Raw genomic sequence first — 57671 nt, forward strand, 5'->3', positions numbered from 1 at the left:
AAGCCAAGTAGGATTCGCTCTAGGCTATAAACGCGGAGGGTTAGGTGGCGCGTGTATGGCGTTCTTAGGCTTCACTCTGCCATCCATTCTGATCATGTTGGCGTTAGCTATGTTGAGCAGCCAGCTGACTGAGGCAACGCTGTTTCAAAGTGTTGTACACGGATTGAAGCTACTTGCTGTTGTCGTGGTTGCTGATGCGACTTGGGGCATGTACAAAAACTTCTGCCAGAATAAATTGTCTGTCGGTTTGTGTGTGGCCACAGCTATAGCGTTGCTGATCGCGCCTAGCATCGCCACCCAAATGGTAGTACTTGTAGTCGCGGCGCTGATCGGAGTGAAATACTTGGGCAGCGAAGTTCAAGGCTCTAGCAAAACATTTAAGCCTTCGATTCTGCCGTTGGCACTGTTCGCAATTCTACTATTTGGATTACCTGTTATCGCCTATAAAATGCCGGAACTGGCATTGTTTAGTGACTTCTTCCAAGCTGGTAGTTTAGTGTTTGGAGGTGGCCATGTCGTTCTACCACTACTGCAAAACATTGTCGGTGACCAACTGACACAAGACGCTTTCTTAACCGGATACGCAGCTGCGCAGGCAGTTCCGGGGCCTATGTTCACCTTCGCCACCTATATCGGCTATGAATTGCTGCCACAAGCACCTATTGTCGGAGCTCTGATAGCGACTATCGGCGTGTTCCTACCTGGCTTTTTATTGTTACTTGGTGTACTCAAGAACTGGCAGGCATTAGCGGCAAACCACAAAGTATCTGGCGCAATAAATGGCGTAAACGCTGCTGTGGTAGGTTTACTGGTCGCAGCATTATACCAACCTGTCTTTTCTAGCGCAGTAGCTGGTGCACAAGACATCGCCTTGATTTTGATTGGCTTCTACTTACTAAAGCAACTGAAACTGCCTATCGTATGGATGGTGGCGTTCTTTATGCTAGCTGGAGCCGTAACTGGCATGCTGTAAACGGGTAATGTTCGGCGAACCGGATAACAAGGAGAGCACAACGCTCTCCTTGTTATTTGTTAGAAAGCAGGTTACTGCGTGATTTTGGTAGGCTTCTCTTCTAAGTCTTGCTCTTGGACGGATTTAGCTCTCACCTCTGCAAGTGCTCGTTCTAAATTTTCATTGGCCACCTTGTAGTAAGAGGGCTTCTTATCAATCGCTTGTTGCAAATACGGTATGGCTTTATCTGGCTTGCCTTGCAAAATCAAAAAATACCCCACATTGTTTAACGCTTCAGCTGCATCCATCTGGCGCATGAACACATTAATAGCACGTTTTATTTCACCTTTACCAAGATAGATCAGTGCCAAATTGTTTTGTGCTTTTTCATTATTCGGGTCAATTTCTAGTGCAGACATGGTGTAACGTAACGCGTTGTCATAATCTCCCGTCATATAATAGGAATAACCGAGATTCATCTGCCCCTTCACCGACTTTGGATTGATTTTTAATGCTTTATTATAAAAAGATTGCGCAAGCTCGTGATGAGCTTTGATATCGGTTAATACACCTAGCCCCATATAAGCCGTCGCTGGAGATGCCCCATCTACCTTTAATGCATCCACATCTTCGGCTTTAACCAAATCATCCTGTTTTAACGTATTCGAACTTTTCAACCTAACTTGGTCTGCATTCAAAGCGCGCAAGAAATAACTGTACCCTTGATCAACATCGCCTGATTTGGAGTAAATACTGCCCAACTGCTCTAGTACTTTGACATTATTTGGGTTTTCTTCAATCGCCAATAAATACGCCTTTTCGGCTAAGGCTAAGCTCCCCCGAGACTGATGGATTCGCCCAATGTTATATAATGACTTATCTTGGTATTGTGCTTCTGGAAACGACAGTGAACGGATGTATTCATACAAGGCTAAATCCAAATTGCGATTGGCGAGGGCGATATCACCACGCATAATTGCCTCTTTCTCATTTAAAGGTGGCGCTTCTGACGTCAACGTGTCGACTGGTCGACCATCATAAAGAGGGCTATCAAAGGCGCTCTGTTCTTCTTCCTGTGCTGCACAAGCCACCAAAAGCATAAAAAGGGTGGAAGTTAGTATCCTTCTGAATCCATTCATAATAATTCCTTAATTACCTAACGTTGCGGTAATCGATAGCATCGCGGGACCGATAGCGACAATGAAGAAACATGGCCATATAAATAACAACAATGGAAAAATCATTTTAGTTGGGATTTTTGCCGCGATTTCTTCTACTTCTTGATTTCTTCGGTCTCGGAAATCTTCCGTATAATCACGCAATGTTTGCGAGATGCTGCCACCAATTTTGGAAGCATGCGCCAGCATCTTCACAAGCCCTACAATCTCTTCAACCCCTGTGCGCTCTACCAGTTCTTCAAACGCATCTGACATTTCTACGCCCGCTTTGATCTTCGAGCACACAGTATCTAATTCATCGGCAAAATCGGGGTGTGAAATCATTAGCTCGTCAGCCACTCGTCTCAGTGCCGAGTTAAAGCCTAAGCCGGATTCCGTACATACCACCAGCAAGTCAAGTGCATCAGGTACACCACCACGAATTTTCCGTTGACGTTTGCTCACCACTCGGCTCAAACCAAGATTCGGGATGTAAATACCGATCCCAACACTGACTATCATCGCCAAGTGCAAGTTACTCATCTCAGGTTGGAAGAAATACAATAAAGCAGCAATCATTAACCCAAAGACTAAACACACTGCTTTAATGGCGTAGAACACGGTCAAAGCGCTAGCATCATGGTACCCGGCATGCATTAACTGATGGCGTAAACTCTCGCTCTCTTTAGAGTTTGACTGAGCCATCATAGGACTCAAAGACTCCAAAGTATTATCAATCCTACTCGACTTTTTCAGCTTCTCGGCACCACTTTCGCTACGAATTTGTTCCAATTTTCTTTTGATAGGGTTCTTAGTTCCCATCACAACTAAAACGACTGATACCACCATAAACACCGTTGATAGCAGGATCAGCAATAAATAGAGCATTTCCTCATTCATTTGAAAATTGTTCAGTGAACCTAAAAGCGCGTCCATACTACACCTCGAAATTGATGATGTTGCGGATCCACATCGAACCAATAAACAAACTCACTATCCCACCGGTGACCAATTTCATCCCACGAGGATCTTCATAAAGAGGGGTTAAGTACTCTGGATTAATAAAGGACATAGCGACGAATAAGATAAAAGGAGAAAGCACCAATATCCATGCTGACATTCGGCTCTCAGCAGAAATGGTTTTGATTTTACGTTGCAGCTTAAATCGCGATCTCAATACTCGAGACACTTTTTCTAGGTTCTCAGATAAATTACCACCGGTTTCCTTTTGCAAAATAACCGCACTGGAAAACGCTAACATTGAGACCGTAGGTGTTCGCTCAGCCATTTGCATGATGGCAAGGCGCATATCGTAACCATAGTTCAACAGATTAAAGGTATTTTTGAACTCGATACCAATTGGCGGAGGCATTTCAACACCTACCTCGTTGAATGCCTGCGTGACGGGCTGACCAGCCTGTAGCATACGACGCATGATATCGAGAGCATCTGGTAATTGTTCTTCAAAAGCGGATAGCCTGTCGGATATTTTCTTCTGAAGGTACATATGCATGATCACCCAAACGCCAACAAAACTGCATATGCCTATATAAAAAAGCTGAGTGAGAATAGCGGTGAGCAAGCCAAATACAATTGAGAGAATCCCAGTCACGGTTAAAGTCTGTGTCAGTGTCCAATGCGAGCCTGACAACTCTAAGGATTTCTTAATTGAAGAAAACACCTTAAATTCAACTAACTTCCTATCCAAAGGCGTTAAGCTTTTTAAGTAATGCTCATGGAGCAATGAACGAGCTTCTTCATCGAGTGATGCTTGGGAGTCTTTTAGTCTCTGAGAGAGCTCTTTGTGTTTCGCTTTACTACCAGCTGCTGGCAAGATAAGCGCTTGTGAAATAAATACAACAGCAAAGAACAGCAATACGAAAAAGAGAGTAATGTCTTCATCCATGATCCGCTCCTCCTATTGAAAAGTCTCGTTAAAGATCTCGAAAGGCAAGTGTAGTCCTTTCTTCGACAACATCTCATGACAACCAGGGATCACGCCTGTCGCGGTAAAATAGCCGATCACATTTCCTTCTTCATCCATCCCTTGACGCTGAAACTTAAAGATCTCAGACATGGTGATGATCTCCCCTTCCATGCCATTTATCTCCGCAATACTTACCATCCTGCGTCGACCATCTTCCTGCCTCTCCATCTGCACCACTAAGTGAATAGCAGACGCGATTTGAGAACGCAGGTTTTTGGTCGACATATTCCACCCTGCCATGGCAAACATATTCTCGACCCGGCTCAAGGCATCACGAGGAGTGTTGGCGTGAATGGTCGCTAATGACCCATCGTGACCTGTATTCATAGCAGCAAGCATATCGACCGCTTCACTGCCCCGAACCTCCCCTAGAACCACTCGGTCTGGACGCATACGCAGTGAGTTTTTTACCAAGTCTCGCTGAGTAATTTCACCTTTCCCTTCTAGGTTGGCAGGTCGGGTTTCCAAACGCACAACATGGGGTTGCTGAAGCTGTAATTCTGCCGAGTCTTCAATGGTTATGATTCGGTCATCGCTTGGAATAAAGCCGGAAAAAATATTCAATGTGGTGGTTTTTCCTGAGCCAGTACCACCTGAAATAAGGATATTGAGCTCTCCTTTCACCGCGGCTTCAACGAACTTCGCCATCTGCTCCGAAAGTGAGTTAAAACCTAGCAAATTTTCCATATTCAATTTCTCAACTGCAAAGCGACGAATCGAAACTGAAGGGCCATCTAAAGCTAAGGGAGGGATAATTGCGTTCACACGCGAGCCATCGAGCAAACGTGCATCAACCATTGGTGAAGCTTCATCAATACGCCGACCGACTTGGCTTACAATACGATCAATAATATTACGTAAGTGACGGTCATCTAAAAATGTATATGGCGTTGCCTCTAGCTTACCTCGGCGTTCAACAAACACACTTTTAGGCCCATTCACCAAGATATCAGATACGGTTGAGTCATTAAGAAGAGGCTCTAAAGGTCCTAACCCAAACACTTCATCTTCAATCTGTTGAATTACGCGTTTACGCCCTTCGGCGCTGAGAGCATGAGTCTGATCGTCGGCCATCAATTGTACGATGGCATCATGCAAATCTTTCTTCGCTCGCTCTTCATCTAAGCTTGCAAGCAGACCTAAATCCAGAGTTTCTAACAGACGCTGATGATAATAGTGCTTGGTTTCTAGCTCCTGCGTCAGCTGTTTACGTGCGTCTTCAACAGCCTGCTCTTTTGCTTTCGCTTCTTGCATTCGGTGTTGAGCCGCATTTTCATCCGGTTCTATTTTAGGTTCATCACTCGGAGAGCCCTCAACATCAAAAGCAGCTTGGCTCATTTCTGATTGCTGATGGTCTTGTCGTTCTGCGGCGTCTAACTTTTCTTGCAGTCCAGGGTTTATATTTTTTCTTTTAAAGAACATTGCAAATTCCCGTTGGTAGTCGGAATCCGTCCGTTATGAAAATAGTCGTTTAAACCAACCTTTTTGATCTTCAACTTCTGGCAATAAAGAGTGTGCAAACTTGACGACAGACTTAGTAATTGCACTGCTCTTTTTCGATTCAATAAACGGCCGTCCTAAGTTGGCACTTTCAATAGCAACTTTAAAATCATTGGGGATCATGTGCACAACAACTCCCCCAATGGTTCCTTCGATATCTTTCAATTTTATCGATTGACGCTTCTCGTATCGATTTACGATCACTTCAATTTGTTCTCTCACAATGCCAAACTCAAACGCTAATTGTTTGGCAATACGAGTTGTATTTTTAATTGCGACTAGGTTCTGTTGTGTAATAAGGAATACTTTGCTTGCGGGTGCCAACACTGACGCAAAGAGCCTGTCTAACCCACGAGATAAATCAACAATGACAAATGGGTACATCTCTCTAAGTACAGGAAGCAATTTGCTTATTTGATGAGCTTTATCGTAGTTTTCATGGCTATTTTCGTACTTAAACCCCAGAACATGTAATCCCGAAGAGTGCTTTGTGACTAGGCTATTTAAAGAAACTTCATCTAAGTCGGCGACACTTGCGATAGCATCAGACAAGCTATAGGGCGAAGAAACATTCAAGTAATCATCTATCACACCAAATTGTAGGTCTAAGTCCAAAAGTAGTACCTTTTCCGGATGCTGACTGGCTATCTCTATTGCGGCATTGACTGCGAGTGTTGAAGCTCCAGCGCCACCTTTTGTATTCAAGAAGACAAACAACTCACCTAAATTTCGGCTCGCCACTTTTTCCTCTGCCACATTTTTTAGCATTGGAATCAGTTCTTCTAAAATGGCTTTATCAGACACGAAATCTGCCGCGCCAATTCGGAGCGCTATCTTAAGCGCTCCATTATCACTTTCATTACCAAACACGATTAGCGACGCTTCATGGCCATCTGAAGTGGGCATTTCGTATTGTTGAAGTTCAACAATTTTCTGTGCCCAGTTAGGGCCAGTTTCAACAAATATCAAATCCGGAGGGGTAAACTGGGCAAGGTTGGCCACCACTAAACTATGCAAAGACACAGTCTCAAAGTTAACGCTACTGCTCTTTGCCAGCTCATTGGCCATATGCAATTTGAAACGATCACTCGAATAGAATACCCAGATCGTTAAGTTGGTTTTCAGCCTCAACTGCTTGTCATCATTCCTTGTCAGCTTCACGGCTTCTCCCATAGTGTTCTCCCTAACCGAATAACCTACGTTGATTCGTTATGCTTCTAAGTGACAAATTTGCGTAATAACAAAAGTATAGATGTGATTTCAACTCGCTGTGATAATTCATGTTAGTTATATGCCTCACTAAGGTATAACAACCACTTACAACATCATTCACAAAAAATTGCTTAAGAATCAAGCATGGTGCTTTGAGGATTTACAAGTATCGCCATGGGGAAACTGTCCTCAAACATCTTTCAGTATTTAACTGTCTAAGCCAGCTAATCTTGGCTATTAATCCGCGAAAGACTCCAGCACTTGGCTCTCACTCCCTTTCAGGCCGTCACTCTTACGTCCTGTATATAAGTGATAAGCTCCTTCCATTCTTTCCCCATTACCAGTGGGGACAATCGCGACGTTATCTCTTGTCGCATCTAAGTTATAAATTTGCTCAGACCTTAACTGCACAACATGACTCCCAAGCGGTGCTTCATTGGCACAAGCGGTGAGAAACGCGCCACAAAACAATACAAATGCGATCCATTTTCCTGTTCTCATCATTAACTCCTATAAGCTATGTCCAAAACTACCTTCAGTACCACCTTGTGAACTTTCGGTGTAAGCATCCGCTTGCTGCGAATAGTTGCGTTGTGAAGGTTCGCTTGGCTCAGCGATATAAGCTCCCTTACCTAGTAAGTAATACTCCACATCATTCGGCTCAACAAACGCATCAGTAGGTAGAGTCACTCTATTCCTATCAACCGGCTTAGCTAACCTTGGAGTAACAAGAATAACGAGCTCTGTTTCACCCGAAACATACTCTTGGCTATTGAACAGCTGCCCAAGAACAGGAATATCACCAAAACCTGGGGTTTTAGTTGCTACATCACGTACATTTTCACTCAGCAAGCCTGCGATACCGATCGTTTGCCCATCCGCTAACTCCAAAGTAGATGACGCGCTACGTCGGGTTATCGGCGGAATAAAATACGTTCCGTTCGTACCACCAGGACTCAATGTCAATGAGCTAGAGTTAGCTATTTCACTCACATCGACAGCCAAATTGAGGTTAATCTTTTTATCGCTGATGACTGTTGGAATAAACTTAAGGCCGACACCATATTCTTTATATTCGATAGTAATACCATCTTCGTCGGGCACTGGAATGGGAAATTCACCACCCGCTAAAAACTCGGCTTTTGCGCCGCTTAATGCCGTTAAGTTTGGTTCCGCTAATACTTTCGCATTACCATTTTGTTTTGCCACATCTAGCGCAAATGAAAAGAAAGTATTGCTGTCTACAAATGCACCTAAAAGACCACTAGTTTCTACGGTTGGATTACTGAAGATTGGACCTATCGCGCCCCCTACATCATCGAGGATCCCCCCTCCAGTAGTGGCTCCCCATCCAAAGTCTCCACTTTGTTGAAAAAAGTGAAAGTTAGCGTCGAACTTACGCACTAAACTTCTTTGCACTTCTGCTACCGTCACTTCTAACATCACTTGTTGAGCGCCACCAATAGACATAAGGTTAATCACACCAGTTTGATCAACCTGCTTACTTAATGATTCATTTTCTTTATCTACGGATTGACCAGCTGAATAGGTTTCAGCTACCCGGAGAGCAACATTCATATTGGCTTGGTTACTCACAAGTCCACTGAGAATGAGTCGATTTTGAGCACTATGAACTTCAATATTTTCGTTTGGCAAAAACTCATACAGTTTTGCCTTAAGGCTGTTCAAATCATGGGTGACTTCTATGTTGATAGACTCGATAAGCTGCCCACGACTATCCCAAGCCATCAAGTTGGTCGAACCTAGCTTCTTACCAATCAGAAAGACTTCATCAGACTTGAGCATGACAATGTCCAACACCTCTGGATCGCCCAAAGAAACTCTCTTAGCTTTGCCTGCTAGATTTACGTGAGTAGATTTGTGGTGCGGTACCTTAACAATTTTCCCCGTTTGGGTAGAAGATATAGCTGCACCACTGAATAGAAATATAAGACATGCCGTTATTATTATTCTCATACATCACCTCAGTCCTTGACTCTGATGTTGGTAGATTGAGTACCTTTAATAATCGTGACACTTGGTGCTGCTTTATATTTCACGATTTTTTCTTCTGGCTCATGTGGATTACGCAAGGTCAGCTGAATTTCACCTTTGCTTTTTGCCGTCAGTAGCTTTTCAGCTTGCTTAGGCGTGACTTCCAAAGTAACTGCACGAACAATTACGGGTTTGTTCTCTTTACTCTTCGCAGTTTGGTCTACCGCCAGCACCTTAATATCTTTAAGCACAGTCGTTGTGGCCGCAGAACGCGCGCCATATTTGACCGTATTGAGAATATCTACGCGATTCCCTGGCAATAGGAAACCCGCCACACCAATCACATCGTTAACTCTTATGGTCACTGCCCGCATGTTTTCAGGAATCAATGCCGCAAGTGTCGAGCCCTCACCAGGAATAGTTAGCCTAGGAGCCGTAATGATTTCACCTTTATGAATAGTGGTCGCAACCACCTGGCCAATCAAATCTTCTGGCACGGTAAACTGAGACTCTTCACGCCATGCCTTCTCAAGCAACTTACTCGTTATGTGCTGCTCTTCAATCACACTACCAGCCGTAATTTCTTGCGATGCAATCATTACAGGTTCACGTTCAACCACCTCGACTTCTACTTGTGGCTGAAGCTGCCTATCCATCCATTGTTTGGCAAAAAATACTGCTCCTAGACCAAATATAATGGATAGCAAAAACAACAATATCACTTGATTTCTACTCATCTTTCGCCTCCTCCTTTGCCGTCAGCGGTGAAGTACACTTCCCATGCCCTCGCTAGGATTTCTGGCGTAATAACTGGCTCGACTTCTTCAAATGCAATAATGTCTCGGCTAATCCCAACAATGTCTTTCGGTAAACAAGGGTAATAGCCAACGGTATGCTGACGATGTAATCCAAATAATTTATCAAATGTATCAAGTTCAATACTGAGGCCACGCCCCTGCGCTATCTTCTCCCATAGTGCGTGGTATTCATTTTCTTTCAGTGCATAAAACTGAATCTTATAGCCCAAGCGGCGCAAGAAAGCTGGGTCGGCGATTTTCTGTGGATCTAAGTTAGAAGAGAACGCCAGTGTAAGAATAAATGGAATGGTTATTTGCTGTCCGTTGGGTAAAGAAAGGTAATCGTAAAAATACTCCATCGGTACAATCCAGCGGTTAAGCAATGTGTCCACGGGCATTGGTTGGCGCCCCAAGTCATCAATGATAAAGATGCCGTTGTTGGCCATCATCTGTAATGGCGCCATCCACACTCGGTTATGCTCGGTGTGGTTCACTTCAAGCATATCCATCGTCAGTTCACCGCCAACTTGGATACTCGGCCTTTCACACAGCACCCAGCGCCTATCGTGTTGATCTTTGAAAGTAATGCTAATGCTTTCGTCACCCGTGTTCACCTTACGGTGATGTTGCGGTGAAAAGACCTTGATGATATTACCTGCCGCGTAGACGGCATAAGGAACGTACACAGAGGTATTCAATGAGTTCAGGATTCTCGTCGCGACAAACGTTTTACCTGTACCTGCATCGCCATAAAGTAATAATGCTCGTCCAGAATTAATAGCCGGCCCCAACACGCCAATCATCCGCTCTGCACCATACACATCACTCAACGCATAGGTTACATCTTGTTTGGTGACGGTCTGAGCTCGCACGTCCTGCGCTCCAACCATTTGTTGGTAATCCCTAAGAGAAACTGGTGCTGGACCAAGATAGGCATCTTTGGCAAAGGCTATATCCGCCTCTTGCATTCCTTGCTCAGACAAAGCATAGCGAACATGACCACTAGTATTCTGAGAAAGGAAAGTTTCGGAAGCAGCCTGAAATACCTCTACAAGTGACTTTTTACGAAGTATTGCAATAAGGTCTTCAATAAGGTGACTATTCACACCCAGTAATTTGGTGAGTTGGAGAATATCGGATTTTGGAAACGCTGCTAATTGTTTAATTAACAAGTTTTCTAAAACTACTTTGGGTATGCCTAAATCATCAAACGATGTAGGTACCTCGGGCGCAGAAGCCTGCGGCGTTAACTCTTCTCTATGCCGACTTTCTGAGGTTGTCGTACCCATAGAGACTCCTTGTTTTAGAAGTATTGCTGCATCGCCAATCCAATAACAACCACTGGAGCAAATGGCATACGCAATTTCGAATTCTTATTATTTACTGTAGACGAAATCGCCTTTCCTGCTAACGGACCATAAGAAAAAACTATAAAATACTTACTGAATAATTCCCTACTTGAATGATGTAAGTCTGTAGTTCGTGCGAGGGCGTAGAAAAGACCAATTACAACACTAGAGACAGCGATCCAGTAGGTAGCCTCTAGCAAATTTCCCCAGCCAAGCTCAAACCCAACGACCCCTAAAAGTTTGACATCTCCGGGAGCCATCATTCGAATAAAGTACAACGCTAAAGCAGCAAAAAAGAATACGCAGCCAGCAATAAGTGACCACATGATTAAAGAAAACGGGGATGTAGAAAGCGCTTTGAAAATGAATGAGAAAATTAGGATACCTAAAAGCATCACATTAGGAATTCGGTTTTCTCTAGCGTCATAGACTGCGACAATTACAAACCCTAACCAGATAAGAAAATGCAAAATGCATTACCCCTCTATAGCTACAAGCCAGTTGAAAGCAGTAGACTAAGAACTAAAGAAAGTGCCAATTTCGGCAATTAAGGTTGATGCACTAGTAGAAAAGACAGCAGAAACAACGACGACTAGGAAGCCAGCTCCCACTACATACTCCACGACAGTCAAACCTTCTTGGTCATGCCAAAAACCACATGACTGATTTAGAAAATATTTCATAACGCCCCCTAATTTGATACTGATTTCTAACTAAATTTGTAGAATCAAACGAAGCAAGAAATCAGTATCATAAATAGTAGACGCAATCTGACGATGTTGCCGTTAGCTATCAAATATCGTCCCAAGCTCAGTTGAAAGCGTACTACTCAAGGATTGAAATACCAGAGATAAACCACCAACCAGCAACCCAGCACCGACTACATATTCAACTACCGTCAAACCTTCTTCATCATTTAAAAACTCTTTCATTTTATTCATAAAATTATTCATAACTTGGTCTCCTTCCAAATAGCAATTCCATCTAATTGCTTACTTCTTAATCTAGATACTTATAAAACTAACAGTTAGGATTTTTATGACTTCTTCTGGTACTTTTTTGCCATTAATATCAAATTAAAAAGTAAACTTTAGGACTATTTTGTTATTCGTAAATGCTTGGAAGTGCAGACAATAGCAATGCATAAAATCTAATATAAGTCACATATACCCAAGTAATTACTGATAAATTTATCATAAAAATATTGCACACAGAGACAACTACACATTCAATGATAAATTCTCACTTTTGATACTTGACAAGATCTACAAATAGAATTTTATGTGATTTGCATTGCAAAAATACAGCAGTAAATATGAGGCATGGCTTCTCTAACATCTGAACGGCTGTTTCTTTCAGCTTCTTGCACTTTCCTTATGAACTTCTAATCTAAAGTTGTAGGCACTTATGCCATATGGGATTCATATTTGGGTTTTAGATGGACGTTTTACATGCAGGTCACTGGATAGGTTTATCGGTATCCTATCTACCAAAAGACACATTATTCAGCATTGAGAAATACTTTCATGTCATTGAAAGTGGTCACGATATATCGATTGTGAGTGAAGATAATGTCCAGTTTTGTTTCTTTTTTTTAGATATCGATAACAACTACCCTCTATTACTGAGCGCTGTCAAGTTGTGCCAAAACTTAAACAAAAGCCTGATTATTCTATATAAAAATAAAGTAAACCCTGAAATACTAGAGCTCGACACCGTGTATGATAGCTTCCAATTAAATGGACAAGATATTGACCCTTGGTTACAAGAGCTAAGTAAAAACATTCACTATAAGTTTTCAGATCACCAGTCCATTATGGACATTCACAAAAAAGAGCCTTACTTAAGTGAAAACAAAATCAGTAAAGATTTACTCGAGGTACTTAGGTATATAGAGGGAAATATTTCTAAATCAATCCGTGAAGAAGATATTGCCGATTACTGTCACTATTCAGTGACTTACTTTTCTAAAGTCTTCCATAAAGCAATAGGAATTAGTTTTCGAGACTATTTAATGTCTAAACGCATCGCTTTGGCGAAAAAGATGTTACTGGCAGACAAGAAAACCAAGATTGCCTTCGTCGCTTATCAGTGCGGTTATAATGACGTTTCTTACTTCTCTCGAATCTTCAAAAAGAAAACCGGCTTTTCACCAGGCACCTTCCGACGTATTAACTAGCTTTATCATCCAAGCACACCCAATATTACGTTTTTATTTAGTACGTTAGTTTACTTGGTGCAGATCACTCTATCGACATGAACCCACCTCTCCTCTCTTTTCTTGCGGCCATGCGCTATGCTAGAGTTAACAAGATCTTAACATAATAATTATTACATCATTTGCCAATAACACGGAGTTAGAGAATGATTCAGCCTAACGAGTTAAGCAAACCGACCTGTGCTCTCCCACCACCTAATGAGATGATCCTAAAATGGGCAGAGGAACGCCCAAATGAGGTTTATCTAAAACAAATTATCAATCGCGAGTTCGTAGAATATACCTACGCTGAAGTTGCCGACAAAGCCTTGCGCTTGGTATCAGCATTGCGAGAACTGGGTGCCCAACCTGGCGACAAAATCGCTTTAGTATCAAAAAACTGTGCCGAATGGTTTATTTGTGACTTAGCGATGATGCTCGGTGACTATGTCAGCGTTCCAATTTTCCCGACAGCTGGCGCCGACACGATCGAATACTGTATTACTCACAGTGAAAGTAAGGTGCTGATTGGCGGAAAACTCGATGATCCGGCAGCAACTCAGCAAGTGCTGACCGCTTTACCAGATCTCATCAGTATTTCCCTGCCTTATGACACCGCACCACAGTGTCAACATAGCTTCACAGACATCATATCTAAAGCAGAACCAAGCACTGATCGCCCTGAACATCACGATGAAAAGCTAATGTCGCTAGTGTACACCTCTGGTACTTCAGGCTTACCAAAAGGCGCGATGCTCACGTACGGTGCCTTTAGTTGGTCAGTGCAACAGTTGATCAACCATATCGGCATTCAGCCAAATGATCGCCTGTTCTCATATCTACCACTCGCTCATATTACAGAGCGTGTTTATATTTTCGGTTCTTCAATCATGGGGGGCGTGCCAACAGCTTTCCCTGAGTCTCTCGATACCTTTATCGAAGACGTAAAAATGCAGCGCCCGACGCTGTTCATTTCTGTTCCACGTTTATGGACACTGTTCCAGCAGCGAATTCAAGACAAACTGCCACAGAAAAAACTCAACATCTTACTCAAGATTCCTTTTGTTAATTCACTAATCAAAAAGAAACTTGCAGATGGCTTAGGGTTAGATCAGGCACGGGTATTAGGCTGTGGCTCTGCACCAGTTTCGCCTGCGTTACTTAATTGGTATCACAGCGTTGGCCTTAACATCACGGAAGCATGGGGCATGACGGAGTCTTTCGCCTACAGCACGCTCAACTACCCATTCCGTGCCGATAAAATTGGCAGCGTGGGTAACGCTGGCCCAGGGATTGAACTCAAAATTGCTGAAGACGATGAAATCATGGTTCGCGGCCAAGGCTTATTCTCTGGTTATTATAAGAATGACATCGCAACTCAAGAGTCTTTCGACAGCGATGGTTGGCTACACACTGGTGATATCGGAGCGATAGATAGCGAAGGCTACCTAACGATTCAAGGACGTAAGAAAGATACCTTTAAAACGGCGAAAGGAAAATTCGTTGCACCGGTGCCTATTGAGAAGAAACTATTTGAGTACAGCCGTGTCGAGATGATGTGTCTGATTGGTTTAGGTCTTCCTGGCCCGATCCTACTGGTCGTTCCACACGATTTCCCTAACTTTGATCGCGCTCGATACGAACGCACTACTAAGCGCGTGATCGAGAAAATGAACCAACAGCTTGCCTCTCATGAAAAAATTAAAGGCGTGTTGATGATCAAAGAACCTTGGAGTATTGAAAACGGCGTTCTCACACCAACCTTGAAGATTAAGCGTCATATCCTTGAGCAGAAATACCACGAAGTAGGTCATAACTGGCCAAGTGACAAACTGGTTGTTTGGGAAGAATAAATAACGTTGAGCGGCTGATTAGCCGCTCTTTTTCTATTCACAAACTACCCAACTCAACCGTAAATAAAGAGTCGTCATAGACATAATTTCTAGTTATTTTAATCTAAGATAATCCCTAGTCAAATGTTGATCATTGGTAACGCCGATATCACGTTGCATGTGCTCACTAAGTGATACGATATCGACAACGTCAGCTTTATCATTTGATTTAAGCAGCTTTCCAAACTGATAGCTAAACATTGATTTACCAAGCTTTAACTCAACGTTCATACCCCACTCTAACGCAATTCTCATCTCACTCTCCTAACAGCTTTCTCTGTGACTCGTTGTTATTATCGACAGCCATGATTACAATTACGAACAACGATTCATTACACGTTATATAAGATAGGGTTATGGACAACCGCTTGAGACACCTCTCCGGATTGAGGTACTTCGAAGCTGCAGCACGCATGAACAGCTATAGTAAGGCCGCACAAGAGCTCTTCATTAGCCAAGCAGCTGTGAGTCAGAAAATACGCCAACTAGAGGAAGCATTAGGCTGTAAGCTATTTATTCGACAGGGTCGAGAAATGGCTCTGACGGATAAAGGCCAGAGCTTATACCAGCAAGTCTGTACCGGCTTCGAGCATATCATTACGGGCTTAAACCAAATCCAATGTGAACCCATCAATGGTTTACTCAATGTGAGCTCTCCGCCCTCCTTCGCTTCCCGTTGGCTGCTACCTAGGCTGTGGAAGTTCTCGATGCATCATCCAGAAATTCCTATTAAAGTGCACACAACGTGCGATAAGCCCGATCTAAAATACTCGGAGGTTGATATTGCTATTGTCCAAGGCAACGAATTTGACTTAGGCAGTGATATAGAGACGCGAATTCTGATCGATGAAGAGATCTATGCATACTGTTCACCTCAACTAGCCAAGTCAATGAAGTTCACCTCACCACAGCAACTCCAAAAATGCTGGCTCGTTCATTTCGGCTCTGAGAGCTTTACATGGGACGATTGGTTTGCCTGCGCAGGAGTCAGGGTCGATAAAGATGCGATTCAATGGATGGAAGTATCAACGTTCGAAATGGGATTAAGCGCTGTAATTGCTGGTCATGGTGTCTGTTTAGCCTCAGAGAGTCTGGCCAGTGACTTTATTGAAAAAGGGTTACTCGTAAGGCCATTTGATATTGGTCTTTCTCCGGGGCTAAGCTTTACTCTCTGCAGTGATCCCAGCTCCTCTCGCTTAGCTCGTTGTCAGGTATTTTCCGACTGGTTATTCGAAGAAATCGGATTGATGCCATCCGATAAGCACATTAGCTAATCACAAAAAAGCCCTGATATCGACTCGATATCAGGGCGCTACCATACAGGAAGGTGAGCTAAAAACTTATTGTTAATCCCAGAACACTCGTCGGCTCTCGGTACGAGCTTGATGCTTAGAAATACCGACATCATCAAGAAGATAATCAGGCAACTCTGCGAGTTGCTTTCTTGAACGCGACTTGCTCAGCCAGCATCTAATTTGGCCATAGAATTTCTTAACTATTGTTTCTAAAGTTTGTTGGCTGATTGCTTGTCTCGAAATAGCTGATGTAGTCATACCTAGCTCCTTCTCTTGCGTTATCGTGTTTACCTGTACAATAATCAGTCACAACCACTCGTTTCTCAAACGATGATATTTGACATTCAGTTAAGGAACACTAATGTGAAAGAGAAAATACCTCCGCTACAAGGAATGTACTATTTCTATATCGCAGCTCAATGTGGCAGCTTTAAACAAGCGGCCGAAACGCTGTTCGTTACAGCGGCGGCGATTAGCCAACAAATACGCCAACTTGAAGATTGGCTTGGGACGGATTTATTTATTCGCCAGCACCGAAAGATAGTGTTGACGCATGAGGGAGAGTTGCTCTTTGAACAGGCTGAAAAGGGGTTCGCACATTTACAAGCAGGCGTCCGGCTCATCAATCAAGACCCAAACCCCAACCAACTCTCTATCTCAACACTGCCTTCATTTGCTCAGCACTGGCTAGTGCCTAGAATCGGTGAATTCCGCGAACAACACCCAGATATATCCTTGCTGCTAGAGCCCACTAATGAATTAGTCACCTTTCAAGACTCTAGCGTCGACCTCTGCATACGCTACGGTGAAGGCAACTACCACAATATTGAAAGCCAATGGTTGATGGACGACGTCGTCTACCCAGTTTGCCATCCGCTCTATCAACAACTTCATGGGATTTACTCGGTCGAAGACTTAGAAAAAGCGGACTTGATTGAAGACAAGTGGCCAGACATGGATTGGCACCGCTGGTTAAACACCTTAGGTAAGAGGCACAGCCGTGCAACATTACAATACAACGGCTCACACTTTGTACTTGAAGGCGCTTTGTCAGTTCAAGGGGTAGCATTAGTCAAGCACTCTCTCGCGATTAGGTACATCAAGGAGGGAAAGCTTGTTCGAATCGGTGAACACGCACTAAAGCCTCGCTTTGCCTACTACATGTGCGCACCAGCAGGATATTACAAAAGGCAAAAAATACAGCTATTTGCTAAGTGGCTACGCAGCGAAATCAATCAGTTTGAGCAAAACAATCCAATTGAAGGGAAAGTGATAGAGACAGACTTCTCTCTTTCTTGGCAAGAGTGATTTCTACCAATCATTTGAGCAAGTATAAGATTCATCAATTATAAAAAAGCCCCGCAGCTTTCGCATGCGGGGCTTTTAATCAGCTAGAGATTAAACAATTACTTGTTTTCTTTCTCTTCTTTAGCCTTAGCAATTACTTCTTCAGCAACGTTTGCTGGACAAGGTGCGTAGTGTGCGAATTCCATAGAGAATTGACCACGACCTGAAGTAATAGTACGTAGGTGACCGATGTAACCAAACATTTCTGATAGAGGTACGTCAGCTTTGATACGTACGCCTGTAGCACCAGCTTGTTGGTCTTTGATCATACCACGACGACGGTTTAGGTCACCGATAACGTCACCAACGTGATCTTCTGGAGTGAATACGTCAACGTTCATGATTGGCTCAAGAAGTTGCGCACCAGCTTTAGGCATAGATTGACGGAATGCACCTTTCGCTGCGATTTCAAATGCGATTGCAGATGAGTCAACTGCGTGGAAGCCACCGTCGAATAGTTCTACTTCAACATCTAGAGTTGGGAAGCCAGCAAGAACACCGTTATCCATCATAGATGCAAAGCCTTTCTCTACTGCAGGCCAGAATTCTTTAGGTACGTTACCACCAACAACTGTTGAAGAGAACGTGAAGCCAGAGTTTGGCTCACCTGGTTTGATGCGGTAGTCGATCTTACCGAACTGACCAGAACCACCAGACTGCTTCTTGTGCGTGTAGCTATCTTCAACAGCTTGCGTGATAGTTTCACGGTAAGCTACTTGAGGAGCACCAACAGTTAGTTCAACACCGTAAGTACGCTTAAGGATGTCAACTTTGATGTCTAGGTGAAGTTCACCCATACCTTTCAGGATTGTTTCGCCTGAATCTTCGTCAGTCTCAACTTGGAAAGATGGATCTTCTGCAACCATCTTACCGATAGCGATACCCATCTTCTCAGTAGAACCTTTATCTTTCGGTGCAACCGCGATAGAGATTACTGGTTCTGGGAAGATCATTGGCTCAAGAGTACACTCGTGCTTAGGATCACATAGAGTGTGACCAGTTTGAACGTTCTTCATACCAACTACGGCGATGATGTCACCAGCTTGAGCAGTTGTTAGTTCGTTACGCTCGTCTGCTTGCATCTCAACCATACGGCCGATACGCTCAGTTTTACCTGTAGCAGCGTTAAGGATAGTGTCACCCTTGTTCATAACACCAGAGTAGATACGGATGAATGTTAGCGCGCCGAAACGGTCATCCATGATCTTAAATGCTAGTGCACGTAGTGGCTCGTCTGCAGATACTGTAGCAACTTCACCAGTTGGCTCACCAGTTTCTTTGTCAGTTAGAGGTTGAGGATCTACTTCTGTTGGAGAAGGTAGGTAGTCAACAACCGCGTCTAGTACTAGCTGAACACCCTTGTTCTTAAATGCAGAACCACAGAATGTTGGGAAGAATGCTAGGTCACGAGTACCTTTACGGATACAAGCTTTTAGTTGCTCGATAGTAGGCTCTTCACCTTCCATGTAAGCTTCCATTAGGTCGTCGTCTTGCTCTACAGCAGTCTCAACTAGCTCTTCACGGTAAGCTTCAACATCATCAACCATGTCAGCTGGGATGTCTTGGATTTCGTAGTTTTCTGGAAGACCTGAGTCATCCCATACGAATGCTTTACGGTTTAGTACGTCTACAACACCAACGAAATCGTCTTCACGACCGATTGGTAGAGTCATAACTAGTGGGTTTGCACCTAGAACGTTCTTAACTTGGTCAACAACGCGGAAGAAGTCTGCACCCATACGGTCTAGTTTGTTAACGAAGATCAGACGAGATACTTCTGATTCGTTCGCGTAACGCCAGTTAGTTTCAGACTGAGGTTCAACACCGCCAGAACCACAGAATACACCGATACCGCCATCAAGTACTTTAAGTGAACGGTATACTTCTACTGTGAAGTCAACGTGTCCAGGAGTATCGATAACGTTTAGACGGTGACCGTTCCAGAAACAGCTAACAGCTGCAGACTGGATAGTAATACCGCGCTCAGCTTCCTGTTCCATGAAGTCAGTAGTTGATTCACCATCGTGAACCTCACCAGTTTTGTGGATTTGACCAGTTAGCTTTAGGATACGCTCAGTGGTAGTTGTTTTACCCGCATCAACGTGCGCGAAAATACCAATGTTTCTGTATTTCGATAAATCTGCCATTGTCTTACTCTGTTAATAGGATATAAATTGCGCGCAGAGTATACCACAATCTGTCAAGACTGATAGCTTTGCGTGCACTAGAAGAAAAAAAACTTGTGTATGTTACTGCATGCCTAACTCAAACAACATCAATTTGTTTAAATCTGCTCGAATTTAATGGCGTCAACTAAACAAGATTAGTTCCATTCGAATGTTAACGCCATTCGTCATCGCTATTGATCGCGACTATAATTCATCGAATGCTTCAATCGCTTCCGACAATTTCTTAACACCATGAATCTGCATGCCTTCGATCCCCCCTTTCGGTAGGTTTGCAGCAGGCACAATGGCTTTTTTGAAACCGTGTTTGAACGCTTCCATCAACCTTTCTTGGCCACTTGGCACTGGGCGTATTTCACCGGCGAGCCCTACCTCACCAAACACCACCACATCTTTAGGTAACGCTCGATCTCTAAAGCTCGATAACAGTGCCATAACTAGCGCTAAATCAGCACTGGTTTCTGTCACTTTTACGCCACCAACTACGTTCACAAACACGTCTTGATCGGCCATTTGCAAGCCGCCATGTTTATGCAGTACAGCCAAAAGCAGCGACAAACGGTTTTGTTCAAGGCCAACCGCAACACGGCGTGGGTTGGCGAGCTGAGAGTAGTCAACCAAAGCCTGAATCTCCACCAGCAAAGGGCGCGTACCTTCCCAAACAACCATAACGGAGCTGCCGGATGTTTCTTCTTCACCACGGGATAAGAAAATCGCGGAAGGGTTGCTCACTTCTTTTAGCCCTTGCCCTGTCATGGCAAACACACCGAGTTCATTAACGGCACCAAAGCGATTCTTATGACTACGTAACGTACGAAAACGGCTATCGGTTCCGCCGTCTAGCAAAACTGAACAGTCTATGATGTGTTCAAGTACTTTAGGGCCAGCAAGCGTACCATCTTTGGTTACGTGACCAACAATAAACACCGCCACATTGTTCTGCTTGGCGTAGCGTGTTAAGGCCGTCGCTGATTCTCTTACTTGGGCAACACTACCAGGAGACGACTGTACGTCGGCAACGTGCATAACCTGAATCGAGTCGATAACCATAATTCGAGGCTGTTCTTTTTCCGCGATCTGGCAAATTTTGTCGACATTGGTTTCCGACAGCATTTTTAGGTGTTCTCTAGGTAAACCAAGACGGGAAGCGCGCATCGCCACTTGCTGTAGGGATTCTTCACCTGTCACATATAAAGTTGGCATCTGGGCAGACAGCAAACACATTGTTTGTAGCAGTAGCGTCGATTTACCTGCCCCTGGGTTACCACCAATCAAGATAGCGGCTCCGGGTACAATTCCGCCACCTAATACTCGGTCTAACTCCTTGAAACCACTACCGAAGCGTGGCACATCTTGCAGATCAATTTCAGATAACGTCTGCACTTTAGCTTCTGTCGCAGAGCCCGCGTACCCAGACAATCGCTCATTACGAGCCACCGTTGGTGAAGCCGCTAAGCGAACTTCGGTAATCGTATTCCAAGCTCCACATGCATTACATTGCCCCTGCCAGCGAGGGAAATCAGCTCCACAGTCATTACATACATATGCGCGCTTTGCTTTAGCCATGAGTCCTCATTTACTAAACTATGTGACATATCATCCGTTTTTCACCACACTTTTACATTTAAGCGAGGTAACATAAACCTAAAGATTCTTGTCGAACTGTCGATGTTAAAGATAACGGACTACTCTAACAGAAAAGTATGCAGCAATCTGAAATTCTCTCTATTGCCGAGCGTTTGATCCCCGCCTATCACGCTCAAGATTTTGACTACCTTTTGTCTCAAATGACCGAGGGCGAGTCCCCATCGGTCAAACTACTGGTCAAAATTGAGCTCAACCGTGTAATGGCACCCTGTACAAAGCCCGTCGATTTAAGAGGACGAGTACAAGGTGAATGCAGAGAATATGAACTGGATGGCTTAAAGCACTGGCTGGACGATGTGGCCTTTAATGCTTACCACAAAAATGTTCAGAAATTTAATGGCTATACGGAAGGTGTTTGGGAAGCGCTGATTAACACCAAGAACAACTTCCGGGTTATGAAGCAAAAAGGGACCAGCACTCAGAGCAAAGTCGTTTCTGGGGATAGCCTATTTCAGGTCGAGCCCGTCACACTTGGCTACGACTTAAAACGCCAAGAGAATCGCCTCAAAGTTTCTTCTCAAGTCGAGATCGTACTTCCCAACGATCAAGTGGTTCACGCAGTCAGTGTCGACTTATCTCCTTCTGGAGCAAAGTTCAAAGTCCCAACAGCCTTTGACTACAAGCTCGGAGAGATGATTGATGTATCTTTTGTCGAGCTACGTAAAAGCTCACAAATCGACGGTATTTTCAGTAAGGTAACCTACCGAATTGTCGGCATCGACGACAGCTATGAAAATGATGCCGTAAAATTTATCCGTGCTTTGAAGTTATCGGATACTGATGTCATTGAACAAGTGATAGAGGAATCACTGCAAAGCGATTCTCAGAAAGTTCGCCACGACAACCAAGATAAGATCATTCGCGCCCGTACCCGCGGTTACGAGCACACCTATTTAAAACACACCTGTAATCTGCCGGTATTTTTCAGTGGAAGTGAGCTCAAGCTCGTCTTAATGACAGAGAACAATTTGCCAATTTGGAATTATTGGCAGGATGAGCGCAATCAACAAGCGCTTGGTGCTTTGTTTAATCAGCAGCGAATGTCTCATTTAACAAAGGCTGGCATGAAAGGCGGTAGCAATATTTTCTACTCCTTTAAACATGACCACCAAGGGAAAGATCTGTTCTTTTCGATGATGATGCCAGAAGCCTCTCGCGAAGAAAGACAATTGTTTTGGCACATCGGTGCCAAGCGAGAAAGCTGGAAAGTATTTCGATTCTCGGTGTTTGAGCTATCTGATCCAGAATGTCAGCAGTTGGCTCAACACGCAACAGAACTTGGCGCAGATACAACCAATTTAACTCACTGCGGGATTTTGCAAGAGATCGCAGACTCTTCCGCTGCACAAGATTATCTCTTTACCGAAAAGCCGAAATTACCATCCAACACGCTTAACCGATTTAGACAAACTCGAAATATCATTGGTAACCCAACCAGTATCTATTTTGATGCTTGTTCGCGCAGAAGAGAGCCGCGTTACCAATTAAATTCCCCTTTGCACGTAACTTTACCCGATGGTGCAGTGCTGAAAGGGAAGACCATTGATTTATCCAAGCATGGTTTAAGCCTGATGCTCGCTCAGCCCATTGAAATAAAAGCGGGAGAGATGTGCAGCGTCAACTTCTTAGAGCTACAGCTATACGACAAAAAAATCCCTCTTGATGCCGTGCCTTATGAAGTGATTCGTGTTAGCCCGAATAATCAGCAGTTGCAGCTATCACTAGAAGACTCGACGAAAAACTTTAAAACCATCGGCTTTTTCCACCGTTTGATTCAACATAATGAAGCCAAGTTAGAAACTAAAAAAGAGATCTTGCCGAGTAACGACCTGCTTGAAGGTCTACATAATATCTTACTGGATAAAATGGTGAGTACCCCTGTCTTTGTCGAAAAGAACAAAGGAACACTCGCGCCTAAGGTTGTTGGAATTAACTACCCTCTTCCTCCTCATATGGTGTTAATGGCACGACTTGGCAGTGAAAAGAACTTTTCGTTAGAGCCTATTTATAAAGGTAGAACTAGCACCTTACTTGCCGTACCGATGAAGCGAGTGGAAGGAGCAAAACCGCAATACCACGAGCTATACATTTCGGCGCTCATTTTCGGTAACCGAATTCAATCCCTTGATACTCGACTTAGTAGCGAATTCGAAAGTGTCAAAGACCGGATGACATTTATTAAGAAAGCTCAAGTTTTGGGGGAGTTGTATGTGCTGCGTATTTCAGGTGCGCCAATATTTGAGCCTTTAACTAGCCTACTGAAATTAGATATCGAAGAGTTGACACAAATTAGCATGCACCAAGCTCGTAGCTTGGAGAAAGAGATTACGGCAACCGTTGGATACGGCGAAATTTACGACATCACCGATGAAGTTTTGGTGAGGCTAGAACTGACCCAATGAAAGAGCGAGGCTTAGCCTCGCTCTTTTAATTCTTTGCCCGTTTAAGGTTTGGTTTGCCAGCTGATCTTCTGTTGCTTAGCAAGTCCGGCAGACAAAATACATAGCACCCCACCTAAACCAGAAAAGCGCACAGCAGACTGAGCTTGCTGCTCAACTTTTGGCTTAGCATGATATGCCACACCTAGTCCTGAAGCTTTCATCATCACCAAGTCGTTCGCACCGTCTCCTACCGCAACGGTATTGTGTGCTTCGATTTCATATTGGTCTGCAAGTTCTATTAATATGTCTGCTTTCGTCTGAGCAGAGACGATATCGCCCAACACTTTCCCAGTGAGCTTGCCATCGACAATTTCCAACGTATTTGACTGCGCATGATCAAGCCCGAGCTCTTGCTTCAAGTAATCAGAGAAGTAAGTAAAACCCCCAGAGGCAATGGCTGTTTTCCAACCTAGCGCTTTAAGAGTCGTGACCAATTCAGCGAGATCCGGCATAAAAGGCAGTTCACTTCGAACTGACTCTAGAATCGACTCATCAGCACCCGCTAGTTTTGCAACGCGCTGACGCAAGCTTTGTTCAAAGTCCAACTCGCCTTGCATCGCTCGCTCAGTGACTTCAGCGACTTCTTCACCAACCCCTGCTAACTTGGCGATTTCATCAATACATTCGATCTGAATCGCCGTCGAGTCCATGTCCATCACAATCAAGCCAGGCTTAGACAAATCTGGGACTTCAGCAAGAGTCGCATAGTCTAACCCAATACTTTCTAAAATGGTTTCATGCTCGGGAGTTAGGTGACCAGACATCAGCGCTACTTCGTATTGGCCTACTTTCCATGTGTCTATCACCGGGTTGTAAAAACCAGTAAAAAAGTCAATGTCATCGAAATGCTTTGGCGAAAGGTACTCGCCAAAAATGATCCAATTCGCACGAGCTTTATCTAGTTGAGTGGCATACCGAGTTTCCGGTAAGCGTGTTAAAAGAGAGGTGTGCCTTCGTATCGGCAACTTTTTTGAGAGTTCAGACATCGTCTTTAACAGTTCCATGTATACATTCCTCCCGTTAGTTAACCTATTGCAATTTAAAAACGCAAGTCTCAATATGGGGGAAATCCATTATTTCTTACTGAGTCGGTCATGAACCAATCCCTGTTCTCATTTCGAAATGCCTTAAAAGTCATCACGATACTTGTACTATTGGCGATGGTTGCTGTCATAGCCATCAATAGCGTCAAGATCAGTAAAGGTAACGAACGCATTCAAAAAAACCAGTTGGAAACATTAACTAAGGTTTTGATTTCACAAGCATCGCTTTCTGCAGGTGAGATGATCATTCAACAAGATCAGGAGCGGTTGCTGAAGTTGACCAACCAACTGTCGCAAGACAATTTAGTATTTGATGCCACGATTTATAACGCGGAAGGCGTAAAGCTTGCGGCAAGTGAAAAGGCGCTATCAGTCCGCGAAGTATTAGGGCTAGACACGCCACTTGCTACCGCACGTATTGGTCGACAGCAGTTAGTTGAGCCTGTTTTTCACGATGATGCCATCGTCGGATTTGTAAGAATTACTTTCGAAACAGGTAAAGTAACCGCGATTTCTGATCACCATTACCGCAAGAGTGATCGATATATGTATACCATGATTCTAATCAGCTTTATCGGTGGCTTGCTGATGGCGCTAGTGTTGCGTAGAAAACCCAAATCCAAAGGCGAAAATCTGCTGTTAAAAGACGCTTAACAACAAAAAAACCTCAGCGCTGGCTGAGGTTTTTCTTTATTTAATCGACATTTATTACTTAGTCATTAGTCCTCATCACCAAGCAATACCGAATCTAGCGCGATCTCCATCATCTCATTAAACGTTGTCGCTCGTTCATCAGAGGTCGTTTGCTCTCCGGTTTTGATATGATCCGAGACAGTACAAATCGTCAGTGCTTTCGCGCCATATTCCGCTGCCACACCATAGATGCCAGCCGCTTCCATTTCTACACCAACAATGCCGTATTTATCCATCACATCAAACATTTCAGGATCCGGTGTATAGAACAGTTCAGCAGAAAACAGATTCCCCACTTTCACATCGATGCCACGTGCTTTAGCGGCATCTTCTGCTGCTCGTACCATCTTGTAGTCTGCAATGGCTGCGAAGTCATGGCCTTTAAAGCGAATTCGATTGACCTTAGAGTCAGTACACGCCCCCATACCGATCACCACATCACGAACCTTAATGTCTTCGCTTACCGCACCACAGCTGCCCACGCGGATCACTTTCTTCACTCCGAAATCTTTAATCAGTTCAGTGACATAAATAGAACAAGACGGGATACCCATACCATGTCCCATCACGGAAATTTTACGGCCTTTATACGTACCGGTAAAACCGTACATATTCCGTACGTCACATACTTGAACAACATCTTCCAAGAAGGTTTCAGCGATGTACTTGGCACGAAGCGGATCCCCTGGCATTAAAACAACGTCAGAAAACGCGCCCATTTCAGCATTAATATGTGGAGTCGCCATTAGAAATTCTCCTGTTCAAATTTCAGATAAAAAAATAGAGAGGACACCCTCTCTATTCATCAATTACAAAAAGTTTTTGCCGTACTCCATTGGAGACGTACCGAAGTAGCTTGCTAAGCTTTGGCCAATATCAGCGAAAGACTCACGCAAGCCTAATGAGCCAGCAGGGACTTTCTGACCATAAACAATCACAGGGATATGCTCACGAGTGTGGTCAGTACCCGGCCATGTTGGATCACAGCCGTGATCAGCCGTCAGGATCAGTACATCGTCTTCTTTCATCATATCAATCACTTCATTGATACGGCCATCGAAGTACTCCAACGCAGCTGCGTAGCCCGCTACATCGCGGCGGTGCCCGTATGCTGAATCGAAATCAACGAAATTAGTGAATACGATTGTGTTGTCGCCCGCTTCTTTGATCGCTTCTTTGGTTGCTTCAAATAGCGCAGGAATTCCCGTTGCTTTTGTTTTCTGCGTGATACCACAGCCAGCGTAGATATCAGAGATCTTACCGATCGAGTGAACTTGACCACCCTTTTCATCAACGAGCTTTTGTAGAATCGTCGCCGCTGGCGGCTCTACAGATAGATCACGACGGTTGCCCGTACGTTCAAACTGACCTTTGCCCGGACCAACAAATGGACGCGCGATAACACGACCGATGTTGTAATCTTCCAGCTCTTCTCGAGCAATCTGACAAAGATCTAGCAAGTTTTGCAGACCGAATGTCTCTTCGTGACACGCAATTTGGAACACTGAATCAGCAGACGTATAGAAGATAGGCATGCCCGTCTTCATATGCTCTTCACCAAGGTCATCCAATACTTGCGTACCTGACGCGTGGCAATTACCAAGAAAACCGTCTAAGCCAGCACGCTCTAAAATGCGGTCGGTTAGCTCTTTTGGAAAACTGTTTTGCTTATCAGTAAAGTAACCCCAATCAAACAGTACCGGCACACCGGCAATTTCCCAGTGACCAGATGGCGTATCTTTACCTGAGGATAACTCGGCAGCATGACCGTAAGCACCAATGATTTCAGCATCTTGGTCCAGACCTGGAGCGAAGCTTCCCGTCGACTCTTTGTGAGCCATTGCTAGACCAAGTTTTGATAAGTTAGGCAAGGTAAGTGCACCGCTGCGCTCTGCATTGTCGGCTTTGCCTTCGAAACAGCGCTGAGCGATGTGACCTAACGTATCAGAGCCCACATCACCGAATTTTTCTGCATCACCAGCAGCACCAATCCCAAATGAGTCTAATACTAAAATGAATGCTCTTTTCATTGCTCTCTTCCTGTGTTTGGCCGATAGCTTATCTCAGCTATCGACCAATCTAATTGTCATTATTTAACTCAACATGGTGGAGTGACTGTAAATACGGTAACTCCGAGTATTGAGACTAGATATCTTCTGCGCGAATTTGGCGATACACCTCTGGTGTCGGAGTGTATTCTCCTCCTACCGTGATCGCACTTTGAAGCGCTTGTGCTGCTTCGTTCCACTGTTCTTCACTGCGAGCATGGATCATCGCAAGTGGCTTATCTTGGCTAGCCACCTCACCCAGACGAATAAAGTTGTCGAAGCCAACAGCATAGTCGATCTTATCGGTTGCTACGCGGCGACCGCCGCCCATTCCGACAACCGCCATACCGATTGCACGAGTATCCATCGCCGATACCACACCGCTTTCCAGCGCATATACAGGCTTAATGATCTCGGCTTTATCAAGGTAATTATCGTAGTTTTCTACAAAGTCTGCTGGACCACCAAGTCCTGCTACCATCTTACCAAAGCACTCTGCTGCTTTACCGTTATCTAAAACTTCCATCAATTTCGAACGAGCTTGCTCTGTGTTGTCAGCAAGTTTGCCCAATACGAGCATTTCTGCACACGATGCAATAGTGACTTCGAGTAGTCTTGGGTTACGGTATTCACCAGTCAAGAAACGAACCGCTTCACGGACTTCCACAGCGTTACCCGCAGAAGAAGCAAGAACTTGATTCATGTCGGTTAGGATTGCTGTTGTTTTAGTGCCCGCGCCGTTTGCAACCGCAACAATTGACTTCGCTAGCTCTTCAGACGCTTCGTAGGTTGGCATAAAGGCACCAGAACCCACTTTGACATCCATCACTAGTGATTCAAGACCAGCGGCTAACTTCTTCGACAAAATCGAAGCTGTGATCAATGAAATGTTATCCACGGTCGCTGTGATATCGCGAGTAGCGTATACACGTTTGTCAGCAGGAGCTAAGTCCCCCGTTTGGCCAATAATCGCCACTCCGGCATCTTTCGTGACATCACCGAATACTTCATTCGTTGGCGTGATGTTGTAGCCAGGAATAGACTCAAGTTTATCGAGCGTACCGCCTGTATGGCCTAAGCCGCGACCCGAAATCATAGGAACGAAACCACCACATGCCGCAACCATAGGACCGAGCATTAGAGACGTCACATCGCCTACACCACCAGTTGAGTGCTTATCAACGATTGGGCCAGAAAAGTTCATGTGGCTCCAATCGATCACCATGCCTGAATCACGCATCGCACACGTCAACGCAATACGCTCTGGCATCGTCATTTCATTAAAAAAGATTGCCATGGCAAATGCAGCGATTTGACCTTCAGACACGCTGTTGTTGGCAACGCCCTGAATAAAGAAGTTAATTTCTTCGGCAGTGAGAACTTCGCCGTCACGCTTTTTACGAATAATTTCTTGAGGTAAGTACATTAGATCCTCCCAAGCAAAATGCTTTGGTTAGTAAGGGAAAGAGGTAGGCAAAGCGAAAGGTTTCACTTTGCCTGTCAGACTTTTTGTTTTCAGCAGTGAGCAGCCAATTAGTATGCGGCTGGGTCTGCAGTCTCGTCTGTTACTTCTAATGTATTAAGTAGGTTGGTTAGTAGGCTTGATGCACCAAAACGGTAGTGCATGTTATCTGCCCAATCTGCACCTAGAAGCTCATCAGCCATTGCTAGGTATTGCGCCGCATCTTCAGCTGTGCGAACACCACCAGCAGGCTTAAAGCCAACGGTTTTTGCAACGCCCATATCGCGAATCACTTCAAGCATCATACGCGCGTATTCTGGAGTTGCATTCACAGGCACTTTACCTGTTGAAGTTTTAATAAAGTCAGCACCTGCTTCGATACAGATTTGCGATGCTTTCTTAATTAGCGCTTCTTCTTTTAGTTCACCCGTTTCGATGATCACTTTAAGAAGAATATCACCACATGCTTCTTTACACTGTTTAACTAGCTCAAAGCCAACTTTCTCATCACCTGCAATAAGTGCACGGTATGGGAAAACCACGTCTACTTCGTCTGCACCGTAAGCCACAGCTGCTTTTGTTTCTGCAACCGCGATATCGATGTCGTCGTTACCGTGTGGGAAGTTAGTTACTGTAGCAATGCGTACTTCTGGAGTACCTTGCTCGCGCAGTGTCTTCTTAGCAATAGGAATAAAGCGAGGGTAAATACAAATTGCAGCTGTGTTACCTACTGCTGTTTTCGCGTCGTGACATAGCGAGATCACTTTTGCATCAGTGTCATCGTCATTCAGCGTAGTTAGGTCCATTAGTTTAAGTGCACGTAGTGCTGCTGCTTTTAAATCGCTCATTTCTATCTCCGATCAATATATTCAATTAGTTCACTACTGCTGGTCATACCTAGTATAGGTGGTATGTCAAATATCAGCAGTCGTCACAAATGAACGGACTTGGTTCCCTGAAGACTCGGCATATACAGCGAATTTGTATGCCAATTGCTATCCTTGTCACCGCACAGTACCAGTTTGGTCTATGGCACAACAATCTAGGATTGAGGTGTCTAACGTTATACCCTGGCGCTCATCATACTCCTTGTATTCCAAGCCACCAGCTAAAAACTATCAGTGCTCGATTAACCTCATCATGAAGTTCTTTAGGTATCCACATATCACGTCAATACCCAGTATCGATACCATATAGATTATAGATATTCGTCGCAAAACTATAGTTGTACATAGAGCGCAAACGGTTTGTATCTCAAAAAAGATTCTGCTCAACGATTGCTCAATCTTCTCACTAAGCAATCAATTTAAATCCAATACTCCCAACTGCTAGTTGGGCGCGCTTCTTTCTAAGTCATGTGTTCACTAACAAGGAAACAAGAATATGAGTCCCCATGAATTTAGTTCCACTAAATGATTGGGGCGGATATTCGCAGTTAATGCCGTTAGCGGACAAATGACGACGAAAGAAAAAACAAAAAAGCCCCGTAGTACACAGTAAACTGTGCAACTACGGGGCTTTATAAAACGGCGTCTATATAATCTTTCGCTTACTTAATTAGAAAGATAGGAAGAAGCCAGCGATTGTCGCCGCCATTAGGTTAGATAGCGTACCAGCACACACCGCTTTCACACCCATACGAGCGATATCAGAACGACGGTTTGGAGCTAGACCACCTAGACCACCTAGTAGAATCGCAATAGAAGAAAGGTTTGCGAAACCACATAGAGCGAATGCGATGATTGCTTGAGTCTTCTCAGACATTACTGCACCAGTTGCTGGAATAACTTGAGCGTTTTCACCAACGAAAGGTACGAAGTTTAGGTATGCAACGAATTCGTTAACAACCAGTTTTTGACCGATGAATGAACCAGCAAACGTTGCTTCAGCCCATGGAACACCGATTAGGAATGCTAGTGGTGCGAACAACCAACCTAGTAGAAGTTCTAGAGTTAGGTTCTCCATACCGAACCAACCGCCCACGCCACCTAGGATACCGTTGATAAGAGCGATTAGACCGATGAATGCTAGTAGCATTGCACCAACGTTAAGTGCTAGTTGTAGACCAACAGATGCACCGCCTGCTGCTGCGTCGATTACGTTCGCTGGCTTATCTTCGCCACCGTCGATGTCTCCGCCTAGCTCTTCGTCAGGCTGTTCAGTTTCTGGTTTGATGATCTTAGCGAATAGTAGACCACCTGGTGCTGCCATGAATGATGCTGCTACAAGGTACTCAAGAGGTACACCCATAGATGCGTAACCAGCAAGTACACCACCTGCTACAGACGCAAGACCACCACACATTACTGCGAATAGCTCAGATTGAGTCATTTTAGGTACAAACGGACGAACCACTAGAGGTGCTTCAGTTTGACCTACGAAGATGTTCGCAGCTGCAGACATTGATTCCGCACGAGAAGTACCTAGTGCTTTCTGTAGGCCACCACCAAGAATCTTGATAACCCATTGCATAACACCAATGTAGTAAAGTACAGAGATTAGCGCAGAGAAGAAGATTAGAGTTGGTAGTACTTGGAAAGCAAAGATGAAGCCGATACCGTCAACAGAGAAGTTAACTAGGCTTCCGAATAGGAAACCAGTACCGTCTTTACCAAAGTCGATAACGCTTTGTACACCTGCAGAAAAACCTGCAAGAAGGTCACGACCCCATGGTACGTAAAGAACGAAACCACCGATTAAAAATTGAATAGCAAAAGCGCCACCCACTGTTCTTAGATTAATAGCTTTGCGGTTGTCAGACAGTAGTACTGCGATTCCTAGCAGAACTGCCATACCGACTAGGCTCATAAACAGGCTCATAGTTTATGACTTCCTTATTAGTTATTTATTGGCGTGTTACAAAAATTGGTACTCAAAAGCGGGGTGATTATACTCATCCCTTGAATGATAAAGTAATGCTACCCTCACACTTTCTAATAAGATTCATTGCACGCTCACTTATTTATGTGAGCCAAGTCACCATTAACACTACCCGCAAACATTGAAAGAACATTTTCTTTCGAATTTATTCACAAATACCGAATAGCAGGTTGCTATTTTTCCAAGCCGCACAAGCAATCGTTTGCATTGATTCTTCTTTCAACAAGCAGAGCGTTTCTAAGACATTTACTAACTGTTTGGGATGGTTTGGCTGTCCTTGATAGCCATTCAATGGCATATCAGGCGCATCGGTTTCTAGCACTAAAGAACTAAGTGGCAAGCGAGCAATAGCACTGCGTGTCTTTTGAGCTCTTGGGTAAGTTATCGTTCCTCCAACACCAATATGAAATCCTAAGTCGACAAACTGCATTGCTTGTTCGTAACTGCCTGAAAAACCGTGTAAGACACCGCCTTGTTGAAACTTATGCTGCTTTAGTGTTCGGATGAGTTCATTATGAGATTTGCGACTATGTAGGATAACGGGCATCTTGAACTGTTGCGCCAATTGCAATTGTAGCTGTAAGTAATGCTGCTGCACCTGCTTATCAACTTGAATGGCAAAGTCTAAGCCTGTTTCACCAATCGCTACACACTTTCCTGCTCTTCGAGTAGCTAAAAAGTCTTCAAGTCTAGTATCAACGGCGGGCAGTTCTTGCGTAAGAAAGTAGGGGTGGAAACCAGCAGAATAGTAAATAGAAGGATATTGAGCACTTAGAGCATCAATCTGATACCAGTTCTGCTCGCCGATAGAAGGAATGAGAAAACGTTGTACCCCCATTGCAGTAGCTTTCTGTAGCTGCCCAGCAAAGTCTTCAGAGAACTGGGGGAAATCTAGGTGGCAATGGGTATCAAACAGCGGAAACGAGGTATTACTTTCGCTCGTCACGAGAAGGCTCTTTCCGGTATGGCACGCAGCTGCGCTTATTTTCAGGCGTTAATCCCATCGACTCACACCATGCGTCATATTTTGCTATCAAACGTTTAAACCAAGTCAACATCGCAATCTCACTGCCTCGCTATACCATAAAAGATGAACGCCCCTTTACTATTCTAGCGTTGAATAAAGGGGCGAGCGTTAGGTCGTTTAGTTTTGCTCTTCGCGCTTGAAAACGAGCTCTTTAGCTGAAGACTCTTCTTCAACAAAATAATAGCCAGCAGTATTAAACTGAGTCAGCGCCTCAATCGAATCAACACGATTCTCAATAATGTAGCGAGCCATCATACCGCGCGCTTTTTTCGCATAAAAGCTGATCACTTTGTATTGACCATTTTTGCAGTCTTTGAATACTGGTGTAATCACTTGGCCATCTAAATTCTTCGGCTTAACCGCTTTAAAGTACTCATTCGAAGCAAGGTTGATAAGCACATTGTCCCCCTGCTCATTCAGAGCTTCATTCAGCTTATCGGTAATCACATTACCCCAGAATTGATACAAGTTGGTGCCACGTGCGTTGGCCAACTTAGTGCCCATTTCTAAGCGGTACGGCTGCATCAAATCGAGAGGTTTCAGCAACCCATATAAACCAGACAGCATGCGCAAGTGCTTTTGCGCGTAATCGAAATCTTCTTCAGATAGGCTTTCTGCGTCTAACCCCGTGTATACGTCACCTTTAAAAGCCAGAATTGCTTGGCGTGCATTATCCGTTGTGAACTCTTCGCTCCATTGTTCGAAGCGAGCAACATTAAGACCTGCGATCTTATCGCTCACCTTCATTAATGCGGAAACATCTGCAGGCGTTAGCTTACGACACTCTTCAATAAGCTCAGCTGAATGCTCGACCAAGTCTGGTTGAGTGTAGCGCTCTGTAGCGAGAGGCGATTCATAATCTAAAGTCTTGGCTGGTGAAACAACGATAAGCATGACGGTTACTCTACTAATTCTATTTATTGGCAATTTTATGGGTATAGATTACAAAAAAAGCCATGCTATGTCTGCATGGCTTTTTCTATCACTCTAATCGTTTATAACGATGGCGCTAACAGCAATTATTTTTTCTCGCTATTGTCCCAGATACCGTCTTCTAATTGTGACTTCAACTCTGGGAAATCGTCTGCGTTGAAAGTTGGCACTTTGCCCGCTTTCAATTGCTTGTTGTAGTCTTTAGCAAGCTTAATCACAATGCCAGACAGCAATAAGATAGCCACTAAGTTAACAATCGCCATTAAGCCCATTGAAACGTCAGCGAGCGACCAAACAACTGGCAGAGACGCCACTGCACCAAACATCACCATGCCAAGTACAATAATACGGAACAGTCCTAGACCAGCTTTGTGGTTATGCTCTAAGAAGATAAGGTTTGTTTCCGCGTAAGAGTAGTTGGCAATGATTGAAGTAAACGCGAAGAAGAAGATCGCTACCGCAACAAAGATACCACCCCAGCTGCCCACTTGTGAGCTGAGTGCAGTTTGGGTCAACTCGATACCGGTCACTTCACCGTGAGGTACATATTCGCCAGACATCAAAATGATGGCCACAGTCGCAGAACAGATAACAATCGTATCCATAAATACACCTAGCATCTGAACATAACCTTGTGACGCTGGGTGCGGTGGGTACGGAGTCGCTGATGCCGCAGCATTTGGCGCAGAACCCATACCCGCTTCGTTCGAGAATAGGCCGCGTTTGATACCGTTGATCATCGCTTGAGCAATTGCGTAACCTAGACCACCCGCAGCCGCTTCTTGCAAACCAAATGCACTCTTAAAGATCAAAGTCAGTACCGCTGGCAGTTTCTCGATGTTCATGAACATCACAAACAGCGCCAATACTAGGTAAGCTAACGCCATTGCAGGAACAATCAGCTCCGCTACTTTAGCGATACGCTTGATGCCACCGAAAATAACAACTGACGAAAGTAGAACAACCGCAACGCCAACGTAAGTTTGATCCCAACCAAAGGCATTGTTCATTGCACCCGCGATAGAGTTAGCTTGAACCGCGTTAAAGACCAAACCGAATGCGATGATAAGAAAGACAGAGAATAGAACCCCCATCCAACGCATACCTAGGCCCTTCTCCATGTAATAAGCAGGGCCACCACGATAGTTACCATCATCGTCTTTGGTTTTATATAGCTGTGCTAGCGTGCTCTCGGCAAACGATGTTGCCATACCCAGCATTGCAATTAACCACATCCAGAAGATTGCGCCAGGGCCACCCGCCGTTAATGCTACCGCGACGCCAGCCATATTACCTGTGCCGACACGCGCCGCTAGACTGGTACAAAGAGCTTGGAAAGAAGAAATACCAGCGCTGTCTGCTTTACGACTGTTCTTTAACACTTTGAACATGTGGCCAAAGTGACGGAATTGAATGAAGCCAAGTCGCACAGTGAAATACACGCCGACACCGACCAGTAGATAAACCAGAATCGATCCCCAAAGTAGATCGTTCATTAAATTAATTATGTCTGTCACAAGAACCTCTCAATAGGTGTATGTGCTGTTCTAAGCTAAGAGCTTAGCTCTGAAGTAGGCATGCCGCTCGTTAACTTCCTTGCAAGCATGGTCATGGTGTTTTTGATTTTATCGAGCCTATTTCAGCGGAAAAGCGTGCTTTTACACGCCAGTTCCAATCAGCAAAATTTTTGACGGCGGGATAATGCAGCTTGAAATCGTAAAAATCAATACTCAACAACACACTTATCAATGTTATTTTTCACTATAAATACACCTTTAATTAACACAACAGCAAACATTAAAGGCACAAATAAAGCACAAACAAGCACCAACTCAATAACATCGCAGCACGTAATAATTTTTAACAATTCGCAATTTATAAACCTTCCAGCAAGCCTGACGAAATAAGGTTTCGAGTCATTCGTATAATTTGATTATTAATCGAAGATCTCAAATCTAGGTCATGACCTCATCGTTCAAATATTCAGCATTACCTGTGAGCGCGACTTCATACATGTCTTTAACAAGCAAAAAAATTAATTTAATCGTTTGCCTCAACTCGTTTGAACAATAATTAACCATCAATTGTCAGGTTTTTGTGAGTATTGGTTCAAAATCCGCATAAAACCTTCATCGAAACGAAACAAATGAGAAACAAATCAAAGATAGGCTTCAAGGTAATGTGATATTTAAATTATTCCCATCAGGGTAAAACTAATAAAAACAGAGGTGGCTTATGGAAGGCATGCAATTAGACGATGTAATGGAAATGGATTTTCCACGTGGTAAAGCAACTCGCTCAAAACCTGTGAAACGTAAATGGCGCGAAATAGAAGCGATTAAGGATCGCCAGCGTCTGCAGAAAGAACTCCTAGAGATGGATGTCTGCTTAAAAGTTGAAGACTTAGATATTTAGAAATAAAGGCGCCAATGGCGCCTTTATTCGTTTCTACACTATACATATTCGCTATCAGCTTGCTGCACTCGCTGTGCAAGCTGCTGATATCGGTCAGCGATCGTTTCGCCAAAGACAGGATCATCTTCCGACACACTCCAGCGCGACTCTACTTCTTGCCAGTCCTGCGTGGTAAATGTTTTATTGATCAACGGCAGCACCGATTGTTCCTCTGTCTCGAGATGGCGCTTTTGACTCAATACAAACTCTTCTAACTGTCCAATAAAAATATCTTGTGGGATTACCGCATCACTTAAGATCATATCGACAGTGTCTAGAAAGGCGTGGGTCTTTTTCGACAACTCCACATGTTCATGCTCTAAATTGCTGATCTCAAACTGCTGGCCATACTTCTCTATAAAGTATCCATAGAGGATATCTTCTTTAGGATGGTGGACTCGTTCTGAGTGGTTAGCCAAATAGTCGACCACCTCTCGCACCAAACTGTAGTTAATACTTTGCTCATTTCTCAGCATAGCCACTTTACTGCGCAGTATCGCCAATAAGCGAACCATATACCCATGTTCGCGTCTTATCCTTTCAATCATCATAACGTCCTCCTTAACACTTACTTTTTGTAAGTTTATTCAAAGAAACCTAAGGACGTCTTGAGCTTGTTCAAAGATCGACTAAATATTCACCAAAGCGGCAAATTAGATAGATACTTGTGCTGGCAGATTCCAGTTAATTGGCTGTTTTTGTTGCTGCTTTAACAATTCATTGGTTTGAGAGAAATGCTTGCAACCGAAGAAACCACGGTGAGCCGATAAAGGCGATGGATGTGGGGCTGCTAATACATGATGTTTAGTGCGATCAATAAAACGTCCTTTCTTCTGGGCGTGAGCTCCCCAAAGCAGAAAAACGACTCCTTGCTGCTGCTGGTTAATCGCTTCAATCACTTTATCGGTGAAAGTCTCCCATCCGGTTTTCGAATGAGAATGCGCTTTACCTTGCTCAACGGTGAGCACTGTATTGAGCAGTAACACCCCCTGCTGCGCCCAAGTCTGTAAGAAGCCATGGTTTGGAATCTGGAAGCCCGGAATATCTTGCGCGAGCTCTTTATACATATTGACTAAAGATGGCGGGGTTTTCACACCTGGCAATACTGAGAAGCACAGGCCATGTGCCTGATCGGGGCCGTGGTATGGGTCTTGGCCTAAGATGACTACTTTCACATCATTAAACTCGGTATGACGAAAAGCATTAAATACATCTTGGCTAGGTGGGTAGATCTGTTTCCCCATTTGACGCTCATTCTCAACAAAAGCCAGTGTCTGCTGAAAATAATCTTGCTGTTTCTCTACACCAATTACGTCATGCCAAGTCAAGTTTACGCCCATTTCCTACCTCTGTGTTATTCAAGCAAGAGTCACTACTTAACTCTCTTGCGTCCCGCTGTGAACGCTATTCTATACTCAAACGGCAGCAAGGTGCAGGACAAACATTAATGACACAGGTTCCACAAAAGGGATAACGTTGAATAGCTAAAACCGCCAAATATAAATAGAGCCGCCAATGCGGCTCTATCAGGTCGAATAAATAAGTGATTAAGAATGGCGTTGTGGCGTACGGTAATGTCCTTGTCCAGTGATATGACGATTAGGTACAGGTAAACGTGGGACATGAGCAACATAAGTTGATGGTACAGAATGAATGACTGACATAGTGGCACCCTCCTTCCAGCATAATTGATACAGCTATGTTCAACTCTACTTATGAAAAATCAGTGCCAACAATTGTATTTAACTGATTAAACCACTGAATTTGTGTGAAATTCTCGCAGCGCATTAATTTCTTCTGGCCATATATCTGGGTTAATTGTCTCTAAAATCAGAGGGATAGTATTGAACCTTGGATCTGAGGCAATGTATTCAAAACAAGGCCAACCTATTTCTCCTTCACCAAGCGAGTGATGACGATCCACTCTAGCTGAGAATTCTGTTTTTGAATCATTAAGATGCATTGCTCTTAAGTAGTGCATGCCGACAATTTCATCGAACGCTCGAAACGTCTCTGCGCATGCTTCTTTAGTACGCAAGTCATAGCCAGCGGCAAAGGTGTGGCAAGTATCAATGCAGACTCCAACCCGAGTCTTGTCCTCAACTTGAGAAATAATTTCTGCTAGATGTTCAAATCGCCACCCTAGGTTGGTGCCTTGCCCTGCGGTGTTTTCAATAACAGCAACGACTTCTGGAACGGCTTGATGGGCTAAATTGATCGATTCCGCGATCCTAGCTAAACACTCTTTCTCAGAAATCTTCTTTAAATGACTCCCAGGATGAAAATTCAGTAATGTTAAACCAAGCTGATGGCAGCGCTCCATCTCGTCAATAAAGGCGGCGCGTGATTTCGCTAACTTTTCTTCTTCCGGCGCCCCTAAGTTGATCAAGTAAGAGTCGTGAGGAAGAATTTGCTCAGGTTGAAACCCGAGCGCCTGACAGTTCTTTTTAAAAGCAGCGATAGTTTTGGAGGTTAACGGCTTGGCAGCCCATTGGCGCTGGTTTTTGGTAAACAGAGCAAATGCATTGGCTCCAATTTCTTTTGCTCTGAGAGGAGCTTGGTCAACACCACCTGCCGCTGATACATGCGCACCGATATATTTTTCTTTATTACACATTTTTACACTTGTCATTTTTGTCATGTTGTTCTTTCAAAATGGTACCACTCAGGCCAGTAAAATCGTTAGATGAACGGATTATACGCTCTAAAATGTAGTAAATTTACAACAAAATACCAATTAAACTTATTTTTAAACATTAAAAATAATTGTTAAAGCCACATTTTTAAAGGCTTTATTGATATCAATCAATAAAATCACCACTATTAAATTAAGGTTTTTGGTTGTTTTTTGACTTAAATCAATATTAAAATAGTGGATATTCGCTATATAATACGTAGCTCAACAGAATTCGAAAGTTAACACCAATAACCACCACGTTAGTGGACTAGGAGAAAGTGATGATCCAAGGTATTCAAATTACTAAAGCAGCAAACGACGACCTACTAAATTCAATCTGGCTACTAGACAGCGAGAAGAATGAAGCACGTTGTGTTGCAGCTTCAAACGGCTACGAAGCTGACCAAGTAGTAGCAATCAACGATCTTGGTGAGTACGAAAGTCGCGAAGTCGCTATTGAGACAGCACCACGCATCGAAGGTGGTCAACACCTAAACGTGAACGTTCTTAAACGTGAAACACTTGAAGATGCCGTAGCAAACCCAGAGAAATACCCTCAGCTAACTATTCGTGTTTCAGGCTACGCTGTACGTTTCAACTCTCTAACTCAAGAGCAACAACGCGACGTAATCGCTCGTACGTTCACTGAGTCACTATAATCTCGATTCAGTATTCTTGAAGACAAAAGCTTGGCAAAACAGCCAAGCTTTTTTGTATCTGACGGCTACTTAAGGGGCATTTCGCTGCGAAGGGTCTCGACGAAATACTTTGATAATCGAAGTTGGGTCGACGTCCTCTCTTTGCGATTTCGCTCCTTCCGCCCACCAAATTAATTGCGCCATCGTCCTTGCAAGATATTCGTTCCATTGCTTCTGTTCACTAGGCTCGATTACTGCACCTTCTTCATCAAATACCTCTTGAGCCCTGGGTAAATGAATCATCGCAGACACAGGCAAGCAACCTAACTCAGAAAGGAATGTTCTCATTCCAACCGCTGCTCTTGCTCCGCCCCACTGCCCAGCCGAATAAGTCACGATCGCACTCGGTTTGTAAGAAAACAGTGAACTACCAAAATGATTAAGAAGGTTGGCAAGCGCAGGGCTCATCGAGTGGTTATATTCCGGACTCACCATAATATAGCCATCGGCTTGAGCTATTTTATCGGCTAAGTTCTTTAAATCCTTGGGGGTATGGCTTCTTGAATAAGAAAATTCCGGCTTGAACACCGGACCTAGCTCGTAATCCAATGGATCAATAAGCTCGACCTCATGCTGTGGGTAATACAACTGCATTAATGCCATACACGCTTTACTGACTCTCAAGCCTAAACGTACAGGTTTTGGAGGTGAGCTTTCGCGCACAGATCCTAAAAAAATCAAGAACTTCATATCAAGAATACTCTTTGAGATTGCTCTAGCTAATAAAAAAGGTGAATGACAAGTCATTCACCTTTTTCCAGCATCAGCAACCGGTTACTGAACGCGGCGCAGTACTTCTTTTAACGCATCGAAATCGTTAGCAAGATCTTCAGACAACAATTCCATCGCCGCATGTTTCGCTAGAGGGCCAGGCAAGTCGATATCTGAACCTAGGATGTCATCAACCACTTCTTTGAACTTAGCAGGGTGTGCCGTACACAAGAATAAACCTGTCTCACCCTCTTGCAGCTGCTCATCTAGTAGGCGGTAAGCAATCGCACCATGTGGCTCACATTGGTAACCTTGTGCTTTTAGATCGCGTACTGATTCTGCACTCTGCTCGTCAGATACTTTACCTTTACCCAGTGTATCCAAGCCCCAACCTTTCAGTTGGCAAAGCTCTTCGATACGAGGCCAGTTGTTCGGTTGGCTCACGTCCATTGCATTCGATGTCGTGGCTACTGTTGGCTTAGGTTCCCACTTACCCGTCTCTAGGTAACGTGGCACGGTGTCATTCTCGTTAGTTGCAGCAATAAAGCGCTTGATCGGCAAGCCAAGTGCTTTAGCAAGAAGGCCTGCAGTTAGGTTACCAAAGTTACCACTTGGTACTGAAACCACTAAGTTTTCGCGCTCTTGCTTACTCATTTGAGAAGCGGCTTCGAAGTAATAGCAGATCTGAGCCATAAGACGGCTGATATTGATAGAGTTTGCTGAGTTTAGACCAATCTCTTCACGCAGTGCTGCATCATCAAACGCTTGCTTAACCAAAGCCTGACAAGCGTCGAAATCACCATCAATCGCAACAGTATGGATGTTCTTCCCTAGTGTACAGAATAGCTTTTCTTGAAGCGGGCTAATCTTACCTTTCGGGTATAGAATAACAACGTTGATATCTTCCATACCATAAAATGCATGAGCTACCGCCGCTCCAGTATCACCAGATGTTGCCGTCAGGATAGTGATTTTGCCACCGTCTGAAACCGCAGCCAGTGACTGAGCCATAAAACGTCCACCAAAATCTTTGAACGCTAACGTTGGGCCGTGAAATAGCTCTAATGCGTAAACGCCATCTTTAACGGATTTGATTGGTGCTGGGAACTGAAACGCCGCATCCACCATTGAGTTCACTTTATCTGCTGAAAGTTCATCACCGATCAGCGCAGAAAGAATCTTGCTACTACGAGTAACAAAGTCTTCTGCTAACAATGCATCAACATCATCAAACTTAGGTAATTCTGCTGGGAAAAATAGACCTTGGTTGCGGCCTAGCCCTTGGCGAACAGCTTGGCCAAAGGAGACTTGTTCATCATTTTCTTTGATGTTGTAGAGCTTCATAGTGAACTTCCTGTAACGGTCGAACCTTGTTTGTCTAGACGACAAACGTGAACGAATCCTTCTTCATTTTGTACGTAATTTTGTTCTAGCCAGCGAGCAACACGCTCAGCGACATCTTTATCTTTGCAAATGCTAAATAGGGTTGGGCCACTTCCGGAAATACCAGTCGCGAGCGCACCAGCCGACAGCGCATATTTACGCGCGTCTGCAAACCCAGGGAGCAGTTTCTCACGATACGGTTCTGCGATCACGTCTTTGATCATCTTTGCCGCTAACTCAGGTTGTCCAGAGTGACAAGCGTGAATAAAACCAGCTAAATGACGGCCATGAGCAATCACATCTTGGCGACGATATTGAGAAGGCAAGATCTCGCGAGCTTCCGCTGTTGAGACTTTAATCCCCGGATAAGCCATCACCCAGTACCAATCATCAAAGCATGGGACTTCTTGGCTAATGATCCCAAGCTCTTCGAGCATAAGTTGAACGCCACCCAAGTAGCACGGAGCAACATTATCATAATGGATACCGCCGGAGATTTTACCCTCCATCTCTCCCATAAGAGCAAGCAGCTCCATTTCATCTAATGGCTGACCGTGGAAACGGTTCAAAGCATCAAGTGCCGCAACAATTGAGCATGCACTCGAACCTAAACCCGAACCAATCGGCATGTTCTTTTCTAGCGTCATCTCTAGCGGAAGTAACGGCACACCTTTTTTATCGAGTTCTCGAGCGAAGACAGTCCAACAATCATAGACAATGTTCTCTTTGGCATTACTCGGCAGTTTATCTACAAAACTGCCCGCAGTTTTAAGTGAAAAAGGTTCACTCCCTGCCTTAACTAGCACTCGGTCACCTAGCAAGGTACCGTCGATTGGGGACACTGCCGCCCCCAACACATCGAAACCTACGCTGACGTTTCCGATAGACGCTGGGGCGTAAACAACTACATCCATACCACTACTCATACGATTACACTCCCAACTTCCAGCCAAGGGTACGCATCACATCAGAGAACACACCAGCTGCTGTTACTTCTGTACCCGCACCATAACCGCGCAGTACAAGAGGGATTGGTTGATAGTAACGGCTGTAGAATGCCAGCGCGTTTTCACCATCTTTGATCTTGAACATTGGATCGTTCTCATCAACCGCAGCAATGCTCACCTTACACTTACCTTCTAGGATTTCACCAACATAACGCAGTACTTTACCTTCTTCTGCCGCTTTTGCAGACAGTTCAGTGAAGTGCGCATCGGCCTGCGGAAGGCGAGCCATAAACTCTTCTACGCTGCCTGAATCATCAAAACCAGGTGGTAGTGCTTGATCTACTTCAACGTCTTCCAGTTCCAAGTTCATACCAGCTTCACGAGCAAGAATAAGTAGCTTACGCGCCACATCCATGCCTGAAAGGTCGTCACGAGGATCTGGTTCAGTAAAGCCATTATCTTTGGCAATATTTGTTGCTTGGCTAAGCGTCATACCTTCATCAAGTTTGCCGAAGATATAAGACAGAGACCCAGAAAGAATGCCGTTGAACTTCTCAAGTTCATCACCTGCAGAAATCAGGTTCTGTAAGTTTTCGATAACTGGAAGGCCCGCACCAACGGTTGTTTCATACATCAATTTACGACGTGAGCTACGCGCGACTTCTCGCAACTGATGGTAGTAAGACATACTAGCCGTATTTGCCTTTTTATTTGGCGTTACAACGTGGAAGCCAGCAGCTAGGAAATCCGCATATTGGTTTGCAATAGATTCGCTTGAAGTACAGTCGACCAATACTGGGTTGATGATATGGTTACGCTGAACCAATGAGATAAGTCGTGCAAGGCTAAACTCTTCTGTCGCATCGTTCATACGATCGCGCCAGTGTTCCAGTGGCAAACCTTGGCTGTCTAGCAGTAAGCCTTTGCTGTTAGCCAACCCACAAACGCGGATCACGATGCCTTTTTCAGCCAGCTTACCTTGCTGACGCTGGATTTGGTCAACCAATTCACCGCCAACCCCACCAACACCGACAACAAATACATCTAAGAAGTGTTTAGAGTTAAATAGGTTCTCATGACACGCTTTGATCGCTTCAGATATTTTATCTTCAGGGATAACGGCTGAAATCGCACGCTCAGACGAGCCTTGTGCAATCGCTACGATGTTAACGTTCACTTCAGCCAACGAGGCAAAGAATTGCGACGCGACACCACGAGAAGTGCGCATGCCATCACCCACTAGCGTCACAATCGACACATCATCGATGAACTCAACAGGCTCAAGTAAGCCATCTTTCAATTCAAGTTCAAATGCATCGGCTAACACTTTTTCTGCTTGTACTTTGTCTGCCGCTTCAATACAGAAGCTGATGCTGTACTCAGAAGAAGATTGAGTGATCAGGACAATAGAGACACCTGCTGAAGACATCGCTCCGAATACGCGGCTAGCCATACCTACCATGCCCTTCATACCAGGACCTGATACGTTAACCATTGTTAGGTCATTTAGGGTGGTAATGCCTTTGATCGCTAGGTTATCTTCACCTGTATCTTGGCCAATCAAGGTGCCAGCACCCTGTGGATTGAAGCTGTTTTTGATCAAACAAGGGATATGGAACTGCGCAATAGGAGCGATAGTTTTCGGGTGAAGAACAGAAGCACCAAAGTAAGACAGCTCCATCGCTTCTTGGTAGCTTAAAGACTTCAGTAAACGCGCATCATCAACCAATCTAGGGTCACAGTTGTATACGCCGTCTACATCAGTCCAGATTTCACAGCAGTCTGCACGTAGACACGCTGCTAGCACCGCTGCTGAATAGTCCGAGCCATTACGGCCAAGAGTGACTAGCTCGCCTTTATCATTACCCGCGGTAAAACCAGGCATGATGTTGACATGTCCTTGAGGAAGTGGGTTCTGTTTAAAGTTTTGCGTAGAGACTTCTACGTCAACCATAGCTTCAAGGTGATCACCTTGAGCGTAAAGATATTGAACAGGATCGATTAAGCTTGCTGGTTGCCCTTTTGCCTCTAGCACCGCTTTCATCAATTGAATAGATACTCGCTCACCTTTACTAATGATGCGTGCGTTAACGTTATTCGGGCACATACCAAGCAAGTTGATACCGTGCACGAACTGACGCAGTTGAGACAAAGATGTGCGGACTTGGTTGTCATAACCTGCGCCATCAATGTTTGGTAATACTGCTTTTATCTCTGCAAAAAGTAATTTAAATGAAGCCTCTAATTCTGCTATTTGCAGCTCTGCTTCACCATTGCGCAGCGCACCTTCAATAACTGCTACTAGCTTGTTTGTTGTTTTACCTGGTGCAGATAGAACAACTGCCACCTCTTCTTGCTGTGCATTATTAGCAATGATGTCCGCCGCTCTTAAAAAACGGTCCGCATCTGCCAATGATGAGCCTCCAAACTTTAATACTCGCATCCCTTCCTCTCCAAAGTGGTCAAATTGGTATAAAAAAAGGCCTGTATCTTGTTGGATACAGGCCTTTTTTTTGAATTTCTTTCGCTTAGCAGCCTGCCCCAACAATTGCGATGTCGGTAATAATAATGGTTGTGGTCATTACTAGGTGGCTATGCATTTTCGATTATCTATAAACCTTGTGTTTGCTTAACCATACGTTTACCGCATTTATCGCGTGATAGTCAATGAAAAGTTTATTTTTTTAACTAAATTACTTAAAATCTGATGGTATTGGCAGATGTTTCAAAGCGTTTTAATGATAAGAAGCTAAGTAGCATAACTAAATAACCAAACGCTATATAAAACTTAATACACTTCACTGAGTTTTATGCTTTACTTATTCTTGCTGTATATAAAAACTAATAATAAAAAATGGACTAAGGAGTGGTTTATGAAGGGAATATTCTATCTATCACTTCTTGTTGCCTGCCCGTTAGTTAATGCAGCTGATCTACCAGTACTACCTCAGCATCAAGCTTCTTCACCGCACAAACTGTTTGTCTCGACCGAGAAAGATTCCTCTGGCTTTGATACATGGAAAATAGACAGCGGCTACGCGTATAACGTATTCGATAAGATCGATCTTTATGTCGGTACACGCATTGACAATGCTCGTGAAGGTGAAAGTGGCTTTTTGAGTGGTGTAAACTACCAAGTCACTGAAAGAATCTCGGTGAAAAGTACCCTTCATTCCTACAGTACTGTTATCGAAGAAGAACGTACCGACAAAATTTCAGCCGAAGTATCAAGCCGATTGAAACTGACTGAAAATTTAGACTTGCATGCCACCCTTGATTATCAAGAGTGGCAGCAAGGCGTTGAATTTGGATTGGGTTTTCGCTTTTAAACGTTCCAAATTTATCGACTACCTATTAACTCCAATCAAGTAGTTTTTTAGACATCAAAACGCCATTCCAATCAGCGTAGATATAGTCACCAGGTTGAATCATTTCATTATGAATGGTCAAAGTGACATTCACATCTCCAGCTCCTCGTTTCTCTGTTTTAAAAGGGCTACTGCCTAGTGCTTTGATACCTAAATCCATCTCAGACATCGCAGCCACATCACGAACAGCTCCGTAGATAACGACGCCTTCCCAGTTATTTTTTATCGCCATCAGTGCAACTTGATCACCCATTAGGGCTTTCTGACAAGAGCCATGACCATCGACAACTAGAACTTTTCCCTTACCATTGGTACTTAACATTTCACGAACTTTCGAGTTATCGTGATAGCAGCGAACGGTGACAATCTCGCCCCAAAATGCACTGCGCATGCCAAAGTTTTGTAAAGGTAAGTTAATGAGTGTGACCTCATCTTCAAACTTATCGCAAATATCAGGTGTTATATCTTTCATTTTTCCTCCATGATTTTCATAAATTCCTTAAACGCACCGCTCCACTAACTTGCCTAGGTGCTTTACCGTCTTATCCTTAAGACACGACAATAAAAACAGCTCTCCATGTTCTACATAGTACACGGCGTTTTGTTGATACTGCTTACCTAGCGCTACCGCCTTTTGGCTTGAAATCGCGACAGCAAAGCTCTCTTCACTCCAACTAAACTGCTGATCTCCTACTAACACCTTAGTCCATGAATAACAATTGAGCGATTGCTGTAAGTGTTGATTTTTAACAAAATTATATTGATAAGGCATTAACTTACTTGCAGGATCCCAGGCAGTAACAATCGCAAAGCACGGCTCTGTGCAGTGATTACTGAATCTGAAGTAACAATCGCTATACGCTTCCCACAGGTAAGCATCAATCATCATATAAAACCAACATATTACATCTACGCATTACTATTAATATTTGTTACATTTGAACTCTTGATATAAATCAATAAAGTGAATGGAATTAACATTCTGTCGTTGTTAGCATGCTGTTAACATTATAGAATTCGCCCCATAGACTAGTAGAGTGGCTGTTGAGGTCAGGAACTATCTCCACTAAGTGTGGCACCATGGACGGCGGGTAACTGAAGTCAGTGTTTTTTTGAAAACTTTGGTTTAATATCAACATCAAATTACCTGTATGCTATTTTTTTGCCTAGAATTTATTCTATTAGCACAATTTTTTCACAAGTTTAGGTACCGCCAATGCAAACCCCGCAGATTCTTATCGTAGAAGATGAGCAAGTAACTCGTAACACTCTAAAGAGTATTTTTGAAGCAGAGGGATACGCTGTTTTTGAGGCTAGTGACGGTGAAGAGATGCACCATGTGCTGTCCGACAACCAAGTTAACTTGGTGATCATGGACATTAACCTTCCTGGTAAGAATGGACTTCTTTTAGCTCGTGAATTGCGTGAGCAAGCCAACGTAGCACTTATGTTCCTAACAGGCCGTGACAACGAAGTAGACAAAATCTTGGGTCTAGAAATCGGTGCGGATGATTACATCACCAAACCATTTAACCCACGTGAATTGACTATCCGTGCACGCAACCTGTTAAGCCGTTCAATGAACGCTAGCGCGACTCATGAAGAGAAACGTAGCGTAGAAAAATATGAATTCAATGGTTGGGTGTTAGACATCAACAGCCGTTCTTTGGTAAGCCCAGGTGGCGACGGATACAAACTGCCTCGCTCAGAATTCCGTGCTCTGCTTCACTTCTGTGAGAACCCTGGCAAGATTCAAACACGTGCGGATCTGCTGAAGAAGATGACTGGCCGTGAGCTTAAGCCACATGACCGTACCGTAGACGTAACTATTCGTCGTATTCGTAAACACTTCGAATCGGTATCTGGTACACCAGAAATCATCGCTACTATACACGGTGAAGGTTACCGTTTCTGCGGTGATTTAGAAGAGTAATCAAGTTCTTAAAATAAAAGGCTTGCTCATTGAGCAAGCCTTTTTTCTATGCTGGCCATCAATCGACTAATACACAGTATCGACTTTAACCTTTTTCTCCACCAGCCAGTTCTTCACACCATTGGTATCAATCTGAACCGCGATATCGACAGGTTGCTCTGAGTCGAGTTCTAGCTGCCATGTAAACGCTACTTCCCACTGACTTTCATTGTGAGTTCTTAAATCAAGGCTATCGGAATCAATTAGCCAAACTTCTTTGCCTTGTTTGATTGAAACACTCTCCACAACCAATTCTGCAGGAAGCGGTTGCTCTGACTCAAGGTAAAGTGCACCGTGGACATTCTGATCGCGCACCTCACCAATACTTGGCATCTTATCGATCCAAAGGTTGCTTTTCAGTGCAACATTTGACTCAGCGACTACGGCTTGGTTACCTTGTTCCCAGTTCACGCTGGTCGAATTACAGCCCGCAAGCGCTGCCATTGCTAACGAGGTTACGAGTAATTTTTTCATAGTTTACCTTTGTCCTAACCAATCTTTTAGAATTCGAATATCATTCTGATACTCATTTTTAATTTCTTCTACCCAATCTGCGATGTTTTCCCACCATGCCGGCATATCTGGTGATTGCGCTTTTTGGGCTACTTTCTGAATGTGCTTCAAGCCGATAGAGCCTGCGGCTCCTTTAATTTTGTGCGCTTCAGACACAATACCTGCTTGATCTTTTGCCATCATGTTCGAGTCTAAAATTTCAATATACTCCGGCATCATTTGCTCAAACATTTCAATACTATCCAGAACAGGCTTCGTCCCCACGATACCGACATAGGACTCTAACATGTCAATATCGAGCAACTGCTGATACAGCTCACTCACTTGTTCATCCACTTTTGTCACCACCTCTGGCTTACTTGGCTGGGTATCTATATTGCAGTACTTGCTGATCACTTCCTGAATTGCCACTACAGAGAGAGGCTTGCTCAGCGCATCATCCATACCCTGTTCAATATACTCAGATTTATTCTTCAGAACATTAGCAGTCAACGCCACCAAAGGCGGTAACTCTTTATGTCTTTTGCGAAGCTCTTGTGCAACATCAAAGCCTGTCATATCGGGTAGTTGAATGTCGAGTAAAGCTAGATCAAACTCCGTTGGCACGAAACGCTCAAGAGCTTCTTCTCCACTCATCGCAACAGTAACTTTATGGCCTAAACTTTCAAGTAATGAACGGGCGACCGTCACATTCAGTTCAATGTCTTCTAACATGAAGATGGATAAGCTTGGCTGCTCAAGAATCTGCTCTTGTTTCGCCAACACTTGCTCTTCGGCCAAAGGAACATGGATGGATACCGTAAACGTGCTACCAAAACCTTCTTCGCTTGCGACTGTAATGTCACCATCCATCATGTTGATTAGCTGACGAGAAACCGCTAAACCAATCCCGGTACCAACAGCATGCAGGTTGTCTTTACCTGATTTCACTTGGTAATACATCGCGAATATTTTCTCTAATTCGCTATCAGGGATACCTATCCCGGTATCTTCTACTTCAAAGATGATGGTTGCCATGTCATCTTCAACATCAGCGCTAACCGTCATCACAACGCTACCCTCTTTGGTAAACTTCATCGCGTTGCTTATCAAGTTCCAAAGCACTTGGCGCAGTCGAGTACCATCGACTTGAATCGCAGCCGGAAAGTCGGTCAAACGTTCAAGGTCGAACCTAAGCCCTTTTTGCTCAGCCATCAGAGCAGAGATACTTTCAATTTCAGCGACAAAATCTTCAAAATGCAGTGGGGTCGGCAGTAGCTCGAGTTTACGGCGATCAAATTTGTCCATATCGATAATGTCGTTAAAGATATTGCCTAGGGTAATGGCGCTGACATTGATAGTTTGCATATGCTTACGCTGCTCTGAATTTAACTGACTATCCAGGAGCATTCGACTTAAGCCGACAATGCCGTTGAGCGGTGTTCTCAATTCATGGCTGATAGTAGAAATAAATGTAGTTTTGTCGCGACTGGCTTTCTCTAAAGACTCTTCATGACGCTTACGCTCAGTAATATCACGGCCAAAGCCGACGAGTCCTAAGTGACGCCCTTCTTTGCTGTAAAACGGCACTTTGCGCAGTTCAAAATAGTTCTTACGTCCATCTGGGTATTCTAGCCACTGTTCGTAGGTTAGTGCTTGGTTATCAGAGAAGACTTTCTGGTCAGTATCGACAATCTGCTGAGCAACTTCTTTGCTATACACTTCCCATGGAGTTAAACCAACCAATTGGTTTTCTCGTTTACCTGTCAGCTCTTCCATTGCTCGGTTACAACCAGAGAAGACCCCTTCCGCATTTCGGTAGTAGATAAGATCTGGCGAGGCATCAATAAATGAGCGTAGCAATGCCGTTCGCTCAGCTAGCTCCACTTGAGCTTTCTCGCGCTGAAACACCTCATTCTCGAGATCTTTCATCGCTTCTTCCCTCGCTTCTTCGGCTTTGATCCGCTCTTCGATCTCTTGGTTCTGCTTTGCGATATTTTGCTGAAGTTTATGGTTCAGTTCTTGGTCTCGAGAGCGCATATCTTTGAGTTTAGAGACGAGCTTAGATAATCGCTGACGAGACTCTTCTAACTGATCGACTACAACAGAAAGAAAATACACAGCCCAAGGGGTAATCAACAGGCCGAAAAACACTGAACGGACGATATCGATATCATCTACATGACCACTGAGCGCAAGTGTTATGCCGACCTGTACAACAACGGCAAGCGCAACCAGTGCGAGAGCAAGGAGAATAGAAAAACGTAAGATGCCCAGCTTCACCAGAAGATCGACATAGTACTGCGCGAGGTTTTTGATTGGTTTCATTAAACGCTCCATGCGAAAGCTAGAGGTTCAGTTTACCCGTTTTAAACATTCTAGGTAAGCTAAACCCATCACAGGACAAGCGTTTTAATACCTTCTTCGTTAACGATTTTTAGTCTGAATTCGCGTGCACACATGTTTGGTTTCGCCCGTTTTTCTTCGCTTGGTAAAGCGCGCTGTCGGCAAAAGCAATCATTTGCTCTGGGGTATGATTGTGAGTTGGCAAATAGGAGGCCAATCCAATACTTACCGTAATGTAAGTCGAAACAGAAGAAAGCTCATGAGTGATAGCTGCTTGCTCAATATGACGATGAATATCAGCAGCAATCTTCTGCGCCCCTTCCGAAGTGGTATTCGGTAGTAAGAAACCGAATTCCTCACCGCCATAGCGTGCGACACAGTCTGAAGAACGGCTGAGTACTTGTTTAAATACTTCCGCCACTTTGACCAGTGCTTCATCCCCTTTTTGGTGACCGTAGTGGTCGTTGTAACCTTTAAAGAAGTCAATATCACACATCATAATGGCAATGGGTTGTTGCTCACGAACATGAAGATGCCACAGCGTTTCTAGTTGAGAATCGAAATGTCTTCGGTTCGATACTTTGGTCAAGCTATCAACGAAACTCAATCGCTCAAGCTCTTGGTTGGCTTCTGCTAGTTTTTTCTCTGCTAAGTAACGCTCTGATACATCTCGCGCCATGATAAGCACACCATTGGTACCAGAGGCAGGATCGCGGAACGGCGACTTTACCACATCAAACCAAATGTATTCTCCACTCGAACTGATGCTTTTATCCAGATGGCGAGTCGATTTCCCTTCATACAGCACTTTGTAGTCAGAGTCAGAAAATCTCGCATACGCCTCATCCGGAATCACGTCCTGCAAGCGATGACCAATCAAGTCATTCACATCGGAGATACCTAAAGCAGTCACAAATGGTTGGTTACAGGCTTGGTACACCATGTTTTCATCAAAAATGCCGATGCAGTCTGGACTCGACTCTAAGATGTTCTGCAGAATGGTATCTCTCTGCGCTAATGCGACTTCAGTATCTTTTCGTCGCTCCATCTCATCACGCAAGCTCTTTTGAATATTGTGCCAATCGGTCACATCGTGGCTAATACCTAAGTACCCTAACTTCTCTCCTTCGGGGGACATCAGGATACTTTGATAGGTTTCTAGCAAGCAGCCACGTCCATCCGGAGAGGAAGTCCAAAAACGTTTACTTGCACGACCTTTCAGTACTCCTTCAATCGAAGCACTGCCTTCTTCTTCTCGATTGGCCCAAAAGCGCTGAAAAGCGGTATTGGTTTGAATAAGCTTGCCCTGGTTATCTTTTATGTAAATGTGTTCAGAAAGAGAATCCAGCGCACTTTTCGCGACAGACAAACTATTAATTTCTTCTTGGACTTCTTCACTGGTTTGAAAATGTGGAATGGCCGAAATAACCCAAGCCGATTGACCGCGAAACAGCACCTTACGCCCAGTAAAGTCAATCGCAACATGTTGTTGGCTTGAAACTGGCCAGTTAACTAAAAGAGAATGAAAATGGCGAGAAGAGAATGGCTGTAATTGGCCAAGCATGAAATTGGCATCAATACTGGTTGGGTATAAGTAGTTATGCCCGATACGTCGTACACCTAGCAGTTGCATCGCAGCTCGGTTGGAAAGAATCAGCTCCCCTTTTTGGGCACCCACCACCATAATTGCAGCAGGCATATCTTTCACCAACGTTTCTATATGTTTAACGTAACGAGAGTAGACCAGAACAACGCAAGCAATGCTGGCAAAGATCACCAAAAAGTCTAAACCATGACCATAGGTGCTATCCCATAGCCAAGTCATCCACTGTTCCATTGCTCCGGTATTCCTGATCATCTATTGATAACTTAAGGTTACGAAAGATATCAGGTTCTCGCCTGCTAATCCGCTTTTATTAGCGGTTTAGAGTAGATAAATGTCTGTTTTATAAGAGAGCCTTGAGCACCATCACGATCCAATGCCCGCCCTATCTCTGTCATCGCCAACCAACGATTTTCACACCATAATGGCGCGAGTAATGTTGGCCGACGAGCTGCTGAAGAAACTCTGTGATAAACAATGTCGGCAGGAGTTCGGCGAATAAGCTCACTCGCTATGGATACATAACCATCGAGTGTAGGGGCTTCTAGTCGACCAGCCTTCCAAGCCTTGGCCATCGTACTGCCTTCCACTATATGTAGGCCGTGCAGCTTAATGCCGTCAGTTCCCACCTCTAATACTTTTTCTAAGGTGCGTAAATTGTCTTCTCTACTTTCTTTAGGCAGGCCAACAATCAAGTGTGTACATACTTTGATGCCCAAATCACGCGCCCTTTGAGTGATCTCGGCATAGCATTCAAAGTCATGACCTCGATTTATCCTTTTAAGCGTCGCATTGTTCGCAGTTTGTAAACCAAGCTCCAACCAAATCTCATACCCTTGCTCGACATACCCTGCCAATAAGTCGAGAACAGCATCAGGAACGCAGTCAGGGCGCGTTCCTACGCATAGCCCCACAATATCCGCCGCTTTAAGCGCTTCTTCGTACATATTTTTTAGTACCTGAACTTCCGCATAGGTATTGGTATAGGCTTGAAAATACGCTAAATATTTACGAGCGCGCTTTATCTCACCCGCTCTATCCGTTAGCTGGTCGACAATGCTTTTAACTTGAGTTTCTTCGTCAACAAAAGACGATACATTGCAAAATGTACATCCACCTCGGCCTATGGTGCCATCTCTGTTAGGACAACTAAATCCGCCATGCAGCGTCAACTTATGGACCTTTTCTCCATAACGTCGCTGCAGGTCTTGGCCAATGGTGTTTACCAATTCATGTAATTGCATAAAGTCGCTCTAGGGTATAGATAGGAATACATCTCAATCCCATTCCTGTAAGTAAATTACATCCCTGCAAAATAAATCCGACCATTTTATTTAATTCAAACATCCCACAAACTAACAAAAATCAATAAACATGCAGAAAATGGGCGTTATTTGCGTAATGTTGCGCATTTGTTAAACGCAATATGCATTTTTAAGCGAAAAAAATGGGCCGCAGCGTTCACTTTTCATTGCAATTTGGAGGGACTAAATTGTAGGATACTTACACATAGCCGTTTTTTTTGTGGTTTAAATTACAAAATCAAACGCGGAAATGTCGGTGAATCCCTAGCCCCATCTATATAAACCACTAGAAAGTGGTCCAAATTAAACGGATATCACCAAGGATTGTTTTTCTCGCAATATTTTTCCTGCGAGATACGGAAAGGACTCAAGCTAGCCACCTCAGGCTGGCTTAGATTCATAAAAAATAAAGGACAAGACACCTAACTGAGCTTTTGCTTAGTGATTTGTGTCGACATTAAACTGGAAGGATGTATCTATGGTAGATAGAGAGCAGAATACACAAGGTCTGTATACTCCAGAACTGGAGCATGACGCTTGTGGTATCGGTTTTGTTGCTCACCTAAAAAACCGTAAATCGCACGAAGTTGTTACTCAAGCACTCGATATGTTAGCTCGTATGGAGCACCGCGGCGGTCAAGGCTGTGATCCATGTAGTGGTGATGGTGCGGGTATCTTATTGCAAAAGCCCCATGAATTTCTTTTAGAAGAAGCCGTTAAGCTTGGTATCAAGCTGCCTTCTTTTGAAAAATATGGTGTTGGTGTTGTGTTATTCCCTAAAGATGAACACAAACGAGCACAATGCCGCGATATTTTAGAGCGCAATGCTAAACGCCTTGAGCTTGAAGTCATTGGCTACCGCGTACTGCCAACAGACAACTCAATGATCGGCGCAGACCCTCTAAGCACAGAGCCACAGTTTGAGCACGTTTTTGTCTCTGGTGGTCCAGGCATCACACCAGAAGAACTTGAGCGCAAGCTATATGTACTACGTAACTATACCGTTCGCGTTTGTCTTGAAAGCGTTTCTAATATTGGTGATGACTTCTACATCAACTCTATGTCTTACAAGACGGTTGTGTATAAAGGTCAGCTAACGACAGAACAAGTACCTCAGTACTTCCTAGACCTGCAAAACCCAACGATGGTGAGTGCACTAGCACTGGTTCACTCTCGTTTCTCTACCAATACATTCCCACGCTGGCGCCTAGCACAGCCTTTCCGTTACATCGCTCATAACGGCGAAATCAACACAGTTCGCGGTAACCTGAACTGGATGAAGGCTCGTGAAGCAATCATCGAATCTGACCTGTTCACTCAAGCAGAGATCGACATGCTACTGCCTATCTGTCAGGAAGGCAGCTCAGATTCATCTAACTTCGATATGGCACTTGAGCTCCTAGTTCTCTCTGGTCGCAGCCTGCCACATGCGTTGATGATGATGATCCCTGAAGCATGGCAAGAAAACAAAAACATGGATCCAACTCGTCGCGCGTTCTACCAGTACCACGCGAACGTCATGGAACCTTGGGATGGCCCGGCATCTGTATGTTTCACTGACGGTGTTCAAGTAGGTGCAACCCTTGACCGTAACGGTCTGCGCCCTTCTCGCTACACAGTGACCAAAGATGACTTCCTAGTGATGGCTTCTGAGTCTGGTGTTGTAGAGATTGAACCAGAGAACGTTGAGTTCCGTGGTCGTCTGCAACCAGGTCGTATCTTCGTCGCTGATCTAGAGCAGGGTCGCATCATTTCTGATGAAGAAGTGAAAGATGGCATTGCATCAGCACAACCTTACGAGAAGTGGGTTGAAGAAAACCTACTGAGTCTGAAGAAACTGCCAGATGCGAGCAATGAATTCAGTCAGCCTTCACCAGAGAAGCTACTGCACAAGCAGCAAGCATTTGGGGTGAGCTCAGAAGAAGTAAACGAAATCATTGTACCGATGGCGAAAGATGGTAAAGAGCCACTTTCCGCAATGGGTGCTGACTGGCCACTCGCGATTCTTTCGCACCAGTCACAACATCTATCAAACTACTTTAAGCAGCTGTTTGCTCAGGTAACTAACCCGCCAATCGACCCGATTCGTGAGCGTATGGTTATGTCTCTGAACACTTACCTAGGTAAAGATCAGAACCTTCTTGCTGAGTCTCCAGAGCATTGTCAAAAAGTAGAGCTTGAGTCACCAGTTCTATCTAACTCTGAACTTGAGAAGCTACGTGCTATCGATAACGAGCACCTCCAAGCGAAGACGCTAGACATTGTATTCCAAGCAAGCGAAGACGAAGGCAAACTAGAGCGCGCACTTAAGCGTATCTGTCAGTATGCAGAAGATGCAGTGATCGATGGTTACTCAATCATCCTTCTAACTGACCGCGCAGTTAACTCAAACCACGCAGCAATCCCAGCAATGCTGGCGGTTGGCGCTGTTCACCACCACCTAATCCGCAAGGGTCTACGTGCTAAGTGTGACATCGTGGTTGAGACAGGTGATGCTCGTGAAACACACCACTTTGCAACACTAGTTGGTTACGGTGCAAACGCAGTTAACCCATACCTAGTTATCGAAACTATGGTTGAGCTACAGCGTACGAAGAAGCTGGATCCAAACACAGATATTCGTGAGCTATTCGAGAACTACCGTAAGTCTATCAACGGTGGTCTACTGAAGATCTTCTCAAAGATGGGGATCTCAACACTGCAGTCTTACCACGGTGCACAGATCTTTGAAGCACTGGGTATCAGCAAATCTGTAGTTGATAAGTACTTCACTGGTACGGTTTCACGTATCCAAGGTCTAACGATCGACGATATCGCTAAAGAAGTGCTTGTGCGTCACCGCATTGGTTACCCAACTCGTGAGATCCCTGTGCAAGTTCTTGATGTGGGAGGTGTTTACCAGTGGAAACAGCGTGGTGAAAAACACCTGTTTAACCCTGAGACTATTTCACTACTACAAGAGTCTACTCGTAACAAAGACTACGCTCAGTTCAAGAAATACGCGAAAGCGGTGGACGACCAAGGCGATAACGCAGCAACGCTACGTAGCCAGCTAGATTTTGTTAAGAACCCAGCGGGTTCAATCCCACTTGAAGAAGTAGAACCAATCGAAAACATCCTGAAGCGTTTCGCGACAGGTGCCATGTCATTCGGCTCTATCTCTTACGAAGCACACTCAACACTTGCTGTTGCGATGAACCGCATTGGCGCGAAATCGAACTCTGGTGAAGGCGGTGAAGACCCAACTCGTTTCGAGCGTAAAGAAAACGGCGATTGGGAACGCTCTGCAATCAAACAGGTTGCTTCAGGCCGCTTCGGTGTAACTTCTTACTACCTGACTAACGCAGATGAGCTACAGATCAAAATGGCTCAGGGTGCGAAGCCTGGTGAAGGTGGCCAGCTACCAGGTGATAAGGTTGATGACTGGATCGGTGCAACACGTCACTCGACTCCGGGCGTAGGTCTAATCTCGCCACCGCCGCACCACGATATCTACTCAATCGAAGATTTGGCTCAGCTAATCTACGACTTGAAGAACGCAAACCGTGCTGGTCGCGTCAACGTGAAACTAGTATCCGAAGCAGGCGTAGGTACCATCGCATCAGGTGTAGCGAAAGCGAAAGCTGACGTTGTCCTTATCGCAGGTTTCGATGGTGGTACAGGTGCATCTCCTATG

The 57671-nt window shown here is 44.3% G+C and carries 51 protein-coding genes and 1 other annotated feature (2 of these 52 cut by a window edge); of the genes, 12 read left to right on the forward strand and 39 right to left on the reverse strand.

Annotated features, from left to right (window positions below; all coding sequences use genetic code 11):
* A protein-coding gene (gene chrA, locus J4N42_RS11295; RefSeq protein WP_252028022.1) for a chromate efflux transporter crosses the window boundary here: on the forward strand, positions 1-973 show its 3' portion. It extends 170 nt beyond the left edge of the window; 973 of the gene's 1143 nt are visible here — the last part of the coding sequence; its start codon lies off the left edge, out of view; the stop codon is at positions 971-973.
* Positions 974-1044: 71 nt separating this feature from the next.
* On the opposite strand, the gene J4N42_RS11300 is transcribed toward chrA, so the two are convergent.
* From J4N42_RS11300 to J4N42_RS11355, 12 genes are all read right to left on the reverse strand, one after another.
* A complete protein-coding gene (locus tag J4N42_RS11300; RefSeq protein WP_252028023.1) occupies positions 1045-2091 on the reverse strand; it encodes a tetratricopeptide repeat protein in 1047 nt (348 codons plus the stop codon).
* A gap of 9 nt (positions 2092-2100) precedes the next feature.
* Positions 2101-3045, reverse strand: a complete 945-nt coding sequence (locus J4N42_RS11305) for a type II secretion system F family protein (RefSeq protein ID WP_252028025.1) — start codon at positions 3043-3045, stop codon at positions 2101-2103.
* Position 3046: 1 nt separating this feature from the next.
* The gene (locus tag J4N42_RS11310; protein ID WP_252028027.1) at positions 3047-4015 is read right to left on the reverse strand and encodes a type II secretion system F family protein; all 969 of its coding nucleotides are present in this window, start codon (positions 4013-4015) and stop codon (positions 3047-3049) included.
* A gap of 12 nt (positions 4016-4027) precedes the next feature.
* On the reverse strand, positions 4028-5518 hold the full coding sequence (locus J4N42_RS11315; protein WP_252028028.1) for a TadA family conjugal transfer-associated ATPase: 1491 nt from the start codon (positions 5516-5518) through the stop codon (positions 4028-4030).
* A 33-nt stretch (positions 5519-5551) separates the two neighbouring features.
* Complete coding sequence (locus J4N42_RS11320) at positions 5552-6769, reverse strand: CpaE/TadZ family protein (protein WP_252028031.1); 1218 nt, start codon at positions 6767-6769, stop codon at positions 5552-5554.
* A 276-nt stretch (positions 6770-7045) separates the two neighbouring features.
* Positions 7046-7312 (reverse strand): hypothetical protein, encoded by a 267-nt coding sequence (locus J4N42_RS11325; RefSeq protein ID WP_353505329.1) that lies wholly within the window; start codon positions 7310-7312, stop codon positions 7046-7048.
* A 6-nt stretch (positions 7313-7318) separates the two neighbouring features.
* A complete protein-coding gene (locus tag J4N42_RS11330; RefSeq protein WP_252028032.1) occupies positions 7319-8785 on the reverse strand; it encodes a type II and III secretion system protein family protein in 1467 nt (488 codons plus the stop codon).
* 8 nt (positions 8786-8793) lie between these two features.
* Positions 8794-9540: a Flp pilus assembly protein CpaB gene (gene cpaB, locus J4N42_RS11335; RefSeq protein ID WP_252028034.1), complete on the reverse strand. Its 747-nt coding sequence runs from the start codon at positions 9538-9540 to the stop codon at positions 8794-8796.
* A complete protein-coding gene (locus tag J4N42_RS11340; RefSeq protein ID WP_252028036.1) occupies positions 9537-10889 on the reverse strand; it encodes a DUF8689 domain-containing protein in 1353 nt (450 codons plus the stop codon). Before J4N42_RS11340 ends, cpaB begins: the two co-directional genes overlap by 4 nt.
* Positions 10890-10903: 14 nt before the next feature.
* Positions 10904-11419, reverse strand: a complete 516-nt coding sequence (locus tag J4N42_RS11345) for an A24 family peptidase (protein ID WP_252028038.1) — start codon at positions 11417-11419, stop codon at positions 10904-10906.
* 45 nt (positions 11420-11464) lie between these two features.
* Complete coding sequence (locus J4N42_RS11350) at positions 11465-11632, reverse strand: Flp family type IVb pilin (RefSeq protein ID WP_252028039.1); 168 nt, start codon at positions 11630-11632, stop codon at positions 11465-11467.
* Between the two features lie 102 nt (positions 11633-11734).
* Complete coding sequence (locus J4N42_RS11355; protein WP_252028041.1) at positions 11735-11902, reverse strand: Flp family type IVb pilin; 168 nt, start codon at positions 11900-11902, stop codon at positions 11735-11737.
* 485 nt (positions 11903-12387) lie between these two features.
* On the opposite strand from J4N42_RS11355, the gene J4N42_RS11360 reads away from it, so the two are divergent.
* Together J4N42_RS11360 and J4N42_RS11365 are read left to right on the forward strand one after the other, a co-directional pair.
* Positions 12388-13128, forward strand: coding sequence for a helix-turn-helix domain-containing protein (locus J4N42_RS11360; protein WP_252028043.1), 741 nt, complete (start codon positions 12388-12390; stop codon positions 13126-13128).
* A gap of 185 nt (positions 13129-13313) precedes the next feature.
* Complete coding sequence (locus J4N42_RS11365; protein WP_252028044.1) at positions 13314-14999, forward strand: AMP-binding protein; 1686 nt, start codon at positions 13314-13316, stop codon at positions 14997-14999.
* A gap of 93 nt (positions 15000-15092) precedes the next feature.
* Here the strand turns inward: J4N42_RS11365 and J4N42_RS11370 are convergent, their stop codons facing one another.
* Positions 15093-15293, reverse strand: a complete 201-nt coding sequence (locus J4N42_RS11370; protein WP_252028046.1) for a hypothetical protein — start codon at positions 15291-15293, stop codon at positions 15093-15095.
* Positions 15294-15394: 101 nt separating this feature from the next.
* Here J4N42_RS11370 and J4N42_RS11375 point away from each other — a divergent pair, with 101 nt between their 5' ends.
* Positions 15395-16312 carry a LysR substrate-binding domain-containing protein gene (locus J4N42_RS11375; protein ID WP_252028048.1) on the forward strand — a complete coding sequence of 306 codons (918 nt, stop codon included), beginning with the start codon at positions 15395-15397 and terminating at the stop codon, positions 16310-16312.
* A gap of 72 nt (positions 16313-16384) precedes the next feature.
* On the opposite strand, the gene J4N42_RS11380 is transcribed toward J4N42_RS11375, so the two are convergent.
* Positions 16385-16591: a DUF1127 domain-containing protein gene (locus J4N42_RS11380; protein WP_252028050.1), complete on the reverse strand. Its 207-nt coding sequence runs from the start codon at positions 16589-16591 to the stop codon at positions 16385-16387.
* 105 nt (positions 16592-16696) lie between these two features.
* Between J4N42_RS11380 and J4N42_RS11385 the strand changes: the two genes are divergently transcribed.
* Positions 16697-17641, forward strand: a complete 945-nt coding sequence (locus J4N42_RS11385; protein WP_252028052.1) for a LysR substrate-binding domain-containing protein — start codon at positions 16697-16699, stop codon at positions 17639-17641.
* 98 nt (positions 17642-17739) lie between these two features.
* On the opposite strand, the gene fusA is transcribed toward J4N42_RS11385, so the two are convergent.
* Together fusA and radA are read right to left on the reverse strand one after the other, a co-directional pair.
* Positions 17740-19827, reverse strand: coding sequence for an elongation factor G (gene fusA / locus J4N42_RS11390; RefSeq protein ID WP_252028054.1), 2088 nt, complete (start codon positions 19825-19827; stop codon positions 17740-17742).
* A 225-nt stretch (positions 19828-20052) separates the two neighbouring features.
* Positions 20053-21432: a DNA repair protein RadA gene (radA, locus tag J4N42_RS11395; RefSeq protein WP_252028056.1), complete on the reverse strand. Its 1380-nt coding sequence runs from the start codon at positions 21430-21432 to the stop codon at positions 20053-20055.
* Positions 21433-21569: 137 nt separating this feature from the next.
* Here radA and J4N42_RS11400 point away from each other — a divergent pair, with 137 nt between their 5' ends.
* Positions 21570-23915 carry a PilZ domain-containing protein gene (locus J4N42_RS11400; protein WP_252028058.1) on the forward strand — a complete coding sequence of 782 codons (2346 nt, stop codon included), beginning with the start codon at positions 21570-21572 and terminating at the stop codon, positions 23913-23915.
* A 41-nt stretch (positions 23916-23956) separates the two neighbouring features.
* On the opposite strand, the gene serB is transcribed toward J4N42_RS11400, so the two are convergent.
* Positions 23957-24940 (reverse strand): phosphoserine phosphatase, encoded by a 984-nt coding sequence (serB, locus tag J4N42_RS11405; protein WP_252030835.1) that lies wholly within the window; start codon positions 24938-24940, stop codon positions 23957-23959.
* Positions 24941-25048: 108 nt separating this feature from the next.
* Between serB and J4N42_RS11410 the strand changes: the two genes are divergently transcribed.
* On the forward strand, positions 25049-25651 hold the full coding sequence (locus tag J4N42_RS11410; RefSeq protein WP_252028059.1) for a YtjB family periplasmic protein: 603 nt from the start codon (positions 25049-25051) through the stop codon (positions 25649-25651).
* 65 nt (positions 25652-25716) lie between these two features.
* Here J4N42_RS11410 and deoD read toward each other — a convergent pair whose 3' ends face one another.
* The 9 genes from deoD to J4N42_RS11455 all read right to left on the reverse strand — a co-directional run bounded on the left by deoD (position 25717) and on the right by J4N42_RS11455 (position 35557).
* Entirely contained in the window at positions 25717-26436 is a 720-nt protein-coding gene (gene deoD / locus J4N42_RS11415; RefSeq protein ID WP_252028061.1) for a purine-nucleoside phosphorylase, read from the reverse strand.
* 63 nt (positions 26437-26499) lie between these two features.
* A complete protein-coding gene (locus tag J4N42_RS11420) occupies positions 26500-27720 on the reverse strand; it encodes a phosphopentomutase (RefSeq protein ID WP_252028063.1) in 1221 nt (406 codons plus the stop codon).
* 115 nt (positions 27721-27835) lie between these two features.
* The gene (gene deoA / locus J4N42_RS11425) at positions 27836-29164 is read right to left on the reverse strand and encodes a thymidine phosphorylase (protein WP_252028065.1); all 1329 of its coding nucleotides are present in this window, start codon (positions 29162-29164) and stop codon (positions 27836-27838) included.
* Positions 29165-29271: 107 nt separating this feature from the next.
* Entirely contained in the window at positions 29272-30048 is a 777-nt protein-coding gene (deoC, locus tag J4N42_RS11430) for a deoxyribose-phosphate aldolase (protein WP_252028067.1), read from the reverse strand.
* A gap of 709 nt (positions 30049-30757) precedes the next feature.
* The gene (locus J4N42_RS11435) at positions 30758-32020 is read right to left on the reverse strand and encodes a NupC/NupG family nucleoside CNT transporter (protein ID WP_252028069.1); all 1263 of its coding nucleotides are present in this window, start codon (positions 32018-32020) and stop codon (positions 30758-30760) included.
* A gap of 205 nt (positions 32021-32225) precedes the next feature.
* Positions 32226-33026, reverse strand: coding sequence for a TatD family hydrolase (locus J4N42_RS11440; protein ID WP_252028071.1), 801 nt, complete (start codon positions 33024-33026; stop codon positions 32226-32228).
* Positions 33010-33138 carry a DUF5363 family protein gene (locus tag J4N42_RS11445; RefSeq protein ID WP_252028073.1) on the reverse strand — a complete coding sequence of 43 codons (129 nt, stop codon included), beginning with the start codon at positions 33136-33138 and terminating at the stop codon, positions 33010-33012. Before J4N42_RS11445 ends, J4N42_RS11440 begins: the two co-directional genes overlap by 17 nt.
* Positions 33139-33224: 86 nt before the next feature.
* Positions 33225-34001, reverse strand: a complete 777-nt coding sequence (gene yaaA, locus J4N42_RS11450; protein WP_252028075.1) for a peroxide stress protein YaaA — start codon at positions 33999-34001, stop codon at positions 33225-33227.
* A gap of 125 nt (positions 34002-34126) precedes the next feature.
* Positions 34127-35557: an alanine/glycine:cation symporter family protein gene (locus J4N42_RS11455; RefSeq protein ID WP_252028076.1), complete on the reverse strand. Its 1431-nt coding sequence runs from the start codon at positions 35555-35557 to the stop codon at positions 34127-34129.
* A gap of 718 nt (positions 35558-36275) precedes the next feature.
* Here J4N42_RS11455 and J4N42_RS11460 point away from each other — a divergent pair.
* Positions 36276-36455, forward strand: coding sequence for a DUF3545 family protein (locus tag J4N42_RS11460; RefSeq protein ID WP_252028078.1), 180 nt, complete (start codon positions 36276-36278; stop codon positions 36453-36455).
* 38 nt (positions 36456-36493) lie between these two features.
* On the opposite strand, the gene J4N42_RS11465 is transcribed toward J4N42_RS11460, so the two are convergent.
* The 3 genes from J4N42_RS11465 to nfo form a co-directional block, all read right to left on the reverse strand.
* The gene (locus tag J4N42_RS11465) at positions 36494-37045 is read right to left on the reverse strand and encodes a hemerythrin domain-containing protein (RefSeq protein WP_252028080.1); all 552 of its coding nucleotides are present in this window, start codon (positions 37043-37045) and stop codon (positions 36494-36496) included.
* 102 nt (positions 37046-37147) lie between these two features.
* Complete coding sequence (gene ung / locus J4N42_RS11470; RefSeq protein ID WP_252028081.1) at positions 37148-37834, reverse strand: uracil-DNA glycosylase; 687 nt, start codon at positions 37832-37834, stop codon at positions 37148-37150.
* 410 nt (positions 37835-38244) lie between these two features.
* Positions 38245-39135: a deoxyribonuclease IV gene (gene nfo / locus J4N42_RS11475; RefSeq protein WP_457522939.1), complete on the reverse strand. Its 891-nt coding sequence runs from the start codon at positions 39133-39135 to the stop codon at positions 38245-38247.
* Positions 39136-39452: 317 nt separating this feature from the next.
* Here nfo and grcA point away from each other — a divergent pair, with 317 nt between their 5' ends.
* On the forward strand, positions 39453-39830 hold the full coding sequence (gene grcA / locus J4N42_RS11480) for an autonomous glycyl radical cofactor GrcA (protein ID WP_252028083.1): 378 nt from the start codon (positions 39453-39455) through the stop codon (positions 39828-39830).
* Between the two features lie 69 nt (positions 39831-39899).
* Here grcA and J4N42_RS11485 read toward each other — a convergent pair whose 3' ends face one another.
* The 4 genes from J4N42_RS11485 to thrA form a co-directional block, all read right to left on the reverse strand.
* Positions 39900-40559 (reverse strand): NADPH-dependent FMN reductase, encoded by a 660-nt coding sequence (locus J4N42_RS11485; RefSeq protein WP_252028086.1) that lies wholly within the window; start codon positions 40557-40559, stop codon positions 39900-39902.
* Between the two features lie 84 nt (positions 40560-40643).
* Positions 40644-41924, reverse strand: coding sequence for a threonine synthase (gene thrC, locus J4N42_RS11490; RefSeq protein ID WP_252028087.1), 1281 nt, complete (start codon positions 41922-41924; stop codon positions 40644-40646).
* Complete coding sequence (thrB, locus tag J4N42_RS11495; RefSeq protein WP_252030837.1) at positions 41921-42877, reverse strand: homoserine kinase; 957 nt, start codon at positions 42875-42877, stop codon at positions 41921-41923. The genes thrC and thrB overlap by 4 nt, the downstream gene beginning before the upstream one ends.
* A gap of 16 nt (positions 42878-42893) precedes the next feature.
* The gene (thrA, locus tag J4N42_RS11500) at positions 42894-45353 is read right to left on the reverse strand and encodes a bifunctional aspartate kinase/homoserine dehydrogenase I (protein WP_252028089.1); all 2460 of its coding nucleotides are present in this window, start codon (positions 45351-45353) and stop codon (positions 42894-42896) included.
* Between the two features lie 30 nt (positions 45354-45383).
* Positions 45384-45503: a sequence feature (Thr leader region), on the reverse strand.
* Between the two features lie 280 nt (positions 45504-45783).
* On the opposite strand from thrA, the gene J4N42_RS11505 reads away from it, so the two are divergent.
* Positions 45784-46239: a hypothetical protein gene (locus J4N42_RS11505; RefSeq protein ID WP_252028091.1), complete on the forward strand. Its 456-nt coding sequence runs from the start codon at positions 45784-45786 to the stop codon at positions 46237-46239.
* Positions 46240-46264: 25 nt separating this feature from the next.
* Here the strand turns inward: J4N42_RS11505 and J4N42_RS11510 are convergent, their stop codons facing one another.
* Both J4N42_RS11510 and J4N42_RS11515 read right to left on the reverse strand, forming a co-directional pair.
* Complete coding sequence (locus J4N42_RS11510; RefSeq protein ID WP_252028093.1) at positions 46265-46750, reverse strand: putative 4-hydroxy-4-methyl-2-oxoglutarate aldolase; 486 nt, start codon at positions 46748-46750, stop codon at positions 46265-46267.
* Positions 46751-46777: 27 nt separating this feature from the next.
* Positions 46778-47167: a DUF3293 domain-containing protein gene (locus J4N42_RS11515; protein WP_353505331.1), complete on the reverse strand. Its 390-nt coding sequence runs from the start codon at positions 47165-47167 to the stop codon at positions 46778-46780.
* 327 nt (positions 47168-47494) lie between these two features.
* On the opposite strand from J4N42_RS11515, the gene arcA reads away from it, so the two are divergent.
* Positions 47495-48211, forward strand: coding sequence for a two-component system response regulator ArcA (arcA, locus tag J4N42_RS11520; protein WP_252028096.1), 717 nt, complete (start codon positions 47495-47497; stop codon positions 48209-48211).
* A 66-nt stretch (positions 48212-48277) separates the two neighbouring features.
* Here the strand turns inward: arcA and J4N42_RS11525 are convergent, their stop codons facing one another.
* From J4N42_RS11525 to mnmL, 4 genes are all read right to left on the reverse strand, one after another.
* Positions 48278-48724 (reverse strand): putative periplasmic lipoprotein, encoded by a 447-nt coding sequence (locus J4N42_RS11525; protein ID WP_252028097.1) that lies wholly within the window; start codon positions 48722-48724, stop codon positions 48278-48280.
* Between the two features lie 3 nt (positions 48725-48727).
* Entirely contained in the window at positions 48728-51070 is a 2343-nt protein-coding gene (gene arcB, locus J4N42_RS11530) for an aerobic respiration two-component sensor histidine kinase ArcB (RefSeq protein ID WP_252028098.1), read from the reverse strand.
* Between the two features lie 109 nt (positions 51071-51179).
* Positions 51180-52925: a diguanylate cyclase domain-containing protein gene (locus tag J4N42_RS11535; RefSeq protein WP_252028099.1), complete on the reverse strand. Its 1746-nt coding sequence runs from the start codon at positions 52923-52925 to the stop codon at positions 51180-51182.
* A 65-nt stretch (positions 52926-52990) separates the two neighbouring features.
* Entirely contained in the window at positions 52991-53935 is a 945-nt protein-coding gene (mnmL, locus tag J4N42_RS11540) for a tRNA modification radical SAM protein MnmL/YtqA (RefSeq protein WP_252028100.1), read from the reverse strand.
* Positions 53936-54473: 538 nt separating this feature from the next.
* On the opposite strand from mnmL, the gene gltB reads away from it, so the two are divergent.
* Positions 54474-57671, forward strand: the 5' portion of a protein-coding gene (gene gltB, locus J4N42_RS11545) for a glutamate synthase large subunit (RefSeq protein ID WP_252028101.1). The gene runs 1350 nt beyond the window's last position; 3198 of the gene's 4548 nt are visible here — the first part of the coding sequence; its start codon is at positions 54474-54476; its stop codon lies beyond the right edge, outside the window.

The organism is Vibrio sp. SCSIO 43135, from assembly GCF_023716665.1.
GTDB lineage: Bacteria > Pseudomonadota > Gammaproteobacteria > Enterobacterales > Vibrionaceae > Vibrio > Vibrio paucivorans.

Excerpts from the sequence above, each read along its gene's own strand:
- J4N42_RS11300 (WP_252028023.1), bottom strand. The coding sequence starts at position 2,091 with ATGAATGGATTCAGAAGGATACTAACTTCCACCCTTTTTATGCTTTTG.
- J4N42_RS11305 (WP_252028025.1), bottom strand. The coding sequence starts at position 3,045 with ATGGACGCGCTTTTAGGTTCACTGAACAATTTTCAAATGAATGAGGAA.
- J4N42_RS11310 (WP_252028027.1), bottom strand. The coding sequence starts at position 4,015 with ATGGATGAAGACATTACTCTCTTTTTCGTATTGCTGTTCTTTGCTGTT.
- J4N42_RS11315 (WP_252028028.1), bottom strand. The coding sequence starts at position 5,518 with ATGTTCTTTAAAAGAAAAAATATAAACCCTGGACTGCAAGAAAAGTTA.
- J4N42_RS11320 (WP_252028031.1), bottom strand. The coding sequence starts at position 6,769 with ATGGGAGAAGCCGTGAAGCTGACAAGGAATGATGACAAGCAGTTGAGG.
- J4N42_RS11325 (WP_353505329.1), bottom strand. The coding sequence starts at position 7,312 with ATGATGAGAACAGGAAAATGGATCGCATTTGTATTGTTTTGTGGCGCG.
- J4N42_RS11330 (WP_252028032.1), bottom strand. The coding sequence starts at position 8,785 with ATGAGAATAATAATAACGGCATGTCTTATATTTCTATTCAGTGGTGCA.
- cpaB (WP_252028034.1), bottom strand. The coding sequence starts at position 9,540 with ATGAGTAGAAATCAAGTGATATTGTTGTTTTTGCTATCCATTATATTT.
- J4N42_RS11340 (WP_252028036.1), bottom strand. The coding sequence starts at position 10,889 with ATGGGTACGACAACCTCAGAAAGTCGGCATAGAGAAGAGTTAACGCCG.
- J4N42_RS11350 (WP_252028039.1), bottom strand. The coding sequence starts at position 11,632 with ATGAAATATTTTCTAAATCAGTCATGTGGTTTTTGGCATGACCAAGAA.
- J4N42_RS11355 (WP_252028041.1), bottom strand. The coding sequence starts at position 11,902 with ATGAATAATTTTATGAATAAAATGAAAGAGTTTTTAAATGATGAAGAA.
- J4N42_RS11360 (WP_252028043.1), top strand. The coding sequence starts at position 12,388 with ATGGACGTTTTACATGCAGGTCACTGGATAGGTTTATCGGTATCCTAT.
- J4N42_RS11365 (WP_252028044.1), top strand. The coding sequence starts at position 13,314 with ATGATTCAGCCTAACGAGTTAAGCAAACCGACCTGTGCTCTCCCACCA.
- J4N42_RS11370 (WP_252028046.1), bottom strand. The coding sequence starts at position 15,293 with ATGAGAATTGCGTTAGAGTGGGGTATGAACGTTGAGTTAAAGCTTGGT.
- J4N42_RS11375 (WP_252028048.1), top strand. The coding sequence starts at position 15,395 with ATGGACAACCGCTTGAGACACCTCTCCGGATTGAGGTACTTCGAAGCT.
- J4N42_RS11380 (WP_252028050.1), bottom strand. The coding sequence starts at position 16,591 with ATGACTACATCAGCTATTTCGAGACAAGCAATCAGCCAACAAACTTTA.
- fusA (WP_252028054.1), bottom strand. The coding sequence starts at position 19,827 with ATGGCAGATTTATCGAAATACAGAAACATTGGTATTTTCGCGCACGTT.
- radA (WP_252028056.1), bottom strand. The coding sequence starts at position 21,432 with ATGGCTAAAGCAAAGCGCGCATATGTATGTAATGACTGTGGAGCTGAT.
- J4N42_RS11400 (WP_252028058.1), top strand. The coding sequence starts at position 21,570 with ATGCAGCAATCTGAAATTCTCTCTATTGCCGAGCGTTTGATCCCCGCC.
- serB (WP_252030835.1), bottom strand. The coding sequence starts at position 24,940 with ATGTCTGAACTCTCAAAAAAGTTGCCGATACGAAGGCACACCTCTCTT.
- J4N42_RS11410 (WP_252028059.1), top strand. The coding sequence starts at position 25,049 with ATGAACCAATCCCTGTTCTCATTTCGAAATGCCTTAAAAGTCATCACG.
- deoD (WP_252028061.1), bottom strand. The coding sequence starts at position 26,436 with ATGGCGACTCCACATATTAATGCTGAAATGGGCGCGTTTTCTGACGTT.
- J4N42_RS11420 (WP_252028063.1), bottom strand. The coding sequence starts at position 27,720 with ATGAAAAGAGCATTCATTTTAGTATTAGACTCATTTGGGATTGGTGCT.
- deoA (WP_252028065.1), bottom strand. The coding sequence starts at position 29,164 with ATGTACTTACCTCAAGAAATTATTCGTAAAAAGCGTGACGGCGAAGTT.
- deoC (WP_252028067.1), bottom strand. The coding sequence starts at position 30,048 with ATGAGCGATTTAAAAGCAGCAGCACTACGTGCACTTAAACTAATGGAC.
- J4N42_RS11435 (WP_252028069.1), bottom strand. The coding sequence starts at position 32,020 with ATGAGCCTGTTTATGAGCCTAGTCGGTATGGCAGTTCTGCTAGGAATC.
- J4N42_RS11445 (WP_252028073.1), bottom strand. The coding sequence starts at position 33,138 with ATGTTGACTTGGTTTAAACGTTTGATAGCAAAATATGACGCATGGTGT.
- yaaA (WP_252028075.1), bottom strand. The coding sequence starts at position 34,001 with ATGCTTATCGTTGTTTCACCAGCCAAGACTTTAGATTATGAATCGCCT.
- J4N42_RS11460 (WP_252028078.1), top strand. The coding sequence starts at position 36,276 with ATGGAAGGCATGCAATTAGACGATGTAATGGAAATGGATTTTCCACGT.
- J4N42_RS11465 (WP_252028080.1), bottom strand. The coding sequence starts at position 37,045 with ATGATGATTGAAAGGATAAGACGCGAACATGGGTATATGGTTCGCTTA.
- ung (WP_252028081.1), bottom strand. The coding sequence starts at position 37,834 with ATGGGCGTAAACTTGACTTGGCATGACGTAATTGGTGTAGAGAAACAG.
- nfo (WP_457522939.1), bottom strand. The coding sequence starts at position 39,135 with ATGACAAAAATGACAAGTGTAAAAATGTGTAATAAAGAAAAATATATC.
- grcA (WP_252028083.1), top strand. The coding sequence starts at position 39,453 with ATGATCCAAGGTATTCAAATTACTAAAGCAGCAAACGACGACCTACTA.
- J4N42_RS11485 (WP_252028086.1), bottom strand. The coding sequence starts at position 40,559 with ATGAAGTTCTTGATTTTTTTAGGATCTGTGCGCGAAAGCTCACCTCCA.
- thrC (WP_252028087.1), bottom strand. The coding sequence starts at position 41,924 with ATGAAGCTCTACAACATCAAAGAAAATGATGAACAAGTCTCCTTTGGC.
- thrB (WP_252030837.1), bottom strand. The coding sequence starts at position 42,877 with ATGGATGTAGTTGTTTACGCCCCAGCGTCTATCGGAAACGTCAGCGTA.
- thrA (WP_252028089.1), bottom strand. The coding sequence starts at position 45,353 with ATGCGAGTATTAAAGTTTGGAGGCTCATCATTGGCAGATGCGGACCGT.
- J4N42_RS11505 (WP_252028091.1), top strand. The coding sequence starts at position 45,784 with ATGAAGGGAATATTCTATCTATCACTTCTTGTTGCCTGCCCGTTAGTT.
- J4N42_RS11510 (WP_252028093.1), bottom strand. The coding sequence starts at position 46,750 with ATGAAAGATATAACACCTGATATTTGCGATAAGTTTGAAGATGAGGTC.
- J4N42_RS11515 (WP_353505331.1), bottom strand. The coding sequence starts at position 47,167 with ATGATGATTGATGCTTACCTGTGGGAAGCGTATAGCGATTGTTACTTC.
- arcA (WP_252028096.1), top strand. The coding sequence starts at position 47,495 with ATGCAAACCCCGCAGATTCTTATCGTAGAAGATGAGCAAGTAACTCGT.
- J4N42_RS11525 (WP_252028097.1), bottom strand. The coding sequence starts at position 48,724 with ATGAAAAAATTACTCGTAACCTCGTTAGCAATGGCAGCGCTTGCGGGC.
- arcB (WP_252028098.1), bottom strand. The coding sequence starts at position 51,070 with ATGAAACCAATCAAAAACCTCGCGCAGTACTATGTCGATCTTCTGGTG.
- J4N42_RS11535 (WP_252028099.1), bottom strand. The coding sequence starts at position 52,925 with ATGGAACAGTGGATGACTTGGCTATGGGATAGCACCTATGGTCATGGT.
- mnmL (WP_252028100.1), bottom strand. The coding sequence starts at position 53,935 with ATGCAATTACATGAATTGGTAAACACCATTGGCCAAGACCTGCAGCGA.